Annotated in this window: 51 protein-coding genes and 5 riboswitches (1 of these 56 cut by a window edge); of the genes, 28 read left to right on the top strand and 23 right to left on the bottom strand. The window is 68.3% G+C overall.

Annotated elements, in window-relative coordinates; translation table 11 throughout:
* The 3 genes in view from I2487_RS06610 to I2487_RS06600 are tightly spaced (each overlapping or abutting the next) and all read left to right on the top strand, a layout consistent with a single transcriptional unit that may run on beyond the window.
* Positions 1 to 148: the 3' end of a tyrosine-protein kinase domain-containing protein gene (locus tag I2487_RS06610; protein WP_207170261.1), read on the top strand. The gene continues 1,220 nt to the left of window position 1, outside the view; 148 of the gene's 1,368 nt are visible here — the last part of the coding sequence; the start codon falls outside the window, past its left edge; it ends in the stop codon at positions 146 to 148.
* Positions 145 to 798, top strand: coding sequence for an arsenate reductase/protein-tyrosine-phosphatase family protein (locus I2487_RS06605; RefSeq protein ID WP_207170262.1), 654 nt, complete (start codon positions 145 to 147; stop codon positions 796 to 798). The genes I2487_RS06610 and I2487_RS06605 overlap by 4 nt, the downstream gene beginning before the upstream one ends.
* Positions 795 to 2,090 carry an O-antigen ligase family protein gene (locus tag I2487_RS06600; protein WP_207170263.1) on the top strand — a complete coding sequence of 432 codons (1,296 nt, stop codon included), beginning with the start codon at positions 795 to 797 and terminating at the stop codon, positions 2,088 to 2,090. The genes I2487_RS06605 and I2487_RS06600 overlap by 4 nt, the downstream gene beginning before the upstream one ends.
* Here I2487_RS06600 and I2487_RS06595 read toward each other — a convergent pair.
* Genes I2487_RS06595 through I2487_RS06580 form a run of 4 tightly spaced genes read right to left on the bottom strand, consistent with a single transcriptional unit; the run spans position 2,056 to position 6,514 of the window.
* A complete protein-coding gene (locus I2487_RS06595) occupies positions 2,056 to 2,592 on the bottom strand; it encodes a CoA-binding protein (RefSeq protein WP_207170264.1) in 537 nt (178 codons plus the stop codon). The two genes, I2487_RS06600 and I2487_RS06595, sit on opposite strands and share 35 nt — an antisense overlap.
* Positions 2,589 to 3,887, bottom strand: a complete 1,299-nt coding sequence (locus I2487_RS06590) for an O-acetylhomoserine aminocarboxypropyltransferase/cysteine synthase family protein (protein ID WP_207170265.1) — start codon at positions 3,885 to 3,887, stop codon at positions 2,589 to 2,591. The genes I2487_RS06595 and I2487_RS06590 overlap by 4 nt, the downstream gene beginning before the upstream one ends.
* Positions 3,884 to 5,965 (bottom strand): acetate--CoA ligase, encoded by a 2,082-nt coding sequence (gene acs, locus I2487_RS06585; RefSeq protein ID WP_518523708.1) that lies wholly within the window; start codon positions 5,963 to 5,965, stop codon positions 3,884 to 3,886. The genes I2487_RS06590 and acs overlap by 4 nt, the downstream gene beginning before the upstream one ends.
* 18 nt (positions 5,966 to 5,983) lie before the next feature.
* Positions 5,984 to 6,514: a flavin reductase family protein gene (locus I2487_RS06580; RefSeq protein ID WP_207170267.1), complete on the bottom strand. Its 531-nt coding sequence runs from the start codon at positions 6,512 to 6,514 to the stop codon at positions 5,984 to 5,986.
* 8 nt (positions 6,515 to 6,522) lie between these two features.
* Positions 6,523 to 6,609, bottom strand: a riboswitch (SAM riboswitch).
* A 210-nt stretch (positions 6,610 to 6,819) separates the two neighbouring features.
* A riboswitch (SAM riboswitch) is annotated at positions 6,820 to 6,906 on the top strand.
* Between the two features lie 5 nt (positions 6,907 to 6,911).
* Between I2487_RS06580 and I2487_RS06575 the strand changes: the two genes are divergently transcribed.
* Entirely contained in the window at positions 6,912 to 8,189 is a 1,278-nt protein-coding gene (locus I2487_RS06575) for an acyl-CoA dehydrogenase family protein (RefSeq protein WP_255546004.1), read from the top strand.
* Between the two features lie 11 nt (positions 8,190 to 8,200).
* The gene (locus tag I2487_RS06570) at positions 8,201 to 9,604 is read left to right on the top strand and encodes an LLM class flavin-dependent oxidoreductase (protein WP_207170269.1); all 1,404 of its coding nucleotides are present in this window, start codon (positions 8,201 to 8,203) and stop codon (positions 9,602 to 9,604) included.
* 140 nt (positions 9,605 to 9,744) lie between these two features.
* Here I2487_RS06570 and I2487_RS06565 read toward each other — a convergent pair whose 3' ends face one another.
* From I2487_RS06565 to I2487_RS06555, 3 genes are all read right to left on the bottom strand, one after another.
* Positions 9,745 to 10,581, bottom strand: coding sequence for an ABC transporter permease (locus tag I2487_RS06565; protein ID WP_345941348.1), 837 nt, complete (start codon positions 10,579 to 10,581; stop codon positions 9,745 to 9,747).
* On the bottom strand, positions 10,578 to 11,654 hold the full coding sequence (locus I2487_RS06560) for an aliphatic sulfonate ABC transporter substrate-binding protein (protein ID WP_207170270.1): 1,077 nt from the start codon (positions 11,652 to 11,654) through the stop codon (positions 10,578 to 10,580). The genes I2487_RS06565 and I2487_RS06560 overlap by 4 nt, the downstream gene beginning before the upstream one ends.
* Positions 11,655 to 11,861: 207 nt before the next feature.
* Entirely contained in the window at positions 11,862 to 12,734 is an 873-nt protein-coding gene (locus I2487_RS06555; RefSeq protein ID WP_207170271.1) for an ABC transporter ATP-binding protein, read from the bottom strand.
* Positions 12,735 to 12,743: 9 nt separating this feature from the next.
* Positions 12,744 to 12,856: riboswitch (SAM riboswitch) on the bottom strand.
* 121 nt (positions 12,857 to 12,977) lie between these two features.
* Positions 12,978 to 13,077: riboswitch (SAM riboswitch) on the top strand.
* Positions 13,078 to 13,084: 7 nt separating this feature from the next.
* Here I2487_RS06555 and I2487_RS06550 point away from each other — a divergent pair.
* The 6 genes from I2487_RS06550 (at position 13,085) to I2487_RS06525 (ending at position 19,236) form a co-directional block, all read left to right on the top strand.
* On the top strand, positions 13,085 to 13,981 hold the full coding sequence (locus tag I2487_RS06550) for a methionine ABC transporter ATP-binding protein (RefSeq protein ID WP_207170272.1): 897 nt from the start codon (positions 13,085 to 13,087) through the stop codon (positions 13,979 to 13,981).
* Entirely contained in the window at positions 13,981 to 14,649 is a 669-nt protein-coding gene (locus tag I2487_RS06545; protein WP_207170273.1) for a methionine ABC transporter permease, read from the top strand. The genes I2487_RS06550 and I2487_RS06545 overlap by 1 nt, the downstream gene beginning before the upstream one ends.
* Before the next feature lie 186 nt (positions 14,650 to 14,835).
* The gene (locus tag I2487_RS06540; RefSeq protein WP_207170274.1) at positions 14,836 to 15,708 is read left to right on the top strand and encodes a MetQ/NlpA family ABC transporter substrate-binding protein; all 873 of its coding nucleotides are present in this window, start codon (positions 14,836 to 14,838) and stop codon (positions 15,706 to 15,708) included.
* Positions 15,705 to 16,607, top strand: coding sequence for a MetQ/NlpA family ABC transporter substrate-binding protein (locus I2487_RS06535; protein WP_207170275.1), 903 nt, complete (start codon positions 15,705 to 15,707; stop codon positions 16,605 to 16,607). Before I2487_RS06540 ends, I2487_RS06535 begins: the two co-directional genes overlap by 4 nt.
* Positions 16,604 to 17,824 (top strand): acyl-CoA dehydrogenase family protein, encoded by a 1,221-nt coding sequence (locus I2487_RS06530; protein WP_255546003.1) that lies wholly within the window; start codon positions 16,604 to 16,606, stop codon positions 17,822 to 17,824. Before I2487_RS06535 ends, I2487_RS06530 begins: the two co-directional genes overlap by 4 nt.
* Positions 17,821 to 19,236, top strand: coding sequence for an LLM class flavin-dependent oxidoreductase (locus tag I2487_RS06525; RefSeq protein WP_207170277.1), 1,416 nt, complete (start codon positions 17,821 to 17,823; stop codon positions 19,234 to 19,236). Before I2487_RS06530 ends, I2487_RS06525 begins: the two co-directional genes overlap by 4 nt.
* Here the strand turns inward: I2487_RS06525 and I2487_RS06520 are convergent.
* The 7 genes from I2487_RS06520 to I2487_RS06490 form a co-directional block, all read right to left on the bottom strand.
* Positions 19,170 to 20,135, bottom strand: a complete 966-nt coding sequence (locus I2487_RS06520; RefSeq protein ID WP_207170278.1) for a hypothetical protein — start codon at positions 20,133 to 20,135, stop codon at positions 19,170 to 19,172. The genes I2487_RS06525 and I2487_RS06520 overlap by 67 nt on opposite strands.
* A gap of 87 nt (positions 20,136 to 20,222) precedes the next feature.
* A complete protein-coding gene (locus tag I2487_RS06515) occupies positions 20,223 to 20,648 on the bottom strand; it encodes a hypothetical protein (protein WP_207170279.1) in 426 nt (141 codons plus the stop codon).
* Positions 20,649 to 20,781: 133 nt separating this feature from the next.
* Complete coding sequence (gene panD / locus I2487_RS06510; RefSeq protein ID WP_207170280.1) at positions 20,782 to 21,204, bottom strand: aspartate 1-decarboxylase; 423 nt, start codon at positions 21,202 to 21,204, stop codon at positions 20,782 to 20,784.
* A gap of 58 nt (positions 21,205 to 21,262) precedes the next feature.
* Positions 21,263 to 23,818 (bottom strand): HAD-IC family P-type ATPase, encoded by a 2,556-nt coding sequence (locus I2487_RS06505; protein ID WP_207170281.1) that lies wholly within the window; start codon positions 23,816 to 23,818, stop codon positions 21,263 to 21,265.
* 23 nt (positions 23,819 to 23,841) lie between these two features.
* Entirely contained in the window at positions 23,842 to 24,924 is a 1,083-nt protein-coding gene (locus I2487_RS06500) for a hypothetical protein (protein ID WP_207170282.1), read from the bottom strand.
* A 41-nt stretch (positions 24,925 to 24,965) separates the two neighbouring features.
* The gene (locus I2487_RS06495; protein WP_207170283.1) at positions 24,966 to 25,928 is read right to left on the bottom strand and encodes an AEC family transporter; all 963 of its coding nucleotides are present in this window, start codon (positions 25,926 to 25,928) and stop codon (positions 24,966 to 24,968) included.
* Between the two features lie 90 nt (positions 25,929 to 26,018).
* On the bottom strand, positions 26,019 to 26,486 hold the full coding sequence (locus I2487_RS06490) for an SseB family protein (protein ID WP_207170284.1): 468 nt from the start codon (positions 26,484 to 26,486) through the stop codon (positions 26,019 to 26,021).
* A 99-nt stretch (positions 26,487 to 26,585) separates the two neighbouring features.
* Between I2487_RS06490 and dcd the strand changes: the two genes are divergently transcribed.
* On the top strand, positions 26,586 to 27,164 hold the full coding sequence (gene dcd, locus I2487_RS06485; RefSeq protein ID WP_207170285.1) for a dCTP deaminase: 579 nt from the start codon (positions 26,586 to 26,588) through the stop codon (positions 27,162 to 27,164).
* A 61-nt stretch (positions 27,165 to 27,225) separates the two neighbouring features.
* Here the strand turns inward: dcd and I2487_RS06480 are convergent, their stop codons facing one another.
* The gene (locus I2487_RS06480; RefSeq protein ID WP_207170286.1) at positions 27,226 to 28,599 is read right to left on the bottom strand and encodes an MFS transporter; all 1,374 of its coding nucleotides are present in this window, start codon (positions 28,597 to 28,599) and stop codon (positions 27,226 to 27,228) included.
* A 115-nt stretch (positions 28,600 to 28,714) separates the two neighbouring features.
* On the opposite strand from I2487_RS06480, the gene I2487_RS06475 reads away from it, so the two are divergent.
* The 6 genes from I2487_RS06475 to mnhG are packed head-to-tail and all read left to right on the top strand — an operon-like array spanning position 28,715 to position 35,917.
* On the top strand, positions 28,715 to 31,789 hold the full coding sequence (locus I2487_RS06475) for a Na+/H+ antiporter subunit A (protein WP_218624174.1): 3,075 nt from the start codon (positions 28,715 to 28,717) through the stop codon (positions 31,787 to 31,789).
* On the top strand, positions 31,786 to 32,511 hold the full coding sequence (locus tag I2487_RS06470; protein WP_207170287.1) for a Na(+)/H(+) antiporter subunit C: 726 nt from the start codon (positions 31,786 to 31,788) through the stop codon (positions 32,509 to 32,511). The genes I2487_RS06475 and I2487_RS06470 overlap by 4 nt, the downstream gene beginning before the upstream one ends.
* Positions 32,511 to 34,241: a Na+/H+ antiporter subunit D gene (locus tag I2487_RS06465; protein ID WP_207170288.1), complete on the top strand. Its 1,731-nt coding sequence runs from the start codon at positions 32,511 to 32,513 to the stop codon at positions 34,239 to 34,241. The genes I2487_RS06470 and I2487_RS06465 overlap by 1 nt, the downstream gene beginning before the upstream one ends.
* Positions 34,241 to 34,963: a Na+/H+ antiporter subunit E gene (locus tag I2487_RS06460; RefSeq protein ID WP_207170289.1), complete on the top strand. Its 723-nt coding sequence runs from the start codon at positions 34,241 to 34,243 to the stop codon at positions 34,961 to 34,963. Before I2487_RS06465 ends, I2487_RS06460 begins: the two co-directional genes overlap by 1 nt.
* Positions 34,963 to 35,538: an MrpF/PhaF family protein gene (locus I2487_RS06455; protein ID WP_207170290.1), complete on the top strand. Its 576-nt coding sequence runs from the start codon at positions 34,963 to 34,965 to the stop codon at positions 35,536 to 35,538. The genes I2487_RS06460 and I2487_RS06455 overlap by 1 nt, the downstream gene beginning before the upstream one ends.
* Positions 35,531 to 35,917, top strand: coding sequence for a monovalent cation/H(+) antiporter subunit G (gene mnhG, locus I2487_RS06450; RefSeq protein WP_207170300.1), 387 nt, complete (start codon positions 35,531 to 35,533; stop codon positions 35,915 to 35,917). Before I2487_RS06455 ends, mnhG begins: the two co-directional genes overlap by 8 nt.
* Before the next feature lie 84 nt (positions 35,918 to 36,001).
* On the opposite strand, the gene I2487_RS06445 is transcribed toward mnhG, so the two are convergent.
* Positions 36,002 to 38,578 carry an ATP-binding cassette domain-containing protein gene (locus I2487_RS06445; protein ID WP_207170291.1) on the bottom strand — a complete coding sequence of 859 codons (2,577 nt, stop codon included), beginning with the start codon at positions 38,576 to 38,578 and terminating at the stop codon, positions 36,002 to 36,004.
* On the bottom strand, positions 38,571 to 39,236 hold the full coding sequence (locus I2487_RS06440) for an ECF transporter S component (protein ID WP_207170292.1): 666 nt from the start codon (positions 39,234 to 39,236) through the stop codon (positions 38,571 to 38,573). Before I2487_RS06440 ends, I2487_RS06445 begins: the two co-directional genes overlap by 8 nt.
* Positions 39,237 to 39,311: 75 nt before the next feature.
* A riboswitch (TPP riboswitch) is annotated at positions 39,312 to 39,457 on the bottom strand.
* 66 nt (positions 39,458 to 39,523) lie between these two features.
* Between I2487_RS06440 and I2487_RS06435 the strand changes: the two genes are divergently transcribed.
* Both I2487_RS06435 and I2487_RS06430 read left to right on the top strand, forming a co-directional pair.
* Positions 39,524 to 39,793 (top strand): DUF4235 domain-containing protein, encoded by a 270-nt coding sequence (locus tag I2487_RS06435; RefSeq protein WP_207170293.1) that lies wholly within the window; start codon positions 39,524 to 39,526, stop codon positions 39,791 to 39,793.
* Between the two features lie 3 nt (positions 39,794 to 39,796).
* Positions 39,797 to 40,630 (top strand): carbon-nitrogen hydrolase family protein, encoded by an 834-nt coding sequence (locus I2487_RS06430; RefSeq protein ID WP_207170294.1) that lies wholly within the window; start codon positions 39,797 to 39,799, stop codon positions 40,628 to 40,630.
* Positions 40,631 to 40,695: 65 nt separating this feature from the next.
* Here the strand turns inward: I2487_RS06430 and I2487_RS06425 are convergent, their stop codons facing one another.
* Positions 40,696 to 41,652, bottom strand: a complete 957-nt coding sequence (locus tag I2487_RS06425) for an aminodeoxychorismate lyase (protein ID WP_207170295.1) — start codon at positions 41,650 to 41,652, stop codon at positions 40,696 to 40,698.
* A gap of 90 nt (positions 41,653 to 41,742) precedes the next feature.
* Between I2487_RS06425 and cls the strand changes: the two genes are divergently transcribed.
* Both cls and I2487_RS06415 read left to right on the top strand, forming a co-directional pair.
* Positions 41,743 to 43,233 (top strand): cardiolipin synthase, encoded by a 1,491-nt coding sequence (cls, locus tag I2487_RS06420; protein ID WP_207170296.1) that lies wholly within the window; start codon positions 41,743 to 41,745, stop codon positions 43,231 to 43,233.
* Between the two features lie 94 nt (positions 43,234 to 43,327).
* A complete protein-coding gene (locus I2487_RS06415) occupies positions 43,328 to 44,230 on the top strand; it encodes a prolipoprotein diacylglyceryl transferase (RefSeq protein ID WP_207170297.1) in 903 nt (300 codons plus the stop codon).
* Here I2487_RS06415 and I2487_RS06410 read toward each other — a convergent pair.
* Complete coding sequence (locus tag I2487_RS06410; RefSeq protein ID WP_207173023.1) at positions 44,220 to 45,809, bottom strand: anthranilate synthase component I family protein; 1,590 nt, start codon at positions 45,807 to 45,809, stop codon at positions 44,220 to 44,222. The two genes, I2487_RS06415 and I2487_RS06410, sit on opposite strands and share 11 nt — an antisense overlap.
* Before the next feature lie 76 nt (positions 45,810 to 45,885).
* Between I2487_RS06410 and I2487_RS06405 the strand changes: the two genes are divergently transcribed.
* Both I2487_RS06405 and I2487_RS06400 read left to right on the top strand, forming a co-directional pair.
* Positions 45,886 to 46,521 (top strand): TetR/AcrR family transcriptional regulator, encoded by a 636-nt coding sequence (locus I2487_RS06405; protein ID WP_207170302.1) that lies wholly within the window; start codon positions 45,886 to 45,888, stop codon positions 46,519 to 46,521.
* A gap of 81 nt (positions 46,522 to 46,602) precedes the next feature.
* On the top strand, positions 46,603 to 49,206 hold the full coding sequence (locus I2487_RS06400) for an MMPL family transporter (RefSeq protein ID WP_207170303.1): 2,604 nt from the start codon (positions 46,603 to 46,605) through the stop codon (positions 49,204 to 49,206).
* 82 nt (positions 49,207 to 49,288) lie between these two features.
* Here the strand turns inward: I2487_RS06400 and I2487_RS06395 are convergent, their stop codons facing one another.
* Positions 49,289 to 50,104, bottom strand: coding sequence for an HAD-IIA family hydrolase (locus I2487_RS06395; RefSeq protein WP_207170304.1), 816 nt, complete (start codon positions 50,102 to 50,104; stop codon positions 49,289 to 49,291).
* A 183-nt stretch (positions 50,105 to 50,287) separates the two neighbouring features.
* Here I2487_RS06395 and I2487_RS06390 point away from each other — a divergent pair, with 183 nt between their 5' ends.
* The 3 genes from I2487_RS06390 to I2487_RS06380 are packed head-to-tail and all read left to right on the top strand — an operon-like array spanning position 50,288 to position 52,366.
* The gene (locus tag I2487_RS06390; RefSeq protein ID WP_207170305.1) at positions 50,288 to 50,638 is read left to right on the top strand and encodes a GntR family transcriptional regulator; all 351 of its coding nucleotides are present in this window, start codon (positions 50,288 to 50,290) and stop codon (positions 50,636 to 50,638) included.
* A gap of 34 nt (positions 50,639 to 50,672) precedes the next feature.
* Entirely contained in the window at positions 50,673 to 51,590 is a 918-nt protein-coding gene (locus tag I2487_RS06385; protein WP_207170306.1) for an ATP-binding cassette domain-containing protein, read from the top strand.
* Complete coding sequence (locus I2487_RS06380; RefSeq protein ID WP_207170307.1) at positions 51,587 to 52,366, top strand: hypothetical protein; 780 nt, start codon at positions 51,587 to 51,589, stop codon at positions 52,364 to 52,366. Before I2487_RS06385 ends, I2487_RS06380 begins: the two co-directional genes overlap by 4 nt.
* 357 nt (positions 52,367 to 52,723) lie before the next feature.
* On the opposite strand, the gene I2487_RS06375 is transcribed toward I2487_RS06380, so the two are convergent.
* The 3 genes from I2487_RS06375 to I2487_RS06365 all read right to left on the bottom strand — a co-directional run bounded on the left by I2487_RS06375 (position 52,724) and on the right by I2487_RS06365 (position 54,421).
* Entirely contained in the window at positions 52,724 to 53,107 is a 384-nt protein-coding gene (locus I2487_RS06375) for a non-heme iron oxygenase ferredoxin subunit (protein WP_207170308.1), read from the bottom strand.
* A 54-nt stretch (positions 53,108 to 53,161) separates the two neighbouring features.
* Entirely contained in the window at positions 53,162 to 53,557 is a 396-nt protein-coding gene (hslR, locus tag I2487_RS06370) for an Hsp15 family ribosome-associated heat shock protein (protein ID WP_207170309.1), read from the bottom strand.
* A gap of 201 nt (positions 53,558 to 53,758) precedes the next feature.
* A complete protein-coding gene (locus I2487_RS06365) occupies positions 53,759 to 54,421 on the bottom strand; it encodes a hypothetical protein (RefSeq protein ID WP_207173022.1) in 663 nt (220 codons plus the stop codon).
* Positions 54,422 to 55,023: 602 nt separating this feature from the next.
* On the opposite strand from I2487_RS06365, the gene I2487_RS06360 reads away from it, so the two are divergent.
* The coding region (locus I2487_RS06360; RefSeq protein WP_207173021.1) for a peptidoglycan DD-metalloendopeptidase family protein at positions 55,024 to 56,269 on the top strand (1,246 nt) is incomplete at its 3' end.

Here is a 56,269-nt window from a genome sequence, read left to right as displayed (position 1 = left end):
ACAGCTGCAGAAGGCCATCGAGGCGGTGCGCATCGTGGACGTGACCTTGTTCGGGCTGGTGCCCACGATGCTGCCCACCCAGGACGCCGGCGGTTACTCCGGAGTGATGCCCGCGCACGTGGCGCAGGCCAAGGTGGATGCGCGATGAGCCAGGACCCTGACACCCCGTTCCGGGTCCTGGTGGTCTGCACCGGGAACGTCTGCCGCTCGCCGCAGGCCGCGCAGCTGCTGCAGACCACGATCGATCAGGCCGGAGAGTCCTGGCGTTCCGCGGTGGTGATCACCAGCGCAGGCACCCGAGCCCTGGAGGGATCACCCATGGATGAACAGGCCGCGGCGCTCACCGTGAGACTCGGGGCCCACGTCGCCGAGCACACCGCCAGGCAGCTCACCCCCGAGATGGTCGAGCAGGCCGACCTGGTGCTGGCCATGGCCCGCGAGCACCGCAGCGAAGTGGTGCGCGCTGCACCACGGGCATCACGGAAGGCCTTTCTGCTGACCGAGTTCGCGGACCTGCTCGAAGGTGTCGAGCGGACATCGGCGGACCAGTTCCGGCCTCTGCCCGCACCTGGCTCCGGTGCCGGCTCCCCGGCACTGGCCGACCAGCTCCGCCAGGGAGTCCAGCGCGCCGCGGCCCAGCGTGGCATGAAGCCGCCCCGGCATCCGGAGACCGTGGACGTGCTCGACCCCTACGGCCATGCGCCGAAGGTCTACCGGGAGTCGGCCGAACAGGTCCGTGAGTCCCTCGCGCGCATCCACGGGTCGGTGCGGAAGCTCGCCCAGGGCGTGCCTTGGTGAGGTCGCTGCGGACCTGGTTCTTCTACCTCTATATCGCCTGCACTCTGGGTGCGAACGCCGTCATCCTCATCCCGTTCGACCCCTCTGGCACCATCGGGGACAACGCGATCTTCTCCGCCAGCTGGATCCTGCTGCACCTGCTCTCGGTGCTGGTCCTGCTGAGCTCCCGAGCCCTGACCCCGGTCCCGGTCGCAATCGCGATCGGGATAGGCGGGCTCGTGGTGCTCAGCGCCGCCTGGTCGGTCTCACCCACGGACTCCCTGGTCTACGGGGTCATGGCCGCGGGAAACATCCTCATCGCATGCCTGCTGGCCGCAGAATACTCGCTGCAGCAGCTCGCGAGGATGTTCCTGAGGGTGCTCAGCGTGCTGGTCCTGGCCGGTATGGCGGGGGCTCTGATCGGTTACGACCAGGTGCTGGACTTCGACCCCCACGCGCGATCGAACCTGCTCGGCGGCGACCCGATCCGCGGCTTCTTCCAGCACAACATCATGGCGGGCTTCTACGCGGCCACCGGCGCCGTGCTGGCCATGACGCTGCTGCGCGGACTCCGTCGAGTGCTGATGCTCGCGGTCTTCATCATCTTCGTGCTCTGGGCCGGCTCGGCGACCGGAGTCCTGCTCGCCGGGGCCGCAGTGATCATCGTGCCGCTGGCTCAGCTGCTGGTGCCCAGGATTCCCTTGGGCGCGCTGCTTGCCGTGCTGGTTCCGGTGGGGGTGGCGGCCGGAGCCGTGCTGAACCAGGTCTGGGTTCCGCTGCTGGAGATGATCGGACGCGATCCGACCCTTACCGGGCGCACCGTGCTCTGGGAATGGGGGCTGCGCGCGATCGGCGAGCGTCCCGTGGCCGGCTGGGGGTTCAACGGGTATTTCAACTCAGCCCAGGGCGCCATCCCCAGCCTGTATGTGCCCGAGTTCGAGAACTATGAGATCGCGCATTTCCACAACTCCTATATCCAGACCGCGGTCGATCTCGGACTGCTGGGGCTGGGGCTGCTGATCCTGGTGCTGAGCTACACCACCGCTGCGGCGTACCTCTTCGCCCGCACCACGGACACCCGCACCGGGGTCGGGCTGCTCATGGTCCTGGTGATCTTCCTGATCGCCTCACCCACGGAGTTCCTGTTCATCAACTACAACCACTTCGGCAGCTTCGCGCTGTTCACGGTGTTCTTCGGGCTGCTCAAGCACCGGAGCCAGCGGGCGCAGCACCAGGAGACAGCGTCTCGAAGTGCCGCGCCCTCGGTGTCTGCCGCACTCAACGGTCGAGGATCTGCCGCTTCGCAGAGATGACTCCGGTGTTGAAGCCGGCCAGGTGGAGGTTGCCGTGGAAGCGACCGTGCTCGATCTTGATGCACCGGTCCTGCACCGCGTTGAGCCCGGCGTCCTGCGCCAGCTGCATGGCCGGCTCAGACTCGATGCCCAGCTGCGCCCAGATGGTCTTGGCGCCGATCTCGGCCGCCTCCTGGGCAATCTGCGCGACGTCCTCGGGGCGGCGGAAGATGTCCACGATGTCGGGCACCTCGGGGAGGTCCTTCAGCGAGGCGTAGACCGGCTGGCCCAGCACCTCCTGGAGCCGCGGGTTCACGAAGTAGACCGTGTAGCTCGAGGAGCTCAACAGGTAGGTCGCCACGAAGTAGCTGGCCCGAGCCGGCTTGTCCGACATGCCCACGATCGCCACGGACTTGGCGCTGCGCAGCAGCTGGAGTCGGCGTGAGGGCGACGGCGCCTCCCAGCGGCCATGGGGATGCTCAGCCTGGGCCTCGGCGTCGTGCTGCAAGGTCTGTTCGCTCATGACTTGTCTCCTTCGAGTGCGGTGCTCAGCGCCTGGTCCAGGTCCCAGATGATGTCCTCGACATCCTCGATGCCCACCGAGATCCGGATCAGGTCCTCCGGGATCCCGGCTGCGGCCATCTGCTCCGGGGAGAGCTGCTGGTGGGTGGTCGATCCCGGGTGCAGGATCAGCGTGCGCACATCTCCCACATTGGCCAGGTGGCTGGCCAGCTGCAGGGACTCGATGAATCGGGCGCCGGTGGCCCGGCCGCCGCGGATGCCGAAGCTGAACACCGAGCCCACGCCCTTGGGCAGCATCTCCTTGGCCCGGTCGTGATCGGCATGGGAGGGCAGGCCGGCGTAGTTGACGTAGTCCACCCGGTCATCGGCCTCGAGCCATTCCGCGACCCTCTGGGCGTTGGCCACGTGCTCGTCGATCCGCTGTGGCAGGGTCTCGATGCCCTGGATGAGGTTGAACGCGGCCTGCGGGCCCAGCGAGGGACCGATGTCGCGCAGCTGCTCGGCCCGAAGCTTGGTCAGGAAGCCGTACTCGCCGAAGTTGCCCCACCAGGAGAGCCCGCCGTAGGAGGCCACCGGTTCGGTCATCGCCGGGAAGTTCCCGTTGTCCCAGGGGAACTCGCCGGACTCCACGATCACCCCGCCCAGCGTGGTGCCGTGACCGCCCATGAACTTGGTGACCGAGTGGATCACGATGTCCGCGCCGTGCTCGAAGGGTCGGATCAGATACGGGGTGGTCAGCGTGGAGTCCACCACCAGCGGCACGCCGTGCCTATGCGCAACCTCGGAGAGTCCGCGCAGGTCAGCGATGTCTGAGCTCGGGTTGGCGACGACCTCGGTATAGAGGACCTTGGTGTTCTCCTGCATCGCGGCCTCGTAGTCCGCCGGCTCCAGCGAGTCCACGAAGGTGGTCTCGATCCCGAAGCGGCGCAGCGTGACGTCGAGCTGGGTGATGGTGCCGCCGTAGAGCTTCGAGCTGGCCACGATGTGGTCCCCGGATCCGCAGAGCGCGGCGAAGACCAGGAACTCGGCGCTCATCCCGGAGGCGGTGGCCACCGCTCCGATGCCGCCCTCCAGCGAGGCGACGCGCTCCTCCAGCGCGGAGACCGTGGGGTTGCCGATCCGGGAGTAGATGTTGCCGTACTTCTGCAGCGCGAAGAGGTTCGCGGCGTCGTCGGTGTCCTTGAACACGAAGGAGGTGGACTGATGGATGGGCACGGCACGCGATCCGTAGACGGCATCGGGGACGGCCCCGGCGTGCAGGGCGCGGGTGCGGAAGCCGAACTGGCGATCGCTCATGTAGCTACCTCTTCTCTCCTCGGCGCGGTCCCGCGCCGTTGGCAGATCTCTTGGATCTTCGGTACACAGGGTTCATTCTGCAGGCTTGTGGTGTCTCCCAGCCCCTGCCCGTCATGGAGCTGGGTCAGCAGCCGGCGCATGATCTTCCCGGAGCGGGTCTTGGGCACCTCCGGCACCGGGATCACCGTGCGGGGTTTCGCCACCGGGCCGATCACCTCACCCACATGGCTGCGCAGCGCGCCGAGCAGCTCCCGCTCGGCCTGGCTTCCCTCGCCCCCGGCGGCCTGAAGCCGCTGGCGGGCGGCGGTGCTCAGCACGGTGAAGGCGACGGCGGCGTGCCCGGTCAGCTCATCGAACACCGGGCAGACCCCGGCCTCGACCACATCGGGGTGCGCGATCAGCGCGGATTCGATCTCGATGGTGGAGAGCCGGTGGCCGGAGATGTTGATGACGTCATCGATCCGGCCCAGGATCCAGATGTCCCCGTCCTGATCCTTCCGCGCTCCATCTCCGGCGAGGAACCAGCCCTGATCGGCATACTTCTCCCAGTAGGAGGTGAAGTAGCGTTCCGGATCCTCCCAGACGGTCCGGGCCATCGAGGGCCCGGTGTGGGTCAGCACGATGTTGCCCTGGGTGCCGGCGGGCACAGGGTGTCCGGCCTCATCGACGACGGCGGCGCCCCAGCCCGGAAGCTCTCGGGTCGCGGCCCCCGGCTTGAGTTCAGCGTCCTCCGGGCGCGGGGAGAGCACCGTGGACCCGGATTCGGACTGCCACCAGGTGTCCACCATCGGAAGCGCCGGTCGGCCGGCGTCGTCGGTGGTGTCTCGACCGATCTCGCGGCGGATCCAGTGCCAGGCCTCGGGGTTGACCGCCTCGCCCACGGTGCCGGCGAGCCGGATCGAGGAGAGGTCGTACTGCGCCGGGACGCCGTCGGGGAACCAGCCCATCAGTGAGCGCACCAGGGTGGGTGCGGTGTAGTAGGTGGTGACCTTGTGGCGTTCGATGATCTCGAAGTGGCGACCCTCGTGCGGGGTGTTGGGGGTGCCCTCGAAGATCACCTGGGTCGCCCCGGCGGCCAGCGGCCCGTAGATCTCATAGGTGTGCGCGGTGACCCAGGCCAGGTCGGCGGTGCACCAGTGGACGTCCTTCTCGCGCCGGGCCGGATCGGGGTGGGCGAAGAGCCGCAGGTAGGTATACAGCGCACCGGTGAGGTAGCCGCCGGTGGTGTGCACCAGACCCTTGGGTCTTCCGGTGGTGCCGGAGGTGTACATGATGAACAGCTCGGTCTCGGCCTCGAAGAACTCCGGGGTGTGCTCGGTGGAGGCGGTCTCCACCACCTCATGCCACCAGAGGTCCCGTCCCGGGGTCCATTCCACAGGGGAATCTGTCCGGTTGATCACCAGGACGTGCTCGAGTCTGCCGCCATGCGCGGCCGTGGCCTCGGCGACGGCGGCATCGGCGTTGGCCTTCACCGGCACCGCCTTGCCGCGGCGGTACTGACCATCGGTGGTGACCAGCAGCTTCGCACCGGTGTCCTCCACCCGGAACTTCAGCGCCTCCGCGGAGAAGCCGCCGAAGACCAGCGAGTGCACCGCGCCGATCCGGGCGCAGGCCAGGGTGACCACGATGGTCTCGACCAGCACCGGCAGATAGATCACCACGCGATCCCCACGGGTGATCCCCATCGAGGTGAGCGCATTGGCCGCCTGGTTGACCCGTCGGCCCAGCTCGGCGTAGCTGACGTCCGCGCGGTCTCCCGGCTCGCCCTCGAAGTGCAGCGCGATCTTCTCCCCGCGTCCGGCCGCGACATGGCGGTCCACGCAGTTCACCGCGGCGTTGAGCGTTCCACCCTCGTACCAGCCGATCTCCGGGCCGCGTCGGGTCACCGGGTTCGGCGGGGTCCAGGAATGGGTGGTCTCCCAGGGGGTGGACCAGTCCAGCAGGTTCGCGGCTGCGGACCAGAAGGCCAGGCGCTGGTCCTCATCCTGTGGATCCGCCCAGGTGTGCACGTCGGCGGGATACGCCGGATCGTCCGGGGTGCTCGCGTCTGCGGGCACGGTGAAGCGAGGGTGGGGGATCAAGAAGGGTCCTTCGGGTCAGCTCAACGAGGTCAGGGTCTTGAACTCGTGCTGGTGGAAGACCAGCCCGGCAGCACCCTCGGTGAAGCCCAGGTCCAGGATCTCGAGCACGATGATGTCGTGGTCCCCGGCGCGGACCTGGTCATAGATCCGGGTGCGCAGCCACATCGGCACGCCCTCGAGCAGCAGCGCCGAGCCCTGGAGCTGGTAGTCCACCCCCGTGAAGCGGTTGGCGCGGTCCTTCGAGGCGATCTGTCGGCACAGCCCGTTCTGATCGCGGCCGAGCACCGAGATGCCCAGTTCACCGCCGCTGCGCTCGAGCTTCGGCCAGGTGGAGGAATTGTGCTGCACCGCCAGGGTGACCAGGGGCGGTTCCAGCGAAACGCCCACGGTGAAGGTGGACGCGATGATCGCCTCGGGCGTCCCGTCGATCTCCGCGCCGACCGCGACGATCCCCTGCGGGAACTGCGCCAGGGCATGGCGCAGCGCAAAGGAATCCACACGGGAGGCTGCGGTGGGGTTCTCAAGGGTGCGTGCAGGAACAGACATGCGAATCAACTCCATCGGTCCTGGCGTTAGCACCCGGCGTATCCGGGTTGCTGCGGCGTCTCTGAGCCAGATCTCTCAGCCGCTCGGGATGGTTACGTGACTACGCTACGCGTGGTCCCGCCGACCGGCAAGAATCGTTCGCACTGTGAGACGCCACATGACATGCCCTGTGGCAGACGCAGTCGCCACATGACATGCCCTGCGGCATACGCAGTCCAGTCAGTGTGCAGCACCGGCAGAGTTCAGACGCGCGGCGTCATGTGAACTTGACGAATCGGTCCTTGCGCACTCTATATTTAGCGTCATCACCATCCAGAGCGACCGAGGGATCTGGCCCGCAGACGTCGCAGCAACCCGGGCATGCCGGGTGCTACCGCCAGAATCGATGGAGGAAAGCATGAACATTCAACTGCCTGTGCCCCAGATTCTTCGCGACGCCGTCGAGCGCGTCGGACTCTCCGCACTCGACCGAGAGCGCAGCCGGGAACTCGCCCGCAGTGAGGTCCAGGAGCTCGTCGCCGGCGGCATCGGACGGCTGCGGGTGCCGGAGTCGGCGGGCGGATTCGGACTGGACTGGGTGCAGACCACCGAGGTTCTTCGGGAGCTCGCAGCCCAGGACAGCAACATCCCGCAGGTGCTGCGCGGCCATTTCGCGGTCCAGGAGGACCTGTTGTGGCGTTCAGGTGCCGCACCCGGGTCCGCGCCTGAGGCCGGGCCCCTCGTGCAGCGCTGGCTCGCGCGGCTGGTCGCCGGAGAGCTCGTCGGCAACGCCTGGACCGAGCCGGGCAAGGGCGGCTTCCACCAGTCCGGCACCGTGGTCAGCGAGACCGCCCATGGGCATGTGGTCAACGGGGTGAAGTACTACACCACGGGGGCCATCTTCGCGGACTGGCTCGACGTCACCGCCCGGGACGCCGCCGGCCAAGAGCTGGCGGTGCTGGTGCGCCGGGATCAGCCCGGCGTGGAGATCGACGACGACTGGGACGGCTTCGGGCAGCGCACCACCGGATCCGGCACCGCCCGGCTGACCGAGGCCGTGGTGGAGGAGGCCGAGCTGCGTGGATTGGCCGACCGGTTCCCCTATCAGACCGCGCTGTACCAGCACTTCCTGCTGATCGTGCTCGCCGGCGTCGCCGAGGCCGCCGCCCGGGACGCGGCCGCGCTGCTGCACGAGCGCTCGCGGACCTTCTCCCACGCCAATACCCGCACCCCGCGCACCGACCCGCAGCTGCTGCAGGCCGTCGGCGAGATCGATGCGGTGGCGGCGCTGGCGCGTGCCCAGGTCCTCGCCACCGCGGCGAGCCTGGATGCCGCCTTCGCCGAACGAGGCAGCGCCAGCGAAGCCCAGATCGAGGCCGCGAACGCCGTGGAGCTCGCCACCGGCCGCGCCCAGGTGGCGCTGCACCGTCCGGTGCTGGAGGCGGTCACCAGGATCTTCGATGTCCTCGGGGCCTCCGGGGTCAGCCAGTCCCGCAGCCTGGACCGGCACTGGCGCAACGCCCGCACCGTCACCAGCCACAACCCCTGGGTCTATAAGGCGCGGATCGCCGGGGACCATCGGGTCAACGGCACCGAACCGGTCCGGCTGTGGAGCGTCGGCGAACCCGATGCCGCGGGGGAGCCCGGTGCCGCGGATGCGCAGAACCTGAACCAGACCACCGCCCCGACGTCCTAGGAGACCACCGAATGACCTTCCCGAGAACCGAATCCGGCAAGCGCGAGATCCTGTTCAACGCCTTTGACATGAACTGCGTGGTGCATCAGTCCCCGGGGCTGTGGCGCCACCCTGAAGACCGCGCCCGGGACTACAACACCATCGGCTATTGGACCGAGGTGGCGCAGATCCTGGAACGTGGGCTCTTCGACGGCCTGTTCATCGCCGATGTCCTGGGTCCCTACGACGTCTTCGGCTCGAACCCGGAGGCCGCGCTGCGCTCCGGCGCGCAGATCCCGCTGCAGGATCCGTTCCTGCTGGTCTCCGCGATGGCCGCGGTCACCAAGAACCTGGGCTTCGGCATCACCGCTGGCACCGCCTATGAGCACCCCTACCCGTTCTCCCGACGGCTGGGCACCCTGGATCACCTCACCGGCGGCCGGGTGGGCTGGAACGTGGTCACCGGCTACCTGCCCTCGGCCGCGCAGAACATGGGCCAGGACGATCAGATGGAGCACGATCGCCGCTACGACCACGCCGATGAGTACCTCGACGTCGTCTATAAGCTGCTCGAAGGTTCCTGGGAGGACGACGCCGTGCTGGCCGACAAGGCCTCCGGGGTCTTCACCGACCCGGCCAAGGTGCACCGGATCGAGCACCACGGCGAGTTCTTCAAGACCCCCGGCATCGGCGTGGTGGAACCCTCCCCGCAGCGCACCCCGGTGATCTACCAGGCCGGCGCCTCCAGCCGCGGGCGCGCCTTCGCCGGCAAGCACGCCGAGGCGGTCTTCATCAACCCGCCCACCAAGGAGCTGGCCAAGGCCTCGGTGGCCAAGATCCGCGCCTCGGTGGCCGAGGCCGGACGGGACCCCTACTCGGTGCGGATCTTCGCGATGCAGACCATCGTCACCGGTGAGGACGACGCCGCCGCGCAGGCGAAATATGACGATCTGACCCAGTACATCGACGCCGAGGGCGGGCTGGTGCTGATGTCCGGCTGGATGGGCATCGACCTGAGCCAGTTCGATCTCGACCAGCCCATCGGCGACGTGAAGTCCAACGCCATCCAGTCCACCGTGGAGACCTTCCAGAAGGCCTCGGGCCGCGAGGACGAGGTATGGACCGTTCGGCAGCTCGCCGAATGGGTCGGCGTCGGCGGCTTCGGTCCGGTGATCATCGGCGACGGGCCTTCCGCCGCGCAGCGGCTCATCGAATGGCAGGAGGAGACCGATGTGGACGGGTTCAACCTGGCCTACCACATCACTCCCGGCACCTTCCTCGACGTGGTCGAGCACGTGGTGCCCGAGCTGCAGAGGCTCGGCCGGTACAAGACCGAATACACCCCGGGCACGCTGCGCAATAAGCTCTTCGGCGCCGGTGACCACCTGCCCGCCGAGCACCACGCCGCGCAGTTCCAGCTCCGCCGCAAGAGCTGACCGGGGCCTCAGGGTTGCCCCGGCCCGCAGCGGGAGCCCGGGGCCTCAGCGCAGAAGACCGGGGCCTCCGCCTCCTGCCTCACCGTCGGTACGGTGGGTAGGACGCGGAGGCCCCGGTCAGGGGTCAGTGGGGGGAGCGGCTAGGCCCAGGTCTTCAGCGCCTTGCGCTCGAGCACCCCGAGCAGGGTGTCGGTGAGCTTGCCCAGCAGCGCGAGCAGCACGATGGCCAGCAGCAACCGGTCGGTGCGACCGTTGTTCTGCGACTCGGTGAGCAGGAAGCCCAGTCCCTCGGCGGCGGCAAGCAGCTCCGCAGCGACCAGGAACAGCCAGGCCTGGGCCAGACCCAGACGCAGTCCGGAGAACACGCTGGGGACCACGGCGGGCAGCTGGACGGTGCCCAGCAGTCGAAGACCGTGGAACCCGAAGGCGCGGCCGGCCTCCACCAGCTGGGCGTCCACGTGTCGCAGCGCGGAGTGGATCGCGGTGAACACCGGGAAGAACGCGCCGATCGCGATCAAGATCACCTTCGAATCCTCACCGATGCCGACCCAGAGCAGCAGCAGCGGCACCCAGGCCAGCGAGGGCACGGCGCGGAAGGCTCCCACGGTGGGATTCAGCAGCTTGTCTGCGATGGCGGAGAGCCCGAGCAGCGAGCCCAGCGCCAGCCCCAGCCCGGCGCCGATCCCGAAGCCGATCAGCACCCGCTGCAGCGAGATCCCCATGTGCTCGAAGAGGTCCCCCGACTCGAAGAGCCCGACGCCGGCGCTCAGCACCGCCTGCGGGGCAGGCAGCTGGATGGCGGTGAAGGTGCCGGTGACCTCGGTGACCAGCCACCAGAGCGCCAGCAGCAGCACCGGGACGAGCGCGCCGAGCAGCATTCCACCGCCGGGGATCTTCCGTCCGCTTCGTCGCGGGGTGGGACGCGTCGCTGCGTCCACGGGCGGTGCCGCCGGTGTGGTGAGGAGAATATTGCTCACTCGTCCTCCTCCTCGATATCTGCCTCTTCTGCGGCGTTCTCGGTGCCCTCGGCCTCGGTGGCCTCGATGTTCTCCGCGAACTCGGTGTAGAACAGCGAATCCAGCGCCTCGTCCACGGCCTCCTGGCTGTCCACGTCGCCGTTCTCCACGAAGAACGGTCCCGCCGCTTCCATGGCGGTGTAGACGTCATCGCCGGGCACCGGGTCCACCTCGAAGTTGGTGCGCTCGGTGATGACCGCCTCGGCGATCTCCAGCTCGATCCCGGCATACTCCGACAGGATCTCTGCGGTGCCCTCGGGATTCTCTTTCGCCCATTCGCGAGCCTGCTCGTAGACGTTGACCACGATCTGGGCGACATCGGGATGGTTCTCCACGAAGTCGCCGGTGGCGTTGATGACCGAATAGGTGTTGAAATCGACATTGCGGTAGAGCAGCTCGGCGCCTTCGGCCTCGGCCCCGGCCATGATCGGATCCAGCCCCGCCCAGGCGTCCACGTCGCCGTTCTCCAGCGCCTGACGACCATCGGCGTGCTGCAGCGCCTGGACCTCGACGTCGTCCACGCTCAGCCCGGCCTCCTGCAGGGCGCGCGCCATGAAGAAGTAGGGATCGGTGGCCAGGGTCGCCGCGATCGAGGCTCCCTCGAGGTCCTCCACGGACTCGATGTCGGAGCCCTCCTGAGTGACCAGCGCGGACCACTCGGGCTGGTTCTCGATCAGGATCGTGTGGGTGTCGGCGCCCACGGCGCGGTTGAGCAGCGCGGCGGAGCCGGCGGTGGAGCCGACGTGGATGTTGCCCGCCCGAAGGTTCTCGTTCGCGCGGTTCGACCCCTGGGACTGCACCCACTGCACGTCCACGTCGAGCTCCTCGAGCTCTTCCTCCAGCCAGCCGTTCTCCAGGATGATCAGGCTCAACGGGTTGTAGGTGGCGAAGTCGATGTTCAGCGTCTCCAGCTGCTCATCCTCGCCGCCCTGGCCGCAGCCGGTGGCGAGCAGGGCGAGCGCGGCGGCTGCGGAGACGGCCTTCACGGCGGAGCGGGGAGTGCGTGCGGAGCGCGAAGCTGAGGTGCTGGGCATGGGGAGGGCCTTTCGATTCTTCAATGATGGACAGCCTGTGAGTAATGTTTGGTCATGAGAGTCACGCAGAAACGGCCGCAGACTCCTGACGGAATCTGCAGGGGAGCGAGGACCGGAATGCACCGGGGTGGATCGGTGCGTCGTGGGCCGGTTCAGCGGTGAGGCGTCAGATCTGAGCCCGGCGCATCGGTGGGTGGACGGTGCCGGTCAGCGGCTGTGTGAGTCCACGCCGAGACCGGAGAACAGCTCCCCGCGCAGGGCGGCGAGCTCGGTCGAGGCGCGATCTCGTGGCCGCTGCCCGGGCACGCTGAGCAGCCGCGCGATCGTGGCACCCTCAGCAGGATCGGGATCCGCTGGGTCTTGGCCCAGGAGCAGCACCCGGTCGGCGAGCTGCAGCGCCTCATCCACGTCGTGGGTGACCAGCAGCACCGTGGTGCCGGTCTGCGCATGCACATCCAGCAGGAGATCCTGCATCTTCAGCCGGGTGAGTGCATCCAGGGCGCCGAAGGGCTCATCGAGCAGCAGCACGCCGGGGCGGCGGGCCAATGCCCTCGCCAGTGAGGCGCGCTGCGCCATGCCCCCGGAGATCTCCCGGGGTCGCAGCGCGGCTCGGTCGTGCAGCCCGACCAGCTCCAGGAGCTCGTCCACGCGCTCACGGCCCTCGGCCTTGGAGAGGCTGCGTGGCAGCCCCAGGCTGACGTTCTTGTGGATCGAGCGCCAGGGCAGCAGCCGCGGCTCCTGGAATCCGACCGCGGTGCGCTCGTCGTAGCGCTGCACCGGGGAACCGTTGATCAGGATCTCACCGGTGTTTCCGGTGTCCAGGCCACCGACGGCGCGCAGCAAGGTGGACTTGCCGCAGCCCGAGGAGCCCAGGATCGCGAGCACCTCGCCGGGGGTGACCCGCAGGCTCACATCGCGCAGCACGGTGCGCGAGCCGAAGACCCGGCCGACGCCAGAGAGCTCGACGTCGAGCGAGGTGTAGTCCGCTCGACCCGGGGACGCCGTCTCGGGCAGGGGGCTCGAGGCTTCGGCAGGTGCCGCGGCAGAGCGGGGGGTCAGGGTGGAGGCAGGCGAAATCATCAGAGGATACTCCCATCGGTCCTGGCGGTAGCACCCGGCGAAAGGACACCCTTGCAAAGGTGCCCCTCCCTGGGTTGCTGCGGCGTCGACGAGCCAGATCTCTCGGCCGCTCGGGATGGTACGCGATTCACCCTACGCCCCGACCCGGAATTCCATCAACGTCACGTTCATCTGGTGAGATAAAACGCAACACCGAGGCGGACTTGACTTCCACACTATATTCACGCCTACAGTGAAGACGTTCAACCATCCAGAGCGACTGAGAGATCTGGCTCGAAGACGTCGCAGCAACCCGGAGGGCTTCACCGCCTCCGCCGGGTGCTAACGCCAGGACCGATGGAGCATGCCTCATGATTTCCCTGTCCCATGTCTCGACGACCTTCGCCGCCCGCGGCCGAGAGCCGCTGACCGCTATCGATGACGTCACTCTTGAGGTGTCGCGCGGCAAGATCCAAGGCATCATCGGGTTCTCCGGAGCCGGCAAGTCCACGCTGCTGCGCAACATCAATCTGCTGGAGCGTCCCAGCTCCGGTCGGGTCAGCGTCGGCGGCACCGAGCTGACCAGCCTCTCCGGCGCCGATCTGCGCCGGGCCCGGCACCAGATCGGCATGATCTTTCAGGGATTCAATCTGGTGAACAACCTCAGCGTCGCCCAGAACGTCGAGCTGTCACTGAAGTTCGCCGGGGTCAGGGACCGCGGCGAACGACTTCGCCGGGTAGCGGAGGCGCTGGAGATCGTGGACATCACGGACAAGGCCTCGGTCTATCCCGCACAGCTCTCGGGAGGACAGAAGCAGCGCGTGGCGATCGCCCGGGCGCTGGCCACCAAACCGGAGGTGCTGCTCTGCGACGAGCCGACCTCCGCCCTGGATCCCTTCACCACCGCCACCGTGCTGCAGTACCTTGCGGATGTGAACCGCGAGTTCGGCATCACCGTGGTGATCGTGACCCACGAGATGGAGGTCATCAAGGCCCTCGCCGACGATGTCGCGGTCATGGAGGACGGCCGCGTGGTCGAGGAGTTCCCCGCGAGCGAACTGCGCCGGGAAGGCTTCGATCCGCGAACCTCCATCGGAAAGTACCTGCTCAGCGACGGCATTCAACTGGACCGCAACGGCCCGGATGCAGATCTGCCAGGTTCCGGGGACCACGGGCCGGGCCACCATGACCAGCAGATCTCGCAACAGGCCCCGACGCCCCGGGCGCAGCCCGCCGCGCTGGCCGGGTCGACCGGGGGTGTGCGCTGATGGATCTGATCATCGAACGGCTCCCCGAGATCAACCAGGCCATGCTGGAGACCTTCGCGATGATCGCGGTGGCCATACCGCTCGCGGTCCTGCTGGGCACCCCGCTGGGCATCTGGCTCTTCGTCCACGCCCCCGACGGGCTCGCGCCGCGACCCCGCTCCCACGCCCTGGTCTCCGGGGTGGTGAACATGATCCGGTCCTTCCCGTTCCTGATCCTGCTCATCGCGATCATCCCGTTCACCCGGTTCGTGGTGGGCACCTCGGTGGGCACCGCCGCGGTGATCGTTCCGCTCACGATCAACGCCATCCCGTACTTCGCCCGCCTGGTGGAGCAGAACATCACCCAGCTGGGCTCCGGGGCGGTGGAGGCCTCCCGGGCGATGGGCGCCACCCGCGGACAGATCATCCGCAACGTGCTCCTGGTCGACGCGAAGCCTGGACTGATCGGCTCGATCACCATCACCACGGTCAGCTTCATCTCCTATTCGGCGATGTCCGGACTGGTCGGCGGCGGCGGCATCGGAGACCTCGCGATCCGCTATGGGTACTACCGCTACGAGACCCCCACCATGATCGCCGCGATCGTGCTGATGGTTCTCCTGGTGACCCTGGTGCAGTTCACCGGCACCCGGCTCGCCCGGGCCTCGGACCGGCGCATCACCGCCTGACCGAGACATCACAGCCTGACCGCCGGTCGCGCCAGCGCCGATCGCAGCACCACGCTGAAGCAGACCCCACCACACCGAAGAAGACCCCACCACACGGCCCGGGCGGGCCTCCGACCGCGCGCCCGGCCCCTTCCCGCACACCCTCTGGGCCCCCTGTGGCCCCGCCAGAGAAAGCAGCTCAAACCCATGCATCCTCCACGCCCCGCGATCCTCGCCGGCGCAGTCCTCTCCGCCGCCGCCCTGAGCCTGACCGGCTGCGGGCTGGTGGAGGACGATTCCACCATCAGCATCGTGGTCACCGAGTCCGCGCCCTTCCAGGAGCCCGCCGAGATCGCCGCAGAGCTGCTCGAGGAGCAGGGCTACGAACTGGACATCACCTATATGACCGACATCGTCCAGCCCAACCAGGTGGTCGACCAGGGTGAGTTCGAGGGCAACTACTTCCAGCACCTCGCGTATCTGAACAACTTCAACGCGTCCAACGACACGCAGGTCGAGCCGCTGTTCTCGGTCTACTACGCCCCGGCCGGGCTGTTCTCGCTGGAGCATGACTCGCTGGAAGAGCTGCCCGATGGGGCCGAGATCAACCTGCCGGTGGACCCCTCGAACAACGGCCGGGCGCTGCAGCTGCTCGCCGACGAGGGCCTGATCGAGATCGACGAGAGCGTCTCGATCATCGACCTGACCCAGAACGACATCACACAGAATCCCCGGGACTTCCGATTCGTGGAGACCGACCAGCAGTCCGCCGCGCAGGTGCTGCCCGACGTCGACGCCGGCTTCGCGTTCGTCCGGCTGATCGCCGAGGCCGACCTCGACGTGGAGCAGACGGCGCTGAGCATCGAAGACGGCCGCGAAGAGGTGCGCACCCCGTTCACCTGTGTGGTCGCCGTCGGACCAGACGGGGTCACCGATGAACAGGCGCAGGCGCTGCAGGACGCCTTCCAGTCCGAGGAGGTCCAGCAGTGGTTCGAGGACTACCAGGGCGGGGTCATCGACTTCGAGGACTTCATCACCATCGACAATGCCGAAGAGATCTGGACGGACTTCAGCGCATGAGCACCTCCAGCGCCCCCACACTCTCCCGGCGTCGAGTATTGAGCGGCTCACTGGGCATGGCTGCTCTGCTCGGCGTCGGGAGCCTCACCTCCGGCTGCGGACTGGTGGACCGGATCGGCGGTGAGCGCACCCTGCGCCTGGTGGTCACCGAGAACGCACCCTTCCAGGAGCCGACCCAGCTCGCCCAGCGCATCCTGGAGGCCGAGGGCTGGGAGTTCGACGCCACCTACGTCACCGACATCATCCAGCCCAACCATGCGGTGAACAATGGCGAGTACGACGTCAACTTCTTCCAGAACATCAGCTACCTGCGCCAGTTCAACGAGGACAACGACCTGGACATCGAACCGATCTTCTTCATGTTCGAACAGCCCTCGGGCATCTACTCCCAGCCCTACGACTCCCTGGAGGAGATCCCTGACGGCGCCCAGATCGCGCTGCCGGTGGACACCGCGAACAACGGACGCGGGATACGGCTGCTGGCCCGCGGCGGACTGATCGAGATCGACGAGTCCAAGCCGGTGGCCGCGCTGAGCGTCCACGACATCACCGCCAACCCCAAGAACCTGGCGTTCATCGAGGTGGACCAGCAGTCCGTGGGGCAGATCTACTCCGACGTCGACGCCGTCTTCGGTTTCGCCCGGCTGCTCGCCGAGGTCGATGTGCTCCCCGAGGAGGTGCTGATCATGGAATCGGCGGAGGAGGCGCTGCCCTTCGCACTGGCCGTCTGCGCCCGACCGGGCTTCCGAGAGGAGGAACCCGAGCGATACCAGGCGCTCAAGGCTGCCTATCATTCCGCGGAGGTCCGTGAGTGGTACGGCGAGTATCTCGACGGGCTGCTCACCCCGGCCTTCGACCGAGACATCGACGCCGCATGGAAACAGGTGAACGGATCATGAGTCGCAACATTCCACCCGAGCTGCTGAGCCGCATCAGGGAGGGTGCCGTCCAGCGGGAGTTGGAACGGACCCTGCCCTTCGAGCAGGTCGGCTGGCTCGACGGGGCCGGGTTCGGCGCGCTGCGCGTACCGGCGGAGTTCGGCGGCGAGGAGCTGAGCCTGGAGGAGCTGATCACCGAGGTGATCGCGCTCGCCGAAGCCGATTCCAACATCGCCCACCTCTACCGGGGACACTTCGGGTTCGTCGAGTCGCTGCGCTTCCAGCCGGCGCCGGTGCGTGAGCTCTGGTACGCCCGAGTGCGCCGGGGCAGCACCGTGGGAAATGCCTCCACCGAAAAGGGCGGCAACGCGCTGGGCAGCCTGAACACCCGACTCGAATATGACGAGCACGGCGCCGTCCGGCTCACCGGAGAGAAGTACTACTCCACCGGCACCATCTTCTCCAGCTATACCCGGGTCTCGGCCGCCCAGGCGCTCGAGGGGGAGGGGCGGCGCTTCGCGGTGGTGCCCACCGATGCCCCCGGAGTGACGCTGCTCGATGACTGGGACGGCTTCGGGCAGAAGCTCACCGGCACCGGCACCACGCTGCTGGACGCCGTCGCGGTGGAGGATCTCGGGGTGCTCGCACGCCGGCCCGGGGACCACGAATCCGTCCATGAGGCGGCGTTCTTCCAGCTGTACCTGCTCGCCGTGCAGGTCGGCATCGCCAAGGCGGCGCTGGCAGACGCCACCGCCACCCTGGCCCGGCGCACCCGTACCTTCAACACCTCCACCGCGGGTCAGGCCTTCAGCCACGACCCGCTGATCCAGCAGGTCGTGGGCCGGATGTCCTCGAAGGCCTTCGTGGCCGAGGCCGCGGTGCTCCAGGCGGCCCGCACCCTGGACCGGGCGCTGAGCGCAGGCCTGCAGGCCGGCACCGCAGACCCCGGATTCGACGCCGAGCCCCCGGCTGCGGTCCACCAGGCGGAGATCGCGGTGGAACAGGCCCAGGTCAGTGTGCCTGAGCTGGTGCTGGCGGTGACCTCGGAGCTGTTCCAGACCGTGGGCGCCTCCGCCACGCTGCGCACCAAGGCGCTGGACCGGCATTGGCGCAACGCGCAGACCATCGCCACCCACAACCCGATCGTCTTTCGTGCCCGCTCGCTGGGCGAGTACGAGATCAGCGGCACCGTGCCCCAGGGGCTCAACGCCATCGGCGAGGCCAAGGAGAGCTCATGACCATCCATTTCAACGCCTTCGACATGTTGGTCCCGGTGCACCAGTCGCCAGGCCTGTGGCGCCACCCTGAATCCCGGATCGAGGAGTTCGACACGCTGGAGTACTGGACGGAGCTCGCCCGGACCGTGGAGCGCGCCGGGTTCTCCTCGCTGTTCCTGGCGGACATTCCCGGGGTCTACGACGTCTATGGCGGCACCGCCGAGGCTGCGGCCCGCGGCGGAGTGCAGTTTCCGCTGCTGGACCCCCAGGTGATCGTGCCTGCGCTCGCGGCGGCCACCACGCATCTCGGCTTCGGGCTGACCGCCTCGGTCACCTATGAGCCGCCCTACGCGCTGGCCCGACGCTTCGCCACCCTGGATCACCTCACCCGGGGTCGGATCGCGTGGAACATCGTCACCAGCTATCAGGACTCCGCGGCGCGCAATCTCGGACTCCTCGCGCAGATCCCGCATGACGAGCGCTATGACCGCGCGGATGAGTACCTCGAGGTGATGTACAAGCTCTTCGAGCATTCCTTCGAGGCGGATGCGGTGCTGGCGGACCGGTCCACCGGGGTCTTCGTGGACCCGGAGAAGGTGCACCCGATCAAGCACGAGGGGGAGTGGTTCAGCGTGCCCGGTGAGATGCTCACCCATCCGGGGCCGCAGCGGACGCCGCTGCTCTTCCAGGCGGGCTCCTCCGCCCGGGGGCAGAAGTTCGCGGTGGACCACGGCGAGGCGATCTTCGTGATCAGCTCCTCCCCGCAGCGGCTGGCGACCCAGGTCTCCGGCACCCGGGGCGCGCTGCTGGAGGCGGGCAGGGATCCCGAATCGGTCCGGTTCTTTGCCATGGCCACCATCGTCGTGGCGGAGACCGAGGAGCTGGCTCAGGCGCGGCTGCGTGAATACCGCGAGTACGTGGACACCGCCTCGGCGCTCGCGCTCTTCGGCGGGTGGACCGGGGTGGATCTCTCGGGGCTGCACGAGGACGATGTCCTCACCGACGTCACCACCGAGGCGAACCGGTCGGCGCTGGCGATGTTCACCAAGGACCCGACCCGGCGCTGGACCGTGCGTGATGTCGCGGAGTTCATCTCCATCGGTGGCCGAGGTCCGTTGATCGTCGGGGACCCGGTGCAGGTCGTCGACGAGCTGGTCCGGTTCAAGGAGCTCTCCGGGGTGGACGGGTTCAACATCTCAGCGGCGGTGCGTCCCGCGGACTTCGAACGTTTCGAGAGCTTCGTGACTCCGGAGCTGCAGCGCCGCGGCCTGCTGCCCCAGCGTCCCGAGACCCCGGTGACGCTGCGCGAGACGCTGCTCGAAGCGGGGCCGCACCTGGGCGCGGATCACCCCGCGCGCCGGGCCGATCACCGGGAGGCGCGCAGCAGGATCTCCTCGGCGATCGCGCCGGCGACGTCTCTGGGCTCCCCGTAGCCGGGCAGATGCGCGAGGCTGATATCGGCATCGGGCAGCACCGCCAGCACGACGGCGCCCTCGGTGGACTCCAGGTCAGGGACCTGGAGATCCACGGCGGCGGCGAAGAGTCCGGGGACCGCCATGACCGCGTCCACTGCAAGCTCATGCAGCGCATCGGGCAGCGTGGTCGTCACATCGATGCTCAGCCCGCCGGCCGAGATCGCCAGCGAGTCCTGCAGTCGCACGAGCGCGCCCTCGGTGGGCACCTCCTCGGGGTCCAGGCCTCGCTGGCGCAGCTTCTCCCGCGCTGCGGGCGCCGACGCCTCGGAGGTGCTGGGCAGCGCGGTGCTGCTCAGCAGCGCATGCCGGCTCCGGGCCCGGGCATCGGCATGCAGCAGCTGCTCCAGTGTCGAGCTGCCATCGCCGAGCACCGTGGCTGGCAGTCGCAGCAAGGAGGCCGACACCCGCTCACCCACGACGAAGGCGCGGACCGTGGACGGCGCTGCGAGCTCCTCGGCATCGGTCGGGGCTGAGAGCTCGGTCGGCGGCACGGACTGGGTCGAGTCCTCAGACTCGACAGACTCGACAGGCTGCGTTGACTCGGCACCCTCTACCGGCTCCGCCGGCAGCGGCACCTCCTGGAGCTCCAGGTGCCGGCGCAGAAGCAGCGGATCCGCGACGATCCGCCGCGCGTGCGCACTGACCAGGGTGGTCACGACCGAATCCATCCCGCCGACCACCACCCCGCCGAAGACGAAGACCTGGCTGTGTTCACCCACCGGCTTCAAGGTCACTCGCCGGCGCCGCAGGGCTCGCCGCAGCAGCTGGTCGTGCCGCGGGGCCTCCGGGTACTCGTTCAGCGAACGGCTGCCCAGAGTCTTGCGGATCAATCGGGTGGTGGATTCTTCAGTCGGCATAGGTCTCAGGATATAGGTCGGCCGCGGGCCCTCGCCCTTTTCCAAAGGCGAGTGCCCACGGCCCTCACTGCTTGGCAGTGCCTGGGTTCAGCGTGCGTTGGTCCCGGAGGAGCTGCTCGAGGAGCCGTTGCCCTTGGAGGACTCGCGGGCCTGCTTGTCCGCGGCGTCGGCCTGCTTCTCGACCTTCTCGGCGGCCTGATCCACCAGCTTCTCGGTGTTGGCGCCGGCCTTCTTCACGGCGTCCTCGGCGCGCGCGGCGGCGTCGACCGCCACGTCGGTCACCGGTGCGGCGGCGTCGTCGGCGTGCTTCTTGACCGAGTCGGCCACGGTGGAGACGTACTGCTTGGCGGTCTCTCCGGCCTTGGTCACGGTGTCCTGGACCTTGGGGTCCTTCCAGGTCTCCGCGGCGCTCTTCTTCACGGCGCTGAGGCTCCGCTCGAATTCCGCTTGGCCGCGCTTGCTGCCGATGATGTAGCCGATGGCAATGCCGGCGCCCAGTGTGAACAGTCGCATGGTCAACTCCGTTCTGACGGTGGATGAGTCTCTCGTGTCTTACGAGTCCCTCTAGAACTTAGTCTGCTTTGCAGACCGATGTCACGGCCATGACCCCTGATGGCCCCTGAGGCCGCCCTGACGCGACCCTGATTCAGCCGACGACGGCGGTGCGCGGGTTCAGCTGGTCCGTCGCGCCGGGCACCGGCTCGGCCGGGTCCTGGCCCAGCTCGACGATCCGGTTCTCGCCGTTCACATGCACCACCTTCGGGCGGTGATCGGCGAGCTCGGCGGCGTCGAGCATCACATAGGAGATCAGGATGATCAGGTCACCTGGATCCACCAGGTGGGCGGCGGCGCCGTTGATCCCGATGACCCCGGAGCCGCGTGGACCAGCGATGGTGTAGGTCTCCAGCCGTGCGCCGTTGGTGACGTCGACGATCTGGACCTTCTCACCCTCGACGATCCCGGCGGCCTCGAGCAGATCGGTGTCCACGGTGATGGACCCCACATAGTGCAGGTCCGCGTGGGTCACGGTGGCCCGGTGGATCTTGCCGCCCAGGACGGTCCTCAGCATGCTCGGCTCGCTTTCGACGAAGGAAGTGTTCTCATCACCTGGTCCATTATCCAGCGTCCTAGCCGGGCTCGGTATTCCCGGGCTCGGCACGGCGCTGGGTCAGCGCGGTGACCGCCCGGCTCCCGACCTCGACGAGCCCGCAGCCCAGGATGCTGGAGATCAGCGCGACCGTCAGCAGCTCTGCCGAGGGCATCGCGAAGAGGTGGTACTGCTGGGAGATCGGGACCAGCAGCACCGCGGCGAGGAGCAGATACATGGACCCGATCAGAGCCACCCGGGGCCAGGTCAGCGGGCGCAGCGCCATGTTGAGCACCCAGAGTCCCACCGCGGTCAGGCACAGCGTGGCCGCCGTCTGGATCGCCGCCGCGGGTTCCTGCAGGTAGCGGCCGAAGGCGCTGACCGTGACCACGGCGAGCACGATCGCGATCGCGCTCGGCAGCGAGAAGTACAGCGAGCGGCGCAGGAACCCCGGGCGGTAGCGCCGCGGATTGGGTATCAGAGCCAGGAAGAACGCCGGAAACCCGATCATCAGGAAGTCCACGGTCGAGAACTGACGCGGAAGGAACGGGAACTCCCAGAACAGCAGTCCGTAGATCAGCCCGAGCAGGATCGCATAGGCGGTCTTGGACAGGAACAGGTGCGCCACCCGCTCGGTGTTGGCGATGACCTTGCGGCCCTGTTCCAGCACCGAGGGAAGCCGGTCGAAGCGCCCGTCCAGCAGCACCATCCGTGACACGGCCTTGGTGGCCGGTGCGCCGTCGCCCATGGCGATCCCCAGGTCGGCCTTCTTCATGGCCAGCGCGTCGTTGACCCCGTCCCCGGTCATCGCGACCACGTGCCCGGCCGCCTTCAGCGCCTCCACCATGGTGCGCTTCTGCTCGGGGGAGACTCGGCCGAACACCGAGTGGTGCTCCAGCATCTCGCGCAGCGCCGCGGGATCTCCGGTGAGCGTGGAGGCATCCACGGCATCGCCCTCGATGACCATGCCCACCTCGCGGGCCACCGCGGCCGCGGTCTTGGGGGAGTCCCCGGAGATCACCTTCAGCGCGATGTTCTGTTCGCGGAAATACTCCAGCGTGGCGTGAGCCTCGGGGCGCACGTTCTCCTTGAAGGTCAGCAGCGCCACCGGGACGAGTCCATGCGGCAGCCGCTGCCCGCGGCCCAGCGGCCCGGTGCCGCCGGGAAGGATCGGACCGTCCAGCGGCGCATGGGCCAGCAGCATCGTGCGCAGGCCGCGGCTGGAGAGCTCATCGGTGCGGCGCAGCAGCGCCTCCGTGTGCACCTGCGGATCGGTGGCGTCGCCGCGCAGGATCTCCGGGGCGCCCAGCACCCAGTGCCCGGCCAGCCCGCCCGCGTCCGCGGCGAAGCTCACCGCGGAGAAGCGCCGGGCCGAGGAGAACTGGACCTGGCTGGCCGCCCGGTGCCGGGGCAGCGCGCTGTAGGGCGCGCGCAGCGCGGCCGCGGTGGCGTTCGCGCCCTCATCGGCGCCGAAGAAGGCCAGCACCTGCTCCCACTCCCGGGTCCCCTCCAGGGCGGTGGACTCCGGGTCGCGGCGGGCGGGGGCCGGCAGTCCCCGTGGGCTCAGCGCGGTGGCCCGGTGGAACGCGATGGTCCCGTCGGTCAGCGTGCCGGTCTTGTCCAGGCAGACCACGTCGACCCGGGCGAGGATCTCCACGGCCGGCTGCTCCTGCAGCAGCACGTTCTCCCGGGAGAGCTTCACGGCGGCCACGGCGAAGGCGATGGTGGTCATCAGGGCCAGCCCCTGCGGGACCATCGCGGTCACCGAGGACACCGCGGTGACCAGCGCGTCCCGCCACTGGCCCGACTCCCAGGCGGCGCTCCAGCCGCCGAAGGCCTGCATCTGGCCGTTGAGCACCACTGCGACGATGGGCACCAGCACCATCGAGAGCCAGAACGCGATCTTCTCCATCGCGCGGCGCAGCTCCGAATTGATCTTCTGATAGCGCTTGGCCTCAGTGGCCAGCCGCACCGCATGGGCCCGCTCGCCGACGGCGGTCACCCGGAACCTGCCGGATCCGGCCACCACGGCGGTCCCGGAGAGGAGCCGGTCATCGCGGCGCTTGGCCACGGCGTCGGACTCTCCGGTGAGCATCGACTCGTCCACGTCGAGTCCCTCGGCGCGCAGCACCTCGCCGTCGGCGGGGATCTCGTCGCCGCGGTGCAGCTCGACCACGTCGTCGAGCACGATCTGCTCACGGTGGATCTGCAGGAGCATCCCATCGCGCAGCACCCGCACCTCGTCCTGGTGCAGCAGCGCGATGGCATCGAGCTTGCGCTTCGCGCTGTACTCCTGAAAGAGCCCGATGAACACGTTGGCCACCGCGGCGACGGCGAAGAGCAGGTCCAGCCAGCGTCCCAGCAGGATGATCGCGAGCGCGCAGAGCCCGATGATGAGATTGAACAGCGTCATCAGATGGGTGCGCAGGATGTCGGTGATCGAACGCGAGGTGGTGCGCGGCTGGACATTCGCGAGGCCCAGCCGGTTGCGTTCCAGCACCTGGACCGAGTTCAGCCCGGCGGCCTCGAGCGTCTTGGGGTCCACTGCAGACCTCGTCTCCGCGGGGTCGCGGATCGCAGTCTTCTGGGCAGCCACAGGGCCAGAGTCTACCGTTCGGGTCAATCGGAGCCGGAGACCGCGACGATCAGCTCTTCGCCGCTGGCGCCCACCGCGATGTTCAGGCCGAACTCGACCTGGTGGCTCTCCTCGAGCGCGGCGCCGTCGTGGAAGTGCCGCGAGTCGAAGCTGACGGTGGCCGCCATGTCGGTCTCGGCGGCATCCCAGCCCTCCTCGTCGAAGTCCAGGGTGAGCTCATCCGGCTCGGGCATGTTCCACCGGATGGACTCGGTGACCACCTGGTTGGGGGTGTTGATGCCCATCGGGCAGCCAGCGGGCATCAGCACCTGTTGCTCGGCGCAGCCGTCGAGGTAGGTCTGGACCTCTTCGCGGAGCATCGTCTGGGCGGCCTCGGAGGCCTCGAGCTCCAGGGTGATCTGGTGGGGCTCTGCGGCCTCACTCTGCTCGCCGTCTGCACCACCCTCCTGGACCACCACGTACCGTGAGCGACCGACCAGCCATTCGCTCTCCACGGCGACCTCCACCACCGCCGGGACGTAGCTGCGCAGCCTGACGGAATCCTCCTCGAGGTTCACCGGCTCGCCGTTCACGGTGATCTGTGCGATGCCGCCGGCGGCGGCGCCGGGCACATCGATCTGCAGCTGACTCATCGAGGCCGTCGTGAGCTCCCAGTCCGGGAAGAAGGCCAGCGTGTTTCGCGGCGCGGCCATGGGCAGCCGGGTCTCGAAGGACTCACCCTCGACCTCGAACTGCATCACCGCTCGGGCCTGCGCGTCCGTGGTCTGCCCGAACCGGGGGTTCTCGACGCCGGCGGTGCTGCGCGCGAGCGCTTCGCCGTCGAGCAGGACGCTGTCCACCGGGTCGGTCTCTGTGGCGTCGAGCGCCGCAGGATCGAAGAACCCCAGCGCCTCGGATCCGCTGCCTCGCGTGATCGAGTCCCAGTACTCCTGCGCGGTGTGGCCGGGGGTGTAGATCTTCTCGCTGACCTGCCAGATCGCGACGCCGCCGGCCGCCAGTGCCATGACCAGCGCGGCCGCCCAGGCCACCAGCAGTCCGCGGTGGGAGCGCCGGTGCTCGGCCGCCTCCGGTGGGGGCGGCGGGGCGGAGTGATGGGCCTGCGACATAGGGATCAGCGTAGCAACCACCGGCCCGGGCGCCGGGCGGTTCAGCCCAGGAGCGCCGCGACCAGCACCACGGTGGGGATCGCCGCGATGGTGGTCAGCAGCACCGTGTCGCGGGCGATGACCTCACCGGTCTGATAGCGCACGGCCGTGACCAGGACGTTCTGTGCCGTGGGCAGGGCCGCCATGACCACGGCGACCAGCACCTGATGGTCCTCGAGTCCGAAGACGAACGCCGCGAGCAGCCAGGCCAGCACTGGGTGCAGGACCAGTTTCAGGGCGGCGGCGAGGAACACGTCACGACGTCGTCCGGTGGCCCGGTCCAGCGGCCGGCTGCCCACCAGGGAGAGACCGAAGGCCAGCAGCATCAGCGGGATCGAGGCTCCGGCGAGCAGCTCGATGGCCTCCTGCACCGGGGTGGGGAAGCGCAGCTCCTGCCAGGAGAAGATCAGGCCCAGGCCGGCTCCGATGATCATCGGGTTCACCGCCGACTGTCCGATGCTGCGCACCGCCGAGATCCGTGGCCGCGGCCGCACCTTCGTGGTCGTGCCCTGGTCGCGGGTGAGCAGGTCCAGCGCAGTGACGTAGATGGGCGTGTAGATCGCCAGCTGGAACATGATGATCGGCGCGGCGAGCGCGACGTCGCCGAGCACATAGGCAGCGATCGGGAAGCCGAGGTTCGCACCGTTGACCAGCGAGCCGCTCATTCCGCCGATCATCAGATCGGAGCCCGCGCGACCCTTGAGCAGCAGGAAGCGTCCGAGCAGGATGAAGACCACCAGGCTCAGCAGCGCTCCGATCGTGGCGATCGCGAACTGCGGGCCGAGCACCTCGCGCAGCGAGGACTCGGAGATGGTGACGAAGAGCAGGCAGGGGGAGGCGACGAAGAACGCGACCCGGCTCATCACCACGCGCGCGTCGGGGCCCAGGACCCGGAACCTGCCGATGATCCAGCCGACCCCGATGATCAGCCAGATGATGGTGAAGCCGGAGAGGACCGCGCCCATGTCACTCCTTGCGGCTCGTCCGGCAGGTTCAGCTCATCACTGTAACCCGGTCCGGGGTGAGCCCGGCGCTGCCACTCAACGGAGATCAGCTCATTGCTGGGCTTCGGCGTCCTCGGCGGGGCTGATGAAGTCGGTGCGGATCCGCTCCACACCTTCCGCGGAGATCTGGAACCCGTGCTCCTGGCCGGCGTCGATCATGATGCCGGCGCCGGTGATGGACTGCACGATCGCGACTCCGGGGGCCTCCACGGCATGCGGAGCGTGCTCCTTATAGTCCTCGGGGATGTTCCCGGTGGTGCTGAACAGCGCGATCAGCGGGTTGCCCTCGTTGTCCTGCAGCGTGAGCGGGTTCACCGAACCGGTCTCATCGCTGACCTCCTCGGGGCTGAGGAAGTAGACGCTGCTGGTCAGGAAGGCGCGGATGATCTCGCCGGCCTGGGCCTTGCCGTCCCGGCCCTCGATGAGAACCTGCTCAAGCGTGGCGGCGGAACCGACCTGCTCGGCGGTGGTCTCGGCGGCGGGTGTCTGTTCTGGCTGAGTGTTGGGTGTCTCGGTCATGCCTCTACGCGATCATGGACGCGCGCAGAATGCAATGCGAGCAGGCCCACCTCGTCTCCGATCATCTCCGCCGACGCGACGCTGGGGTATTTTGGGCAGGTGCTGCTATCTGATCGAGACATCCGAGCCGAGATCGACGCCGAGCGGATCAAGCTGGACCCGCTGGAGCTCTCGATGATCCAACCCTCAAGCGTGGACGTCCGCCTGGAACGGATGTTCCGGCTGTTCGACAACCACAAATACGCCCACATCGATCCCGCGGCGGACCAGCCAGAGCTGACTCGGCTGGTGGAGGTGGATCCCGAGGAGCCCTTCATCCTGCATCCCGGGGAGTTCGTGCTCGGCGCCACCTACGAGTCGGTCACCCTGCCCGAGGACGTCGCGGCCCGCCTGGAGGGCAAGAGCTCGCTGGGCCGGCTGGGACTGCTGACCCACTCCACCGCGGGGTTCATCGACCCCGGCTTCTCCGGACAGGTCACTCTGGAGCTCTCCAATATGGCCACGCTGCCGATCAAGCTGTGGCCCGGGTCCAAGATCGGTCAGCTCTGCTTCTTCCGGCTGAGCTCTCCCGCCGAGCACGGCTACGGCTCCGGTGCGCACCAGTCTCGCTACCAGGGCCAGCGCGGGCCCACGGCCTCGCGCAGCCACGAGAACTTCCACCGCACGATCATCAGGTAGCGCGCCTGCGGCGCTGGGCGCCCCGTGCACCTGCGGCGCTGGGCGCCCAGCGCGCCCGCGCTCAGCTGCCGACGCGCACCCGGTGCTCACGCATCTTCGCCGGACCGGTGGGGTTGTGCACCAGCGTCAGGGTGGCCAGGCCGATGCTCAGGATCACCACCACGCCGAGGATGATCGCCTTATCGCTGCCGCCGGCGCTGAACAGCAGCAGCGCGATCAGCCCCGGGGTCAGGAAGGACACGCTGCGCCCGGCCGTGGCGTAGAGCCCGAAGAGCTCCCCGGCCCTGCTCGGCGGAGCCAGCCGGGCCAGGAAGGCCCGCGAGGAGGACTGGGCCGGGCCCACGAACACGCAGAGCATCAGCCCGAAGACCCAGAAGGCGCTCGTCGGGGTGATCACGAGGCCGCCGAGGCTGCGCTCCACATCGAGGAAGCACAGGAGCCCGGCGGTGAGGATCAGCGCGGTCACACAGGTGGCGATCACCCGGCGCGGACCGACCCGGTCATCGAACCAGCCCCCGATGAACGCACCCAGCGCGGCCGCCACGTTCCCGGCGATGCCGAAGAGCAGGATGTCGGAGGTGGTGAATCCGAAGACCGTGACGCCCAGGATCGCGCCGTAGGTGAACACCGCAGAGAGCCCGTCGCGGTAGATCGCCGAGGAGACCAGGAACCAGAAGGTGTTCCGGTCCTCGCGCCAGAGCCCGATCACCAGCCCGATGAGTCGGCGGTAGGACTCTAGGATGCTGACCCGGTCCTGCACCACCTCCTGATCCGCGGTCTTCAGCGGCGTCAGCAGCAGCGGCAGCGAGAAGATCAGGAACCAGGCGGCCGCCACCAGCGCCACCGCCCGGACATTGACCATCTCGTCCTCGCCGAGCCCGAACAAGTGTGGCGGCTCCCCGGCGACCAGCCCGAAGTAGACGATGGCCAGGATCGCGATGCCGCCCAGATACCCGGAGCCCCAGCCGATGCCCGAGACCCGGCCCATCCGCGGGGAGTCTGCGATATCGGTGATCATCGAGTTGTAGTTCAGGTTCGCGAACTCATCGAAGAGCGTCATCGTGGCCATCAGGGTCACCCCCAGGACCAGGTAGGCCTGGTCCGGCTTCACGAAGAAGCAGGCGGCGACCAGCGCGATGACGATCAGCGTGTTGAGGGCGAGCCAGCGACGTCGTCGGCCTCCGTTGTCCGCGCGCTGCCCGATCACCGGCGCGGTGAGCGCGATGATCAGCCCGGCGATGGTGTTCGCGGTGGTCAGATACTGCGTGCCCTGCCCGCCGGGCCCGACCGCGTCAGCGATGTAGGTGCCGAAGACGAAGGTGACCATCACCGCGCTCACGGTGGCGTTGCCCCAGCTCCACAGGCTCCAGACCGCGATGAGCCGCTTCTTCAACGGCTCGAGGACGGTGCCCGCGGCGGGCTCACTGGTGCTCATTGCGGCATAGTAACCCTGGTTTGTTAACATTGAGGGGATTGCCGCCGCAGAACCTGGATTCAGGAACTCGCCGTTGGGCGAGCGAGGCATGGATGACTGGAGAGGAGCGGGGTACATGATCATTGGGATGCTGGCTGTGCTGTTCTCGCTCAGCGTCCTGACCCCCTTCCTGTTCCACCGGTTCGGCCGCCGCACCTTCTTCTTCCTCGCCGCGGTCCTGGCCGTGGCCATGTTCGCGATCCTCAGCTACGTCCCCGCCGTGCTGGAGGCCGATCAGGCCGCCGGCATCGGGGCGCCCAACGCCCCACCGGCCGAGGTGATCGAGTGGATTCCGCAGTTCGGCGTGGAGCTCGCGTTCCGGATCGACGCCCTGGGGCTGGCCATGTCGGTGCTGATCCTCGGCGTCGGCGCCCTGGTGATGCTCTACTGCGCTCGCTACTTCTCCGCCTCCGAGCGCGCCGCAGGTCCCTTCGCCGCGGAGCTCTTCGCCTTCGCCGCCTCGATGCTGGGCCTGGTGCTCGCCGATGACCTGGTGATGCTCTTCGTGTTCTGGGAGCTCACCACGATCCTGTCCTTCCTGCTGATCGGCTTCTCCGCGCACCGGATCTACGCCCGCCGCTCCGCGATCCAGGCCCTGCTGGTGACCACCTTCGGCGGCCTGGCGATGCTGGTGGGCCTGCTCTGGCTGGGCCAGCTGGCCGGAAGCTACCGGCTCTCCGAGATCCTCGCCGCCGCCCCGGACCTGACCTCCGACCCGGCCACGGCGACCGCGGTGGACATCGCGGTGGTGCTGGTCCTGCTCGGTGCGCTCTCGAAATCCGCGCTGGTCCCGTTCCACTTCTGGCTGCCTGCCGCGATGGCCGCGCCGACCCCGGTCTCGGCGTATCTGCATGCCGCCGCGATGGTCAAGGCCGGGGTCTACCTGGTGGCCCGGTTCGCTCCGGGCTTCTCCGAGACCAGCTTCTGGCTGCCGCTGGTGCTCGGGCTCGGGCTGCTGACCATGCTGGTCGGCGCCTGGCGGGCGCTGCGCCAGACCGACATCAAGCTGGTGCTCGCCTACGGCACGGTCTCCCAGCTGGGCTTCCTGATCATGATCAACGGGCTGGGCACCGAGGACGCGGCGCTCGCCGGCCTGACGATGCTGCTGGCCCACGGGTTGTTCAAGGCCGCGCTGTTCATGGTCGTCGGGATCATCGACCACCAGTCCGGCACCCGTGACCTGCGCAAGCTCTCCGGTCTGGCCCGCACCCAGCGCCCGCTGTTCATCGTCGCGCTGATCAGCACCGCCTCGATGGCCGGGCTGCCACCGCTCTTCGGCTTCGTGGCCAAGGAGGTCGTCTTCGAGTCCTTCTTCGGCTACGCGGAGGCCAGCGGCGAAGGATCGCCGCTGATCTGGGGCTGGCTGGTGCTGATCGGCGTGGTGCTGGGCTCCGCGCTGACCGTGGCCTACTCCGCCCGGTTCCTCTGGGGTGCCTTCGCCACCAAACGAGAGACCTCCGGGGCCTCCTTGGCGCCGATCGTGTTCAAGGGCCCGGTGCCGCGGGTCTTCCTGGCCGCGCCGATGATCCTGGCGGCGATCACGGTGGGGCTGGCGCTGTTCCCCCAGCCGGTGCAGGCGCTGGTGGAACCCTGGGCCACCTTGTTCGCTCCGGTGGATCCGGCGGTCGAACCGACCTATCTCGCGCTCTGGCACGGGCTGACCCCGGTGCTGGGGCTCTCCGTGCTGACCTGGGTGCTCGGCTATCTGCTCTTCCGCACCCGGGAACCCTTCGCCCGCCTGCAGGCCAAGGTGCCACCGGTGCTCGACGCCGAGCGCGGCTACCGGGCCTCGGTCCGGGGGGTCGACATGCTCTCCTCCTGGGTCACCGCGCGGACCCAGCGCGGCGCGCTGGGCTGGTACCTGTTCATCATCCTCGCCGTGGCGACCGTGGTCCCGCTCAGCGTGGTGGTCTTCGGCGCCCCCGGAGGCGCCGGGGTGACCGACCGGTGGATGCTGGACTCCTTCATCATCGCCGAACAGCCGCTGCAGGTGGTGCTGGCTCTGATCATCCTGGCCGGTGCCTCCGGTGCGATCTGGGCGCCCAAACGCTTCATGGCGGTGCTGATGGTCTCACTCTGCGGCTGGGGCATCGCCGGGATCTTCGCCCTGCAGGGCGCCCCGGACCTGGCGCTGACCCTGCTGCTGGTGGAGTCCATCGTGCTGGTGGTCTTCGTCCTGGCGCTGCGCAGCCTCCCGGCAGGGATCTGGACCCAGAGCCCCACCCGATTCAAGTTCGGCCGCGCGGCCCTGGGCATCGGCTTCGGCGCGGTGATGATGGCAGTCACGGTGATGGCGATGAACGCCCGCTCCGCCGATCCGGTCTCCGTGGAGTATCCGTGGATGGCCTACGAGGTCGGACAGGGCGCGAACATCGTCAATGTCACCCTGGTGGACATCAGGGTCTGGGACACCTTCGGTGAGATCACCGTGCTCGCGGCCGCGGCGACCGGCGTCGCTTCACTGATCTTCGTGAAGCGCCGCGACGTGCAGCGCCGAGAGCTGCACGAGGTCCCCAGCGGCACCGTGGGACGGGTGCTCTCGGACAAGGCGCTCTCCCCGCGCCAGGTCCGCGAGATCCAGGTCGCCCGCTCCTTCGCCACCGTGGCCCGCGAGGCCTGGCTGGTGGCCGGGCGCACCGTCGCTCCGGAGCACCGCAGCATCGTCTTCGAGGTGGTCACTCGGTTGATGTTCCACGGCATCATCATGATCTCGCTCTACCTGCTGCTGGCTGGACATAATCTGCCGGGCGGCGGGTTCGCCGGCGGCCTGCTGGCCGGTCTGGCGTTCGTGCTGCGCTACCTGGCGGGCGGGCGCTACGAGCTCGAGGCCGCGATCCCGTTCTCCGCCGGCGCCCTGATGGGCTGGGGTCTGGCGATCGCCTGCTTCACCGGCCTCACCCCGCTGATCGCCGGCGGGCAGGCCTTCCAGTCCTTCGACTTCTACCTCACGCTCCCGATCCTCGGCGAGCATCACTTCGTCTCGGCGATCCTCTTCGACCTCGGGGTCTACCTGGTGGTCATCGGCCTGATCGTGGACATCCTGCGCAGCCTCGGCTCGGAGATCGATGTTCGCAGCGAACGTGAGGGCCAGCGCGCCACCACCACCGCCCACGGCATCCACGGCGAGACCTCCGCGGGGGTGGCCCGATGACCGTCAACCTGACCCTGCTGGTGCTCATGGGCGCGCTCTTCGCCATCGGCATCTACCTGCTGCTGGAGCGTTCGCTCACCCGGGTGCTGCTGGGCATCATCCTGATCTCCAACGGCGTGAATCTGCTGCTGCTGCACACCGCGGGACGCGCCGGCCTTGCCCCGATCTATTCACCCGAGGTCGGTGCGGAGGAGTATCTGGATCCGTTGCCGCAGGCGCTCCTGCTCACCGCCATCGTGATCGCCTTCGCCCTGGTCAGTTTCATGCTCGCGCTGATCTACCGGTCCTGGGTGCTGGCCCGCCAGGATGAGCTCGCCGATGACGAGGAAGACCGCCGCGTCGCCTCCTACGCCAAGGTCCATGACACCGAGGAAGACGCCGAGCTGGCCACCGAGACCACCGAGTTCGCCGACGACACCGACTCCGCAGGCCGCCAGCTGCTGAACCCGCGTCGCGGATCAGACGCCGTGGACCAGGCAGGTGCTGTCGATGAGACCGATGCGGTGCGAGGAACCGGCGACGTCGAGGCGGCACATGAGGCGTGGTCTGAGAACGACGCCCCTCCCGGCGGCGAGATGCATCCCGATCAGCTCGACGTCACTCACGGAGCCGGACGCGTCGACGGGCCGCCACGTCAGGCCCCGACAGATCCCGATGCCGATCCGAGCGAGGACCCGGATCCCCGTGACGGCCCCGACCCGACCGAAGGAGGCCAGCGCTGATGAACACCGAATTCCTCAGCTTCACCCCGCTGGCCGTGCTGATCCCGTTCTTCGGGGCGGGCTTCGCCTTCGCCTTCTATCGCAACAAGTCGGCCCAGCGGGCGATCACCATCGGTGCGCTCGTGCTCACGGTGATCCTCGAGGTCACGCTGCTGAGCCAGGTCTGGAACGGCGGCGCCCACGCCATCCACCTGGCTGGCTGGCCGGCGCCCTTCGGCATCGTGATGGTGATCGACCGGTTCGCGGCGCTGATGCTCGTGGTCTCCTCGATCATCACCCTGTGCGTGCTGCTCTACGCGGTGGGCCAGGGCGCCGCCGAGGAGAAGGACGACTCCGGCCCGGTCTCGATCTTCTACCCGACCTACCTGATCCTGGTCGCCGGGGTCTCCAACGCCTTCCTCGCCGGGGACCTGTTCAACCTCTACGTGGGCTTCGAGATCTTCCTGACCGCCTCCTATGTGCTGCTGACCCTGGGCGGGGGTGAGTCCCGGATCCGTGCGGGCGTCACCTATGTGGTGGTCTCGATCATCTCCTCGATGCTCTTCCTGATCACGATCGGCATGATCTACGCCGCCACCGGCACGGTGAACATGGCCGATCTCGCGCTGAAGCTCGGCGACCTCGACCCCAGCGTGCAGCTGACGCTCCACGTGATGCTGCTGGTGGCCTTCGGCATCAAGGCCGCGGTCTTCCCGCTGGCCTTCTGGCTGCCGGACTCCTATCCCACGGCCCCCGCCCCGGTCACCGCGGTCTTCGCCGGTCTGCTCACCAAGGTCGGCATCTACGCGATCATCCGGACCGAGACGCTGCTGTTCCCGGGGGAGCGGATCAACACCGCGCTGATGATCGTGGCGGCGCTGACCATGCTGGTCGGCATCCTCGGCGCCCTGGCACAGGCGGACATCAAGCGGATGCTCTCCTTCACCCTGATCAGCCACATCGGCTATCTGGTGTTCGGCCTCGCGCTGAGCTCGATCATCGGCATGGCGGCCACCATCTACTACGTGGCCCACCACATCACGATCCAGACCACGCTGTTCCTGGTCACGGGTCTGATCGAACGCCGTTCCGGGACCTCGAACGTGCTGCGGCTGGGCGGACTGGCGAAGATCTCCCCGGTGCTGGGCCTGCTGTTCTTCATCCCGGCGATGAACCTCGCCGGGATCCCGCCGTTCTCCGGGTTCATCGGCAAGCTGGGCATGATGCAGGGCGGTATCGCGGAGAACACCTGGATCACCTGGACCTTGGTGATCGCCTCGGTGGTGACCTCCCTGCTGACCCTGATGGCGGTGGCCAGGATCTGGACCCGCGGCTTCTGGCGCAAGCCCGAGGACGCCGATGAGACTCCCGAGCGGCAGCTGATGTCCAAGACCCTGGCCCACTCCCGGGCGGCGAACAAGCGCTACCTGCCGATGTCCATGGTGGCGCCCACCGCGGCACTGGTCGCCATGTCCCTGGCGTTCAGCGTCTTCGCCGGTCCGATGATGGACTTCTCCCGGGCCGCTGCGCAGGACATGTACGAGCGCACCCCCTACCTGGAGGCCGTCTTCGGTCCCGAGCGCACCGAGGGCGTCCGCGATGAGCTCGAGGACTTCGCCGCCACCTTCCTGATCGACTATGAGACCGACGACGGCGGCGCAGCCGAGCACGCCCCCGTGGAGACCTCGCTGCAGCCCGACGACGAAGAGGCCGAGGTCGTCCCGGAGATCACGGACGGGGATGATCAGTGATGAAGAGACCCAAGACTCCGCTGAAGCTTGAGCTTCCGCTGATCGCCTTCCTCGGCTTCTTCTGGATGGCCATCTGGCAGGACTTCTCCCTCGGCACGTTCATCATCGGCGTCGTCTACGCCACGATCATCGTCCGGGTGTTCTACCTGCCGCCGCTGCGCGGCAGCGGCCGGCTGAACCCATGGTGGGGACTGGTCTTCACCGTGCGCTTCCTGGGCAAGATGATCGCCGCCTCCTTCCAGGTCTCCTGGATCGCCATCGTCGTGGGTCCACGCGTGAGGAACTCGATCATCTCGGTCCAGCTGCGCAGCCACGATGACCTGATCGTGACCCTCACCGGGCACGCGCTCGCGCTCGTGCCGGGATCCCTGGTCCTCGACGTCGACCGAACGACTGCCACGCTCTACCTGCACACCCTCGACGTGAAGTCCGATGAGGACGCCGAGAAGATCCGCCAGGACGCGTTGAAGACCGAGGCGCTGCTGATCCTCACCTCGGGGAGCCGCTCGGATGTGGCAGTGGTCAGGGCCGAGAAGCGTCTGGGCAGGATGTCCGGCTTCTCCAAGACCGAGCGTGAGGCCCCGTTCATCCGCCGCGGCGGCGGTCCCAGCCGGGCCGACCGGGCTGCCGAGCGCGCCGCCGGCCAGACGCCGGAGCATGCCGACGACGCCGCCAGTGCCGGCTCTCCCGAGCGGGTCACGATCGAGGAGGTGGAGGACTGATGCTGGAGATCGCCGTGCACATCACCCAGGTCCTGCTCGCGCTCGGCGCAGTCGGGAGCGTCTACCGCATTTACCAGGGCCCCTCCGTGCTGGACCGGGTGATCAGCCTCGATGTCATGCTCATCATCGTGGCCTCGATGATGATCGTGGACATGGTGGTCAACGACCATCAGGATTTCATCCTGTTCGTGGTGATCACCGCTGTGATCGGGTTCCTCGGTGCCGTGGCCATCGCGCGCTACGTGGTCGTGCGCTCTCCCGAAGAGGTCGCCGGTGGGACCTCGGAGCAGGACCCGTACCCGACCCCTCCGGTGGCCCCGGCCATTCCCGGCGCTGCCGCGGAGAACGAGCCGGAGGCCCCGCACGACCCCGTGAGCACCCCGAGGATGCCTGGACTGGAGGAGGGAGAGGACGAGTCCACCTCCTGGTTCTCCGCCCTGGCCCGCTCCGGGTTCACCCCGCGCCGGCATGAGGACGAGGCCAAGGGCCCCGCTCCCGCGCAGAGCGCAGACCCCGAGGCGGACCTCGAGCGCCCGCCTGGTCCGCCCTCACAGCAGGAGGACCGTGATGATTGAATCTCTCGACGCAGATCTGATCCTCGACGCCGTGGCCTCGGTGCTGCTGGTGATCGGCGGGCTGATGTCCCTGGCCGCCGGCATCGGCCTGGTCCGGCTGCCCGACCTGCACTCGCGGATGCACGCCGCGACCAAGCCCCAGGTGCTGGGCCTGATTTCTCTGCTGCTGGCAGCCGCGATCACCTGGCGGTCCTGGGAATGGGTGGCGATCGTGGTGCTCGCCTGGGGCCTGCAGCTGCTCACCGCCCCGGTCAGCGCCCATGTGGTGGGGCGCTCGGGCTACCGGACCAAGCACATGCGCCGCGATCTGCTGACCCACGACGAGCTTGCCAGCGCGGTGGAGCGGATCAGCCGGGACACCCCGCCCACCCGGGGCTGACCAGCCTGAGCCTCACCCGGCTCTGGGCAGCCAGGCGCTCACCCGGCTCCGGGCAGCCTGAGGCTCACCCGGCTCTGCAGCCGATCAGGTCCAGACGAAGTTCCAGGCCCCGCTGAGCACCGCCGCGGTCACCGCCAGCGCCCCGATCAGGGCGCCGCCCAGGATCACCGGCAGGTCCGCAGCGCTGAACCGGGCGGGGCGCGCCCAGCTGCGCGGACCCGCGCCGAACCCGCGGGACTCCATGGTCACGGCGAGTCGGGTGGCCATCCGGATCGCCTGCACCAGAAGACCGAACGCCTGCGAGGCGGTGCCGCGCATCCGTGCTGCGGCTCCGCCATGCGTGCCCACCCCGCGGGCCCGGCGGGCCTGTCCGATGGTTCGCCAATGCTCCGCCAGCAGACCCAGCAGCCGCATCGCAGCCAGCGCCCCGAGCACGAACCGTGCCGGCAGCCGCAGCTGCTGGGCCAGTGAGTCCGCCAGGTCGGTGGGATCCGTGGTGGAGAACACGATCACCGAGGGCAGCACGATGGCCAAGGCCCGGGCGCCCAGCGCGAGCCCCAGCGCGATCGACCCCTCGCTGATCGTGGTGAATCCCAGGTCCAGGAGCACCCGCCCGGACTCCTCGGCCGCGATCGCGGTGCCCCAGGCGGCCAGCACCGCGCCCGCGGCAAAGGGCCAGATCCGCCGCAGGAAGCCCGCCGGACGGATCCCGGCCAAGGGCAGCAGCGCCAGGGTGGCCAGGATGACGACCCCGGAGCTCACCACATCGATGGTCATCACCAGCGCCGCCGTGATCAGGAAGACGGCGATCAGCTTGGCCAGCGCATTGCGCCGACCCAGCCAGGACAGTGAGCGCACGGCGGCGAAGAGTTCCCCGCCCGGCGCCCCTGGCTGCTCACCGGTCATCGGACCCCCAGGCTGTCCATCGGCCCCCGGCGCAGCCCGGTCGGTGCCGCCGATCTCGAGCTCCCCTATCTGGAGCTCCTCGGCCTGAAGTCCGCGCAGGAAGTCCGCATCGTGGGTGACCGCCAGCACCGTGCCACCGGAGTCCAGATGCTCCCGCAGCAGCGAGATCAGTTCCGCGAAGGTTCGCGCATCCTGACCGAACGTGGGCTCATCGAGCATCAGCACCGGCGGCCCGGCCGAGAGCACCGTGCCCACCGAGAGGCGGCGCTTCTCCCCGCCCGAGAGCGTGAACGGGTTGGCCTCGGCCAGCTCGGAGAGTCCAAGCCGCTGCAGCAGCCCGGTGACCCGGTCCGTCACCTGCGCCTCGGTGAACAGCGGATCGGAGGTGCCGGGGACCTTCGCCTGCTGCGCCCCGAGGGCCAGCTCCTCGCGCACCGTGCCGCGCACGAACTGGTGCTCCGGCTCCTGGAACACCACGCCGATCCGGGCGACCAGGTCGGCGGAGCGCCATTCATGCGGGTCCGCGGCCAGCCCTGCGCCAGCCTCACCACCCTTGAGCTCCGCCGTCGCGGCGAGGCTCCCGGCGTGGCCGGGCAGCAGCCCCGCCAGGGTCAGCAGCAACGTGGACTTCCCCGCGCCGTTGGCACCGGTGATGCCCAGAGCCTGGCCGCGACGAATCACCAGATCGAGGTCGGTGAGCGTCGGCGCGGCGGGCTGGGTGCTGCGCCAGCCAGCCTTGGGGGAGTGCCGGCCCACGGCGAGGCCGTCGGCCAGCAGCAGCGGCTCGCCCGTCGCCGGCACAGGCATCCCGCCCCGCGCAGATCTCGCATCCCGCACAGACCCCGCATCCTGGGCAGGCCCATCCGGCGGCACCGCCACCCGCGGCCAGGCCGGCAGCTCCTGCAGCGGGTTGCGACCCGGGACCCAGAGCCCCATCGCGCCCAGCTCCTGGCGCAGCGCAGGGTCGGTGAAGATCGCTGCCGCGGGACTGCGCCTGCGGATGCCGCCCCCGGTCTCGAGCACGAGCAGCGTGTCCATCTGCTCCGCCCAGCCCTCAGGGCGATGCTCCACCAGGATGACGGTGGCACCGGTGGCCTCTGCGGCGGAGAGCACCGCGTCACGGACCTGCCGGACGCCTTCGGGGTCCAGGTTCGCGGTGGGCTCATCCAGCAGCAGCAGTCCCGGGCGCATCGCGAGGATCCCTGCAAGGGCGAGCCGCTGCTTCTGTCCTCCCGAGAGCTTCGCGCTCGGATGGTCCAGGCCGAAGCCCTCCAGGCCCACCTCGGTGAGTGCCTCGCGCACCCGTTGCCAGATCTGCTCCCGGGGCACGGCGAGGTTCTCGGCCGCGAAGGCGACGTCGTCGCCGATTCGGGAGAGCACCACCTGAGATTCCGGGTCCTGCTGCATCAGTCCGGCCCGGCCTCGGGCCTGGTCGGGAGCGACGCCGTCGAGCAGCAGCTGCCCGTGGACCTCGGCCTCGTCGTCGTGGAGCACCGCGGCCAGCGCGTGGAGCAGGGTGGACTTGCCCGCCCCGGAGGGTCCGGTCAGCAGCACCTTCTCCCCGGCGGCGATGCTCAGGTCCAGGCCCGCCACGGCGGGACGTTCCCGCTCGGCATGGGTCCAGGACCATCCCCGTGCGGTGACGGCCACTCCGGCGTCGGGTCGCGTCCTGGTCGTGTCGCCGCGGGCGAGCCCGGCCACGCCTGGAGCCTCACCCGCATGCTGACCCGCCGGATCACCCACCGCATCACCCATGTGAGCGGCCGAGACTCAGTCGCGGCTCCCGATGCGCCCGCCGGGAGGCCAGCGGTCCCAGCACCGAGGCCGCCGCGAGCCCGCGGGTGGCGAGCCAGGGGAGCACCCCGGCGATGATCGCCCCGGAGAGCGCGAAGCAGGCGATGTGGATGATCGTCTCCAGGGGAGCGTAGGCGTACATCGGCACGATCCAGTGATAGGTGATCCCGCCGGTGAGCCCGGAGGCGGCGCCGGCCAGCATCGCGACCTCCAGCGAGAACCGGCGGTAGACCACGGCCAGGAAGATCAGCTCAGCCCCGAGGCCCTGCATGAAGCCGGAGGAGAGCACGGTGAGCCCCCACTGCGAACCCAGCAGAGCGGACACCGCCGCGGCGACCATCTCGCAATAGATCGCGGCGCCCGGCTTGCGGATGACCAGGGCGCCCAGGACGGCTGGGAAGAGCCACATCCCGTGCACCAGGGTCTCCACCGGAGGGTAGAGCACGAAGAGGTTCCCGACCAGGTGATAGCTGAGGTTCCAGCCCCAGAAGATGACCCCGGAGGCGACCGCGAGCACCGAGGCGACCACGATGTCGGACACTGACCAGCGCCATGACCGGGCGGGGAAGTGTGTGCCTGTGCCGCGGCCTGCGGCGGCCGTGCGATTGCTGCTGCTCATGATGCTTCTCCCTATGAAGGTGAGTGCGGACCAAGAGCACGCAGGAGGGAGGCTTGAGCCGCAGCTCAAACGTCCGAGTGAAGATGCTCGACTTCCTTCGCAGGTCCTAACCTGATCAGGTTCGAGGGTCTGGGCCTTCAGCCCACTCTCAGCGCCCTGCCGGCAGGGTACTGGCTGATCAGCCAGATCTCCTGTCGAGGGGCGCTCCCCTGTCGTGTCTCAAATGACGTGCACTACAGTAGCACCAGGACACCCAACCACCCCTGAGCAGCTCTGAGGAGAACACTGTGGACAAGCTTCTGGACAAGGGCATGGCCCTTGGCATCTCACTGGCCGGCGGCTTCGTCGCCACGCGGATCTTCGACTTCGTGTGGAAGAAGACCACCGGCGACGACGCCCCGCGCGTGGCCAACGACGAGATGACGCTCAAGCGCGCCCTGGCCTTCTCCATCGGCTCTGCCGCCGTCTCCGCCGCCGTGCAGGTGCTCTCACAGCGGGGCGCAAGCTCCACGGTGAAGAAGCTCCGCAGCAAGGCTGGAGATCGCGCAGAGGTCTGATCGATGCGCATCGCTGCCGCTCAGATCACCACCGGCCCGGACCCTGATGCCAACCTGCAGCTGATCCGCGAATACACCTCCCGTGCCGCGCAGGCCGGGGCGCGGGTCGTGGTCTTCCCCGAGGCCGCCCAGCGCGCCTTCGGGCACCCGCTGCCGCCCGTGGCCGAACCGGTCACCGGCGCCTGGGCCGAGGCCGTCCGCGGCCTGGCCCGGGAGTTCCAGATCGTGATCGTCGCCGGAATGTTCACCCCCGGGGTGCCCAGCGCCGACGGTCGACCTCGAGTCGTCAATACCCTGATCGCCGTGGGCCCCGCCGGCCCCTCCGGCGCGGCCGCGGAGATCGACGTCGCCTATGACAAGATCCACCTCTACGACGCCTTCGGCTTCAAGGAGTCCGACGGCGTCCAGCCCGGCCGCAGCCCGGCGCAGTTCGTCCTCGACGACATCACCTTCGGGCTGGCCACCTGCTACGACATCCGCTTCCCGAACCTGTTCACCGCCCATGCCCGATCTGGCGCGCAGGTGACCCTGGTGCCGGCATCCTGGGGCGCGGGGGAGGGCAAGCTGGCGCAGTGGCGGCTGCTCGCCCAGGCCAGGGCGCTGGACTCCACGCAGTACATCCTGGCCTGCGGCCAGGCCGATCCCGCCGCCGCCGGAGTGGACCCGGTGCCGGGAGCGCCCACCGGGATCGGGCATTCGATGATCGTGTCCCCGCTGGGCGTCCCGCTCCGCGAGGCCGGCGGCGCGCCTGAGCTGCTGATCGCCGAGCTAGACCCGGAACTGGTCAGCCGGACCCGGGAACTGGTCCCGGTGCTGCGCAACGCCCGCCAGCTCTGACGCTCGCCAGCTCCAACGCCCGCCAGCTCCAACGCCCGCCAGCTCTAGCGCCCAGGGCGCGCAGCTCAGTCCAGCGGGTGGTTGACCGGCAGGTCCTGGTCCAGGAAGCTGTTCAGCGCCGCGGTGAGCTCCGGGTTCACGGCGAGCTCATGCTCATCGATCCGGTTCACCGGAGCCGCCAGCCGCACCGAGGACAGCAGCCACAGGTGATCTGCCGCATAGAGGTCCTCAGGGGTCAGCGGCCCATAGCCGAGCTTCCAGCCGGCCCGCTCGGCCGCGGTGAAGATCGCTCCCTGGGTGGTGCCCGGCAGGATGCCGGTCTCCAGCACCGGGGTGATCAGCGTCGGCGGCTCTCCGTCGGCGCCCGCCTTCGCGATGAGCACGGTGGAGGTCGGGCCCTCGAGCACCTGGCCGTCGGAGGTGGTGAAGATGACGTCGTCGAACCCGCCGGCCTCGGCGTGGCGCAGCGCAGCCATGTTCACCGCATAGCTCAGGGTCTTGGCGCCCAGCACGAGCCAGGGTGCCCGTTCGGCGGCGGTGGAGTCGTAGCCGCGGTCCAGCAGCGTCACGGCCAGCGGCTTGCCGCGGTTGGACCGCATGCTCTCAGCCACCGGAGTCAGCATCAGCCAGTAGGTGCCGGCGAAGGCCGGATCCTCGGAGGCCGGTTCGCCCTCCACGCCTCGGGTGGCTACGAGCTTGACCGCCAGCTCCTCAGGCACCCCGCCCCGGGCGCGGTACTCCTCGAGGCCCAGCCCGATGGCGGCCTCCCAGGAGTCTGCCGGGGGAATGCCGATGTCAAGGATGCCGGCGGAGCGGCGCAGTCGGGCCAGGTGTGCGTCGAGCTTCCGCGGCGTGCCGTTCACGGCGAACATCGTCTCGAATATCCCGTCCCCGCGGATGGCACCGAGGTCGGTGATCCGCAGCTGGGGCTGGTGCGGGTCAAAGACCGCACCAGTGGGGTGTTCGGCGTCGATCCGTACGGCGACGGCGGCCACAGAGTCATCGCGAAAGTGCTCAGCCATGGCTACAGCCTAGCCCCTGGGCGGGCCGCCGGCGGTGATCGGCGGGGCCAGACCCAGTAGGCTGTCTCAGAACACCTTGGAGGGTATGCGTTGCTGTGGCCATTTAGCGGGTGGGGACTGGAATCCCTGCCGCAGGGGATCCTCCTGGGCATCCTCGTGTTCGAGATCGGCGTCCGAGTGGCCGTGATCGGCATCATTCCCTCCAATCGCCGCCCCAACACCGCGATGGCCTGGCTGTTGGCGATCTTCTTCGTCCCGGCGATCGGGCTGCCGCTGTTCCTGCTCTTCGGCCGCAGCAAGCTCTCCGCCCGCCGGCAGGAGCGTCAGCGGCGGATGAATGCCGCGCTGCTGCGGGCCACCAGCCAGATGGAGCTCTCGGACCAGCTGCGTGAGCATGAGCAGCTCAGCGCCACCGCGGTGCTCAATCGCAATCTTGGCGCCTTCCCCATCCAGGAGGGCAACCAGCTCACGCTGATCACGGACTATAAGGCGTCCTTCACCTGGCTGGTCGATCAGATCGATGAGGCCCGGGAGTACGTCCATGTGCTCTTCTACATCGTCGGGGACGACCGCGAGTACGCCGGCCCGGTGCTCGACGCCATGGAGCGCGCGGCCGAGCGCGGGGTCAAGGTGCGTTTCCTCTATGACCATCTCGGCACGGCGCGGGTCAAGGGCTACCGTCGGCTCAAGCGCAGGCTGCGCGGTTCCAAGATCGAATGGCATCGGGTGCTCCCGATTCGTCCGCTGCGCCGGCGCTTCTCCCGGTTGGATCTGCGCAACCACCGCAAGATCGTGGTCATCGACGGCATCACCGCGCTGACCGGCTCCACGAACCTGATCGAACCGCACTACCAGCGACCCGCGGCGGTGCGCATGGGTCGACGCTGGGTCGAGCTCAATGTGGTGCTCACCGGCCCCGCGGTGACCGGACTCGACATCGTCTTCGCCTCCGACTGGTACGCCGAGACCAACGAGAACCTCGGCGAGAAGCTGTTGGTGGACCTGGAGGCCGATGAGGCCGCCTCGGGCGGCTCGCTGGTCCAGGTGGTCCCCTCCGGCCCGGGGTTCCCGGATGAGAACAACCTGCGCCTCTTCAACGACCTGATCTACCAGGCCACGGACCGGATCATCATCTCCACGCCGTACCTGGTCCCCGACGATTCGCTGCTCTACGCGCTCACCAACGCGGCGCACCGCGATGTCGAGGTCCTAGTGCTGGTCTCGAAGAAGGCCGATCAGTTCACCGTCCAGCACGCCCAGCAGTCCTACTACCAGATCCTGCTCGAGGCCGGGGTGCGGATCTTCCGCTACCCGGATCCGGACGTGTTGCACGCGAAGTTCATGATCATCGATGACCACGTCGCGGTCCTGGGCTCTTCGAACATGGACATGCGCTCCTTCTCGCTGAACCTGGAGGTCACGCTGATGATCGTCGACGTGGAGAAGGTCACCGAGATCGAGGAGGTCTTCACGCGGTATCTCCTGCTCTCCACCGAGCTTGACCTTCAGGAGTGGTCACGCAGGCCGTGGCACGTGCGCTACCTGGACAACACCTTCCGGCTCACCTCCGGGCTGCAGTAGAGGCCCGGATCGACGAGCATATATACTCTCTGCCCAGGACGCCGGAGCCCGATCCGGAGCCCCTCCACCCAGCGCCGATCAGACCTGAGGAAACATGAGCGGATTGCGTTCGACGGCTCGCCGAGCCGCGCCTTCCGCGACCCGGACCGCGGGCCTGCTCGGCGTCGTCGCCGCAGTGGCGCTCTCCGCCGCGGCCTGTTCCTCGGATTCCGAGGATTCGGGCCAGGCCCAGGATGCCGCAGCGCTCAGTGCCGTCTCGTCGGAGAGCGGGGAGGCGGCTGAGCCCCAGCAGGACAGCATCGATCAGGACGCGGCCGCCGAGCAGGACACCGCGGACCAGGACGCGGAAGATCCCGAGGGCGGCAGCGACGAAGCGGCCACCGACCCAGGACCCGAGGAGCTGCTCACGCAGCGCGAGATCGCGCAGATCCTGCTCACCGAGTCGGAGCTCCCGTTCACCCCGGACAGCCATTCCACGCTGACCGGACTGGACTTCTTCCAGGACCAGCTGGGCGCGACCGCGGAGGTCTACACCGAGAGCTTCGGTGAGGGCGAGTGTTCATCCGCCATGGATCGCATCAACGCGGACCTCATCGGGGAGAGCCCGGAGCGCGGCGTGGTCCAGGAGTACCAGCGCGAGCTCTCCGATCGTACCGAGAGCCTCTACGTCTGGATGCTCGGCCTCCAGGAGCGGCCGGATTCAGGTGCCGTCTGGGACCGGGTCATCGAGGCCTGCACCGACCAGCCGCTTCAGGCGGAGACCGATTCGGTGGGCTTCGGGGCCTTCGAGGCCCATGACTTCCGCGGACTTGAGCTGGAGATGGAGGTCTTCGACGGCGAGTCCGTGGTGGAGGTCCTCGGCTTCTCAGCCAGCACGGACTACGGCAGGCACCTGCTGATGGTCAGCGCCGCGAACATGGATGCCGAGACCTTCGAGGAGATCGTGGAGCTCCAGTCCGCGAAGCTCGCGACCTTCGATCACGAGCTCACCGACTAGCCTCGGGCGCCGACTCGGGGAACCTCGCGCCGAGCGCCCCCAGCACACCGCGGGACTTGGTGCGGATCTCCTCCCACTCCTCGGCCGGGTCGGAATCGGCGGTGATGGCCCCGCCCAGACCCAGGTGGAACCGCCGGGCCTCGGGCTCACCGGTGAGCACCGCGGTGCGGATCAGCACCGCAAGGTCCGCGGCGCCGTTGGTGCTGAAGTATCCCGCCACCCCCGAATAGGCTCCGCGCGCCCCGGTCTCCAGGCGCTGCAGGATATCCATCGTGGAGATCTTCGGCGCCCCGGTCATCGACCCGGGCGGGAAGGCGTCGGCGATCACCCGCGCCCGCGGGACCTCGTCCGGGATCGCAGCGCTGACCGTGGAGACCAGCTGGTGCACGCTGGGGTAGGTCTCCACCGCACAGAGCCGTTCCGTGCGCAGGCTGCCCGGAACGGCGTGGATCGAGAGGTCGTTGCGGACCAGGTCCGCGATCATCACGTTCTCCGCCCGGTCCTTGGGGTGGCTGCGCAGATCCTCGATCATGGCGCGGTCCGCTGCGGCGGTCTCCCCGCGAGGCCTGGTGCCCTTGATCGGCTCCGAGCGCACCGTGCCGCCCGCGCTGACGCTGAGGAACCGTTCCGGTGACGTGGAGAGGATCTCGGTCTCTCCGATGCGCAGGAACGCGGTGAAGGGGGCCCGGTTACGGGCACGAAGAACGGTGAAGAGGTCGACGCCGGACGCGTGGCCCGGTGCCAGGGTCCCGGTGACCGCCGTGGTCAGACAGATCTCGTAGCTGTTGCCCGCGGTGATCTCTCGCTGGGCCGCCTGGATCGCCGCGAGATAGGCGCTGCGGGAATCCCTGACCGCGACCTCGCGCACCGTCGCAGCCCCCGCAGCTGCGGCGTCGCTTCCCTCGATCCGCCTCGCGGCGCCTCCCGCGGCCACCACTCCGGCCAGTGCCCGGAGCACCTGTTCCTCCCAGTCGGACTCCGTGCTCGGGTCCAGGCACTGGAGCTCCAGCTGTCCCGTGCCGTGGTGGATCACCACGGCATGCGTGGCGCGGAACAGGCTGGCTTCCTGGGTGGGCAGGCCGCTGCGCTCCAGCGCCGTGTCGGGCCGGTCCGCGGCGCCAGACTCTCGCTTGAGCTCGTAGCCGAGCCAGCCGACCCAGCCGAGCGCGAACCGCGGGGTGTCGCGCGGGGGCTCATCCGGTTCCTCCTCCGCGGCCGCCTGGTCCGCGGGCCCGGTCCAGTTCTCCGCCAGCCAGCCGAAGAACGGCTGGTGCGCCTCGGTGGTCCCCGCAGGTGTGGTGACGCTGGTCCGACCCCTCAGGTGGCTGACCGTGGCCGCCTGCGCGCCTAAGGAGAACGCCAGGATGCTCTGCGCGCTGCGTCCGGGCTGCTCGGTCCGGGCGTGGTCGCTGCTGTCCAGCAGCGCCGCCGGAACGTCGGGAAGCGCGGCGCTGAGGCTCCCGAAGAGCTGCGCGGCGAGGTCCTCGGAGTCACGGGCCTGATGCTCCCGGGCCCTTCGCGCGGACTCCGGGACGAGCTCTTCCAGGTCCAGCAGCCGGCTGGTCGACGCAGCCCTCATGGGGTCCCTGGTGCGGCGGTCATGGATCAAGGATGGCACAGGCCGAGGATCTCCTCGTCGCGCTACGATATCGCCCATGGCATCTGAGGCACAGCGGTCCGACACCGCAGAACCGCGACGGGGACGTCCGCGCAGCGAGGCCTCACACCAGGCGGTCTTAGACGCCACGACCCGGCTGCTGCGCGTGAGCTCCTACGAGGAGCTCACCGTGGAGGCGATCGCCTCGGAGGCAGGGGTGAGCAAGCAGACCATCTACCGCTGGTGGAAGTCCAAGGCCGCCGTGGTGCTGGAGGTCATGCTCACCGGCGACGCCGAGATCGAGCTGGTGCCCATGCCCTCCACCGGCGATCTGCGCGCTGACTGTCTGACCTGGATCCGCGGCATGCTCGTCGAAGCCTTCCGCGAGACCCACGTCGGCATGGCGCGCAGCCTCGTGGTGGCGGGACTCCAGGGTGACCCCGGGACCGAGCGGCTGCTGCAGCAGGCGAGCATGTGGGATCACGGCCTGCTGGCCGAGCGTCTGCGTGAGGCCGAACGGGCAGGTGAGCTTCGCGAGGGCGTGGACATCGCCGCGGCCGCCTCCGCGATCGGGGATCCGTTGATCTTCCGGATGCTCACCGGCTCCGCGCCGAGCCTGAGCTGGTCGGAGAGCCTCGTCGACGTCGTCGTGACCGGGCTGATGCGCCCCGGGGCCGGCACCTCGCTGAACTAGTCGCCATGAGCTTCATCACATCGGAGCTTCATAAAGGTCTCGGCTAATTTCGAGACGCGGCGTTCCGTTTATGATCGTGTCATGGCAAAGCTCCTTTATCGCCTCGGCCTGCTCTCCGCGCGCCGAGCCAAGACCGTCGTCGCAGCCTGGTTAGCCATGCTTGCACTCGCCGTCAGCTCCTTCCTCGCCTTCGGCGGACAGCTGACGGATCAGATCACCCTCCCTGACCTGGAGACCACCGCGGTCGCCGACCGTCTGGTGGAGGAGATGCCGGACTCCGGCGGCGGCAACGCCTCAGCGATCCTGCGCACCGACGACGGTGAGCCGTTCACCGCCGAGCAGGAGGAGCAGGTCGCCGAGTTCATCGCGGAGCTCGAGGGCGAGGACATCGTCAGCAGCGTCACCGACCCCTTCGTCACCGAGGAGCAGATCGCCGAGGCGCGCAGCGAGATCTCCACCGGCGAGTCGGAGCTGGAATCCGGTCGCGAAGAGATCGAGACCAACCGTGAGGAGCTGGAGTCCGGCCGCGAGGAGATCGAGTCCGGCCTCGCCCAGCTCGACGAGGGGCAGGAGCAGCTCGACCAGGCGATCGCCGAGGCTCGGGAGCAGGGCATCTACGAGGCCGCTCAGCCCCAGTTCGAGGCGCAGCAGGCCGAGCTCGATGCCAGCCGAGCCGAGCTTGAGGCCGCGCAGCAGGAGCTTGAGGCCGGTGAGGAGGAGCTCGACGCCGGCGCGGAGGAGCTCACCGAGGCCGCCGAGGAGCTGGAGCGCGGCGAGGCGCTCCTGGAGCTCTCCTCCGGGGCCCAGGTCGTCTCCGAGGACGGCGATGTGGCCGTGCTGATGCTCAACTTCACCGAGCCCATGGAGAGCATCGGCACCGAGGACCTGGCCACGGTCTCTGAGGTCATCACCGACGCGCAGATCGACGGCGTCGAGGCCCTGCCCGGCGGTGACCTCGACTTCGAGCTTCCGCACCTGTTCTCTGTGGCCGAGCTGATCGGTCTGATGATCGCCGCAGCCGTGCTGCTGATCATGCTCGGCACGCTCATCGGCGCGGGACTGCCGCTGCTCAACGCCCTGATCGGCGTCGGGGTCGGCGTCGCCGGAGCGCTGGCGTTCTCCGGCGTCGTCGACATGATGTCCATGACTCCGATCCTGGGCCTGATGCTGGGACTCGCGGTGGGCATCGACTACTCGCTGTTCATCATCCACCGTCACCGCCGACAGCTGAAGGACGGCATGGCGGTCCACACATCGATCGCCCTGGCCACGGGCACGGCGGGCAATGCCGTGGTCTTCGCCGGTGCCACCGTGGTCATCGCGCTGCTGGCGCTCAACGTCACCGGCCTGCCGTTCCTGGCCCTGATGGGCAGCGTCGCAGCCGCCTGTGTGGCCATCGCGGTGCTCATGGCAGTCACCATGACCCCGGCCATGCTCTCCCTGGTGGACCGCAGGATCCTCGGTCGTAAGGAACGTCGTCACATCGGGGAGCGGCGCACCAAGCAGATCACCACGCCCATGGGCCACGGCAAGGCGATCGGCATCGCCGCCGCCGCGCTGATTGGGCTCGGGGTGCTCTCCATCCCGACCTTCGACCTGCGCCTGGGCCTGCCCGACGCGAGCTCCAACGCCGAGGACTCGGCCTCCTACCAGGCCTACGCCGCCACCGAGGAGGCCTTCGGCCAGGGCGTCAACGGACCGCTCCTGGTCCTGGCCGATCTGCCCTCCGGGCTGGAAGACGCCCAGGCGCAGGACTACCAGATCGAGATCGGCACCGCGCTGCTTCAGAACGAGAACATCGCTGCCGCAGTGCCGGCCGCGCTCAACGACGACAACACGCTCGGGGTCTTCCAGATCATCCCCGAGGAGGGTCCGGCCGCCGAGTCCACCGAGAACCTGGTGCACGAGTTCCGCGAAGGCAACCCGCTGGCCGGAACCGAGGCTGCCGACGTCGAGCTCTCCGTGGCGGGCATGACGGCCGCTCAGATCGACATGTCAGATGTGATCTCCGATGCGCTGCCGCTCTACCTGGCGCTGGTCATCGGGCTCTCACTGCTGCTGATGATCATGGTGTTCCGCTCGATCCTGCTCCCGGTGATCGCGACCCTCGGCTTCGTCGGGTCCTTCGCCGCCGCCGTGGGCATCGTGGTTGCGGTGTTCCAGTGGGGCTGGCTGAGCGAGATCTTCGGCGTCACGACGCCGGGCCCGGTCCTGACCTTCCTGCCGGTGCTCATGGTGGGCATCCTCTTCGGGCTGGCCATGGACTATCAGCTCTTCACCGCCTCCGGGATGCGTGAGGCCTACGCCCACGGCTCCGCGCCGCGGCTCGCAGTCCGCCAGGGCCTGCACGCCGGACGCTCCGTGGTGACCGCCGCGGCGCTGATCATGGCCTCGGTCTTCGCTGGATTCGTCTTCACCGATGACCCGATGATCGCCTCCATGGGGCTGGGGCTCTCCGTGGGCGTGCTGCTGGATGCCTTCGTGGTCCGGCTGATGCTGGTGCCGGCGCTGCTGCACCTGGCCGGGCCTGCCGCCTGGTGGCTGCCGAAGTGGATGGACCGCCTGATCCCGGATGTCGACGTCGAGGGCGCCCAGCTGGAGCGCGAGGTCGTGCCGGAGGCCGCCGGACCCGCCGACGGGCTCCAGCCGCTGGGCAAGGCGCCGGAGACGGCACCCACCCGCTGACCGACCGACCCGCACGCAGCAACGCCCGGCACCTGTTCAAGGCGCCGGGCGTTGCTGTGTGGTCTTCTGCCGGGTGTCGGCCCTATTGTGGGTCCTCGTCCCGATCGAGCGGATCCTCCAACAGCTCGTAGACGCCGTCGATGATCCGATTCGGTCGGAACGGGAAGTCCGCGATGCTGGCCCGGCTGGAGAGCCCGGTCATCACCAGGATCGTGTGCATCCCGGCCTCCATGCCGGCCACGATGTCGGTGTCCATCCGATCCCCGATCATCGCCGTCTCCATGGAGTGCGCGCCGAGATGGTTCAACGCCGATCGGAACATCATCGGATTGGGCTTGCCGACGACGTACGGCTCCCGCCCGGTGGCCTTGGTGATCAACGAGGCGATGGCTCCGGTGGCCGGGATGACGCCTTCCGGGCTCGGGCCGGTGGCATCGGGGTTGGTCAGGATGAACCGGGCGCCGTCGTTGATCAGCCGCACCGCCTTTGTGATGGCCTCAAAGCTGTAGTTCCGGGTCTCACCGACGACCACGTAGTCCGGGTTGGTCTCGGTCATGATGAATCCGGCGGCATGGATCGCGGTGGTGAGGCCTGCTTCACCGATGACGTAGCAGCTGCCCTGCGCATTGGACTCCGGATCGACCTGGTTCGCCAGGAACGTGGCCGTGGCCAGCGCGGAGGTCCAGATCCGCTCCTCGGGCACCACCAGTCCGGAGTTGCGCAGCCGGGCGCTGAGGTCCCGGGCGGTGAAGATCGAGTTGTTGGTCAGCACCAGATAGGGCAGGTCCTTGCTGCGCCACTGCTCCAAGAGCTCCGCGGCGCCCGGAAGCGCCTCCTGCTCGCGGACGAGCACGCCGTCCATATCGGTCAGCCAGCATTCGATGTTCTCACCGTTCATGCCTTGATCCTATGTCCTCGCGCCGCAGGCCTGCCAGGGACCCGCGCTGGGAGCTGGCACACATCGAGTGGCCCGGGCTCTTGACCCCCGGGCGCCTCTATGGTTCATTAGTAGAGTAATTAACCATAGAGGTAGTGGACTCGGTATGCTGGAGCCGTTCCTTGGAGAAAGGTGGACGGGCTCGTGGAAGAGGGTCGCGCACTCTTCGTGCAGATCGCCGAACAGCTGGAGGCCTCCGTCCTGGACGGCTCCCTGGCTGAAGGCGAACGCGCCCCGTCCACCAATGAGCTCGCGGCCTTCCATCGGATCAATCCCGCCACGGCCGCCAAGGGCCTCAACCTGCTGGTGGACCGCGGGATCCTGCTCAAGCGCCGGGGTCTGGGCATGTTCGTGGCCCCCGGCGCCCGGGAGATCCTCACCGCACAGCGCCGTGCCCAGTTTGCGACGGACTACCTCGATCCGATCATCACCGAGGCCCGCACCGTCGGGCTCTCGGTGGACACCATCATCGAGATGCTCCGCTCCCGGACGTGATCAGCGCCCGGAGCGCCGAAGGAAGGAGGCGGTCATGAGCACCGCCGTAGAACTGACCCAGGTCTCACGCAGATACCGCAGCGCCACGGCGCTGGAGAATGTGTCGCTGAGCCTGGAGCGAGACGCCATCCACGGGCTGCTGGGCCGCAACGGAGCCGGCAAGACCACCCTGATGTCCATCGCCGCGGCCCAGGACTGGCCCTCCTCCGGGGAGGTCAAGATCCTCGGCCTGCGTCCGCATGAGAACGAGCAGGTGCTCCCGAGAATCTGCTTCGTCCGCGAGGAGCAGCGCTACGTCGACGACGCGCTCGCCAAGCACGCCTTCAAGGCCGCAGCGCGGGCGTTCCCGCGCTGGGACGCGCAGCTTGCGGCGCAGCTGGCCCGCGAGTTCCGGGTTCCGGAGAAGACCCGGATCAAGAAGATGTCACGCGGTCAGCGCTCCGCGGTGGGAGTCATCATCGGAATCGCCTCGCGCGCCGAGGTGACCTTCTTCGATGAGCCCTATATGGGTCTGGACGCCGTGGCCCGTCAGCTCTTCTACGACCGGCTCCTGGAGGACTATGCCTCACACCCGCGCACCGTGGTGCTCTCCTCGCACCTGATCGACGAGATCGCACACCTGATCGAGAACGTGGTGGTCATCGACCAGGGCCAGATCCTGCTCGAGGAGCCCGTGGAGCAGCTGCGCGATCGCGCCGTGACCCTGGTGGGTCGGCAGGACATCGTGGCCGAGGTGATCGGCACCCGCGAGGTCCTGCACCACGAGGCGATGGGGCGGATCGTGCGGACCACGGTGCTGGGCGCCCTCGACGAGCCCGAACGCCGAGCGTTGCAGGAGCGCGACGTGGAGATCCTCCCGGTCTCGCTCCAGCAGCTGATCGTGCGGCTCACCGCGCGCGAAGACACATCGAACCAGACCACGATGGCCCCATCCGAGGAGGTGGCCCGATGAGCAGCCTTGCAGTCCAGTCAACGGAAGCTTCGACGGCGCAGGACCAGCAGGCATCACGTTCGAGCTTCGCGCGCCTCCCGTCGGCGTTCAGACTGCAGTTCACCGTTCCGTCGCAGATGATCTGGGTGCCGTTGGGCGTGTTCTTCCTGTCCTGGGCACTGGCCATCGGCATCGGGCTGTGGATCCGCCATCTGGGAGACGGTACGGGTGATCCGTTCTACACCGGTGCCTCCCAGGCCACCGTCTGGTGCCTGGCATTCATCGCGGCCTACTCGGCCTCCCATACGTTCCCCTTCTCCATGGCGCTGAGCTACAGCAGACGCGTCTTCGTGCTGGGGGCGTTCCTGGCCTTCGCCGCGGTCTCGGCCGGCTTCGGCGCGCTCTTCTCGATCGCGATCCTCCTGGAGCGGACCACGGGTGGATTCTGGGCGCAGAGCTATACCTTCGACCTCCCGTTGATGACGCAGAATGCGGGGGCCCTGGGGGCCGGCGTCCTGGCAGGCACGGTGTGCCTGGGTGCGATGATGGTCGGCTTCTTCTGGTCGATCCTCTACCGCCGAGTCAGCCTTGCGCTGCTGTGGGTCATCGCGCTGCTCCTCGTGGCGCTGCTGGCGGTCAGCGTCATGGTGCTCACGCAGAACGGCTGGTGGCCCCAGGTCTTCGACTGGCTCGGGGTGCAGAGCTCCTACTCCTTCGCCGGGTGGCTGCTGCTGCTCACGCTGGGTCTGACCGCGGTGAACTACCTGGTCATCCGGAGGGCCGTACCCACCGCCTGAACTTCCGGAGGCTCCAGCGCACAAGGAGGGAGCCCCAGATCGGCCAGCGTGAGGGGGACGCTGTATCGGCCGATCCGGGGCTCCCGAATCACTCGCACCTTGATGAGGTAGTTCCTACATTAGGAGATCACCTTGGGCAGGTGCTTGCGGTTTGCTGGTAAGTCACTGGGAAAGTAATTCGGCCGCCGGGCATGAGAAGAGCCCCGAGTCGGCCAGCGTGAGGGGACGCTTTAAATGGCTGACTCGGGGCTCTGAATCACTCGCACCTTGATGAGGTATTTATAACTGTAGGACCCATTCTTGACGTTTTCCCGAGCAGTTCCTGGGAGCTTCCTGGGTCCCTATCGCCACTGCGGGTCAGCTCGCCGGCTGCTCGGCTGAATCCGAGTCCGGCCGGGGCGTTCCGGGGTGCAGCATCAGCCGGTCGCCCTCGAGGGTGACCTGGTGGGTCTTCACTGGGCGCAGTGCCGGCAGCGTCTCGGGGACACCGGTGCGCAGGCAGAAGGCCGAAGCATGCATCGGGCACTCCAGGGTGTCTTCTTCGACGTAGCCGTCGGAGAGTGAGACCGCCTCATGGGAGCAGGTGTCATCCAGCGCGTAGAATCCGCCGTCCTCGGCATGGACCACCGCTATGTCGTCGTTCCATCCCGAGTCTTCGGCGGAGACGCGGAAGACCTCACCCTCGGGGTACTGGCCGGCGGGGCCGAGATCGACAGGAGGGAGTGCTTCAGTGTTGGACATGGGTTGTGCCTCTCTGGTGACGGATATCTGCGGCCTGCATTGTCTCAGAAGCTCTCACTCCGGCAGCTGGCGGCGCAGCTCTTCGAGCTTCCGGCGCTCCCGCTTGGTGGGGCGGCCAGATCCGCGTTCACGGACCGGCAGTCCGACGTCGCGGGGTCTGACCCGCTCGGGGGAGTGGTCCTGATATGCCTTCTGTGCAACGGGTGGGCCCACGCGCTTGGACAGCGTGTGGACGACGTCGAGGATGAGCTCGTGCCCGGGTCGGCGAACATGGATCCTGGTGCCCGGGGTGATGCGCAGCGAGGCCTTCGCCGGATTGCCGTCGATGGTGATGTGTCCGGCGCGGCAGGCGGTGGTGGCAGCGGAGCGCGTCTTGAAAAGCCGGACAGACCAGAGCCATGCGTCGATGCGGACCGGGCCGGTGGGGCCGGATGCGGCGGTCTCTGTCATGGCGTCAGTCTAGAGAACCACCGCCAGGCCGGTGGGGAGGTTTCCGGTGAATGCGCAGACCCCGCGGCCGGAGTGTGAGGGGACACTGCCCGGACGCGGGGTCTGCTGAATCACTCGCACCTTCATGAGGCGATCCCTACGTTAATGAGACTTCGTGGGCGCCCGGTGGTCATGGGCTGGGAGCTGCCTGGGACTCGGGGTCTAGACGTCTTCATCCGACGTCTGATTGTGGTACTCGCCTTCACAGAATCCCACGGTCAGCCACCCGTCCACGGGTTCGGCTGCCACGAGGACCGCTTCCTCATCGAGGGAGTCCACTTCGGTGTCGAGCAGGTCGAGAATGTCTTCCATCGGCTCGCGAAGCTCGTCCGGCACGAGAATATAGTTCTGTTCGACGGCGGAATAGATCTCGTCCAGAACAGCGTCTTCTTCAATTCCAGAATTCATATCATTCTGTAATCCGTCCAACATGGAACCGACAGACATGCAGGCTTCCTCTTCCGAGAAGTAAGCGCCAAGTTCCTCTGTTCTTTCGAGGTCCACGGCATCGGGATCCGGAAGGTCGCCGCCTCGGCCTTCGGCGGAGCCGGCACCGTCGCCGCCCTCGCCGGGGTCCTGGCCCTCCGGCGCCTCTGTGGTCTCGGGCTGAGTGGTCTCACTGGGCGCGGGCGGCTCCGAGGTCTCCGGGGCGGAGGTGTCGGCGGTGGCGCTCGGCTCAGTCGGGGTCCCAGGAGACTTCTCCTCGGCGCATCCGAGGAGCACCAGAGAGGTCATCCCGAGGAGGGCGAGCGCGCGTGCAGCACGCGCCCGGGAGGCTCTGACGCCCAGCGCGGGGGCGGGTGTCGTCGAGAAGGTGCGTGTCATGCGTCCAGTGTTACACGGGCGAAGAGCTGCCAGTCACATTCTCATCACAATGGGCTAGACCCCGCAGGCTTCAGAAATCCGCGGTCTGGAACAATGCGATACTTTCTTGGCGAGGGCAGTGCAGCGTCGACCGAACATCCTGCGGTAGTGGTGTTCGCCAGTTGCGCTGCCCTCCCGTCATTCCGCGGAGTACGGGCAGCTCCCGATCGGGGCTCGGCTACCGGTCTTCCGTCGCCCGTCGCGTTCATCAACAAGTCGTGTTCTGTTCGTTTCCGTGATTACGGCCTGGTTAAAGTCACGCTGGAAGCTTTTCTAAAAACTCTTGTCACGGACAACAAATCATGGGTTACAGTAGTCACGACTCGGCTTGCTGTACGCGCAGGATTCCCATCTTCTAGTACGGTTCGCTGCTTCCCCAGTCGCCATATCTGCTTATGAATACTCCGCATGCACGTGTCTCCGCGTGCTGGTCCTCACTCACCCCGCACGGGGCTCTCCGGTCTCCCAGCCGGTGAGCGCGAGGCTCCCAGCCGTCGGCCGCAGGTGTCGTCCGGGGTATTCACGGAGCCGTTCTGCCGTGAACGACTAGTGAGGAAGCACCTGTGCCGAAGAAACTCTCGTCTGCCGTCGTCGGCGGTCTCGCCGTTGGCCTGACTCTGCCGATGACCGCCAATGCCGCCGCCGCTGACACCGCACCGATGAATGTGGCGCCGCTGCCCACTGCGGGGGTGGATGCCCCAGCGACGAGCCTCGCCGGACTGAGCGGCGTGGACATCTCCGCAACTCGGAACGCCACCCAGTTCAGATACCCGATCGCCCAGCGCGCCTACAGCTACACCTCCCCGTATGGTGCGCGCTGCATGCCGACCCAGGGAGCCTCCACCTCGCACCTGGGCCAAGACCTCGGAGCCCCCGACGGCACCCCGATCTACTCGGTGGCCGATGGCACCGTGGTGCGCACCTTCACCGGTAACCGGTACAACGCCGGATACGTCGTCGTGCAGCACCGAGTCGATGGCAAGACCTTCCATAGCGCGTATTACCACATGTGGAACGCGAATACCCATGTGCGTATCGGCCAGACCGTGAATGCCGGCCAGACCATCGGCCTGGTCGGCAGCTCGGGACCCTCCACCGGCCCGCATCTGCACCTGGAGATCTGGGAGGGGGCCTGGATCAACGGCACCTCGCACAATCCGACCACCTGGCTCGCCCAGCGCGGCGTCAATCTGCGCTCGGGAGCCACCTCGGTGTGGAACATCACGACTCCCTCTTCCTGCGACTACTACACCGTCACGTCCACGGCGCTGCGCTCCACCGCGAGCAGCTCCGGCTCCGTCATCATGTGGCTGGGCGCTGGCGCCGCGCTGACGGCCGCGCCGGGTGACACCAGCAACTCCATGGTGCGGGTCAACGCGAACGGTCGGACCGGTTGGGTGGCGCACTCCTCGCTCACGCCGACCCGTCCGGCTGGAGGCGGCACAGTACCGGCTGCCAACGCGCCCCAGGGAACGTCGGTCACGCCCGCAAAGTACCGGATCACCACCTCACTCAATGCCCGCAGCGGACCCGGCACCAACTACGCGGTGCTCCAGGGACTGGTTTCGGGCACCGAGGTCACCGTGACCGCCACCTACGGCAGCTGGATGAAGTTCAGCCGGAATGGCCAGTCGGTCTGGTCGCACAGCGACTACATGGACAAGGTCGCTGCTCCGGTTGCTCCCACCACCGCTGCCAGCGGGACCTATCAGGTGAAGTCCGGTGTGAGCCTGCGGGCACGCAGCGGTGCCAGCACCTCGAACTCCATCGTGAAGGTCCTCGCTCCGGGGACCACGGTGACGGTCACGG

The sequence above is a fragment of the Nesterenkonia sp. E16_10 genome, assembly GCF_017347085.1.
Lineage (GTDB): Bacteria > Actinomycetota > Actinomycetes > Actinomycetales > Micrococcaceae > Nesterenkonia.
The sequence above is the reverse complement of the archived record's forward strand: the minus strand, read 5'-3'. Positions and strand labels throughout refer to the sequence as shown.

Coding starts and splice junctions, on each gene's coding strand:
- I2487_RS06375 (WP_207170308.1), bottom strand. CDS start 53,107: ATGTCCAACACTGAAGCACTCCCTCCTGTCGATCTCGGCCCCGCCGGC.
- I2487_RS06480 (WP_207170286.1), bottom strand. CDS start 28,599: ATGAGCACCAGTGAGCCCGCCGCGGGCACCGTCCTCGAGCCGTTGAAG.
- I2487_RS06605 (WP_207170262.1), top strand. CDS start 145: ATGAGCCAGGACCCTGACACCCCGTTCCGGGTCCTGGTGGTCTGCACC.
- I2487_RS06365 (WP_207173022.1), bottom strand. CDS start 54,421: ATGACACGCACCTTCTCGACGACACCCGCCCCCGCGCTGGGCGTCAGA.
- I2487_RS06465 (WP_207170288.1), top strand. CDS start 32,511: ATGAACACCGAATTCCTCAGCTTCACCCCGCTGGCCGTGCTGATCCCG.
- I2487_RS06395 (WP_207170304.1), bottom strand. CDS start 50,104: ATGAACGGTGAGAACATCGAATGCTGGCTGACCGATATGGACGGCGTG.
- I2487_RS06425 (WP_207170295.1), bottom strand. CDS start 41,652: ATGGCTGAGCACTTTCGCGATGACTCTGTGGCCGCCGTCGCCGTACGG.
- I2487_RS06535 (WP_207170275.1), top strand. CDS start 15,705: ATGAGCACCTCCAGCGCCCCCACACTCTCCCGGCGTCGAGTATTGAGC.
- I2487_RS06500 (WP_207170282.1), bottom strand. CDS start 24,924: ATGTCGCAGGCCCATCACTCCGCCCCGCCGCCCCCACCGGAGGCGGCC.
- I2487_RS06495 (WP_207170283.1), bottom strand. CDS start 25,928: ATGGGCGCGGTCCTCTCCGGCTTCACCATCATCTGGCTGATCATCGGG.
- I2487_RS06545 (WP_207170273.1), top strand. CDS start 13,981: ATGGATCTGATCATCGAACGGCTCCCCGAGATCAACCAGGCCATGCTG.
- I2487_RS06555 (WP_207170271.1), bottom strand. CDS start 12,734: ATGATTTCGCCTGCCTCCACCCTGACCCCCCGCTCTGCCGCGGCACCT.
- I2487_RS06455 (WP_207170290.1), top strand. CDS start 34,963: ATGCTGGAGATCGCCGTGCACATCACCCAGGTCCTGCTCGCGCTCGGC.
- I2487_RS06445 (WP_207170291.1), bottom strand. CDS start 38,578: ATGGGTGATGCGGTGGGTGATCCGGCGGGTCAGCATGCGGGTGAGGCT.
- I2487_RS06405 (WP_207170302.1), top strand. CDS start 45,886: ATGGCATCTGAGGCACAGCGGTCCGACACCGCAGAACCGCGACGGGGA.
- mnhG (WP_207170300.1), top strand. CDS start 35,531: ATGATTGAATCTCTCGACGCAGATCTGATCCTCGACGCCGTGGCCTCG.
- I2487_RS06440 (WP_207170292.1), bottom strand. CDS start 39,236: ATGAGCAGCAGCAATCGCACGGCCGCCGCAGGCCGCGGCACAGGCACA.
- I2487_RS06530 (WP_255546003.1), top strand. CDS start 16,604: ATGAGTCGCAACATTCCACCCGAGCTGCTGAGCCGCATCAGGGAGGGT.
- I2487_RS06490 (WP_207170284.1), bottom strand. CDS start 26,486: ATGACCGAGACACCCAACACTCAGCCAGAACAGACACCCGCCGCCGAG.
- panD (WP_207170280.1), bottom strand. CDS start 21,204: ATGCTGAGGACCGTCCTGGGCGGCAAGATCCACCGGGCCACCGTGACC.
- I2487_RS06475 (WP_218624174.1), top strand. CDS start 28,715: ATGATCATTGGGATGCTGGCTGTGCTGTTCTCGCTCAGCGTCCTGACC.
- I2487_RS06525 (WP_207170277.1), top strand. CDS start 17,821: ATGACCATCCATTTCAACGCCTTCGACATGTTGGTCCCGGTGCACCAG.
- I2487_RS06430 (WP_207170294.1), top strand. CDS start 39,797: ATGCGCATCGCTGCCGCTCAGATCACCACCGGCCCGGACCCTGATGCC.
- I2487_RS06575 (WP_255546004.1), top strand. CDS start 6,912: ATGAACATTCAACTGCCTGTGCCCCAGATTCTTCGCGACGCCGTCGAG.
- I2487_RS06540 (WP_207170274.1), top strand. CDS start 14,836: ATGCATCCTCCACGCCCCGCGATCCTCGCCGGCGCAGTCCTCTCCGCC.
- I2487_RS06570 (WP_207170269.1), top strand. CDS start 8,201: ATGACCTTCCCGAGAACCGAATCCGGCAAGCGCGAGATCCTGTTCAAC.
- I2487_RS06520 (WP_207170278.1), bottom strand. CDS start 20,135: ATGCCGACTGAAGAATCCACCACCCGATTGATCCGCAAGACTCTGGGC.
- I2487_RS06590 (WP_207170265.1), bottom strand. CDS start 3,887: ATGAGCGATCGCCAGTTCGGCTTCCGCACCCGCGCCCTGCACGCCGGG.
- I2487_RS06400 (WP_207170303.1), top strand. CDS start 46,603: ATGGCAAAGCTCCTTTATCGCCTCGGCCTGCTCTCCGCGCGCCGAGCC.
- I2487_RS06380 (WP_207170307.1), top strand. CDS start 51,587: ATGAGCAGCCTTGCAGTCCAGTCAACGGAAGCTTCGACGGCGCAGGAC.
- I2487_RS06470 (WP_207170287.1), top strand. CDS start 31,786: ATGACCGTCAACCTGACCCTGCTGGTGCTCATGGGCGCGCTCTTCGCC.
- I2487_RS06415 (WP_207170297.1), top strand. CDS start 43,328: ATGAGCGGATTGCGTTCGACGGCTCGCCGAGCCGCGCCTTCCGCGACC.
- I2487_RS06550 (WP_207170272.1), top strand. CDS start 13,085: ATGATTTCCCTGTCCCATGTCTCGACGACCTTCGCCGCCCGCGGCCGA.
- I2487_RS06580 (WP_207170267.1), bottom strand. CDS start 6,514: ATGTCTGTTCCTGCACGCACCCTTGAGAACCCCACCGCAGCCTCCCGT.
- I2487_RS06595 (WP_207170264.1), bottom strand. CDS start 2,592: ATGAGCGAACAGACCTTGCAGCACGACGCCGAGGCCCAGGCTGAGCAT.
- hslR (WP_207170309.1), bottom strand. CDS start 53,557: ATGACAGAGACCGCCGCATCCGGCCCCACCGGCCCGGTCCGCATCGAC.
- I2487_RS06410 (WP_207173023.1), bottom strand. CDS start 45,809: ATGAGGGCTGCGTCGACCAGCCGGCTGCTGGACCTGGAAGAGCTCGTC.
- I2487_RS06515 (WP_207170279.1), bottom strand. CDS start 20,648: ATGCGACTGTTCACACTGGGCGCCGGCATTGCCATCGGCTACATCATC.
- I2487_RS06560 (WP_207170270.1), bottom strand. CDS start 11,654: ATGCCCAGCACCTCAGCTTCGCGCTCCGCACGCACTCCCCGCTCCGCC.
- I2487_RS06460 (WP_207170289.1), top strand. CDS start 34,241: ATGAAGAGACCCAAGACTCCGCTGAAGCTTGAGCTTCCGCTGATCGCC.
- I2487_RS06385 (WP_207170306.1), top strand. CDS start 50,673: ATGAGCACCGCCGTAGAACTGACCCAGGTCTCACGCAGATACCGCAGC.